Genomic DNA, 54,102 nt, shown 5'->3' with positions numbered 1-54,102 from the left:
CCTGGATACATCCCGGGAAGCGCGAAAAAGGTCCGCCCGGGCCACTCTCAGTGCCCCGGGCGGACCTTTTTCGCGCTTCCCGGGATGTATCCAGGCGGCCCGAAGAGCGTCATGGCGACCTGCCTGACGCCGCGCGCGCGGCGCAGGTCGCGGGCCAGTTTCACCCAGGCGTGGAAGGCGATGGTCACCGGGTTGTAGCTGTGGACCGGATCCACCAGGCCGTAGCGGATCGGCACGTCCGGGCGTTCGTCGCGACAGGTGCCGAACAGGCGGTCGAACACGATCAGCACGCCGCCGTAGTTGCAGTCCAGATATTCCGGATTGCTGGCGTGGTGCACACGGTGGTGCGCCGGCGTGTTGAACACGAACTCGACAGGGCGCGGCAGACGCGGCACCAGTTCCGTGTGCAGCCAGTACTGGTACAGCAGGTTCAGCGCCAGCGCGCCGACCACGTACGGCACCGGGAAGCCCAGCCACACCAGCGGACCGAAGAACACCGCCGCACCCGTGAGCTTGCCGGTCCACCCCAGCCGGTACGCGGTGGACAGGTTGTACTGCGTGGCCGAGTGGTGGACCGAGTGGTTCAGCCAGAACCAGCGCACGCGGTGATCGGCGCGGTGCATCCAGTAGTAGCAGAACTCCTGGCCGACGAAGAGCGCCAGCCAGTGCCAGGGGCGGTCCATCGCGATCGTGGTCAGGCGGAACTCCCAGATCGTGAACAGCAGTACGGCAACCACGCCACCCTGGATCAGCACGCCCAGCAGCGCACGGCCGGCGGCATCGCCGAAGGACGCCCAATAGCCCTTCCAGTCGTAACGGACGCCGCGTCGCATCAGCCACGCGGCTTCCACGGCGGCGACGGCGACCAGCACCAGCAGGGGCAGGCCGGCGAACAGGCGGAAGCCGTCCATCCTACCGCCTCAGCGCGTGCGACGCGCGGCCATCTTCTGGCCGGCTGCACGCATTTCATCGGGCGAGAGCTTGCCGTCGCCGTCGGCATCCAGGGTGTCGAAGCGCTTGGCGATGCGCGGCAGCTTTGCGTCGGCCTCGGCCTTGTCGATCAGACCGTCGCCGTTGGCATCGGCGGCTTTCAGGCGTTCCTGCAGCGTGGCTTTCTGTTCGTCGGTCAGGGTGCGCTGCTGCGCGTGGGCGGGCGCCACCAGCGCGCATACGGACAGGGCGGTGGCGAGGGGAAGCAGGATGGATCGGGACATCGGGAATCTCCGGGTGAGGGAAGGAACAGGTGCAGGCGCGGCGGGTCGGGAATGCGTCCTTGCGGCAGGGGAGGTGCCAGGCCGCCGCGCCTGCGGGAAAGGGTGCAGCCGGTCGGTCAGTGGCCGCGCGGACAGGCGATGGCGTCACCGGCGGCATTGGTGCAGGTGCGCGTATGCACCAGCGTGCCGTCCGAGACGGTCGTACTGCCGGTGTAGCTATTGCCGTTCGCGCCGGTGGCGGTGGTGCTGCGCGCACCGGTCACGTTGCCGTCCGCGTCGCGGCTGATGCCGCCGCTGGTGCTGGCGGTTCCGCCGTTCGGTCCGTTGGCATACGCGCTGCCCTGGCGGCCGGCACTGCCGTCGGCGTTGCGGTAGGTGCTGCGGTCGTAACCGGCATTGCCGCCGTTGGCACCGCTGATGCTGCCGCTGCGCGCGGCGCTGGCATTGCCCTGGCCATCGGCCTGCCAGCCCCGTTGGCGCTGGCTGTCGAAGCGGGCATTGCTGCGCTCGACGGCGACGCTGCCGCCCTGGGCGGTACGCTGCACGGCGCGGCTGCGTTCGCGGGCTTCGGCCTGGTCGGCGATCAGGGTGGTGGCGCACAAGGCGAAAGCGGTGGCGATCAGCAGCGGGGTCTTGCTCATGGCGGAATCCTCATCGGGGTGGGGGTGGCCGCACGGGGAAGCGGCGGCAGGGCCAAGGTAGGGCGGGCAACGGCGGCAGGTGTGTCGCGGTTGACAGCAGATGTGTCTGCCGCCTGCGCCGGAAACATCTGCTTACAAACCGGCTGGAAACGGGGTTTGCCGGGCGTCGCGGCGGCGGGCGATAGTGGCCGCATGGACGAGACCCTGCCCCGCGTGCTGCTGGTGGACGACGACGTGCGGTTGCGCGAGCTGCTGCAGCGATACCTGCAATCGCAGGGCTTCGAGGTGCGCGGCGTGGGCGATGCCGCGCAGATGCGGCAGTCGCTGGATCGCGGCCACTTCGACCTGATCGTGCTGGACCTGATGCTGCCCGGCGAGAACGGCCTGGAGATCTGCCGCCGCCTGCGCGGCCAGGGCGACGCCACGCCCATCGTGATGCTGACGGCGAAGGGCGACGAGATCGACCGCATCGTCGGACTGGAGATCGGCGCCGACGACTACGTGCCCAAGCCGGTGAATCCGCGCGAGCTGCTGGCGCGCATCCGTTCGGTGCTGCGGCGCACGCGCCCCGCGCCCGGTGCGCCGCAACCCGACGGCGGTGAGGTGGTGTTCGGGCCTTTCACGCTGGACCTGGGCCGGCGCGAGCTCACCCGCGACGGCGCGCTGTTGCGGCTGACCAGCGGCGAATTCGCGGTGCTGTCGGTGTTGCTGCGGCATCCACGCCAGCCGCTGAGCCGCGACCGCCTGATGAGTCTGGCGCGCGGCCGCGAGCACGAGGCCTTCGAACGCAGCATGGACGTCACCATCGCGCGCCTGCGCCGCCTGCTGGAAGACGATCCGCGCCAGCCGCGCCTGATCCAGACGGTCTGGGGCGTGGGCTATGTGTTCGTGCCGCCGGAGGCCACGCCATGAGGGCGCCGCTGCCGCGCAGCGTGTTCGGCCAGCTGCGCTGGTCATCGCCCTGGTGTTGGCTGGCGCGGGCGTGCTGGCGCTCCTGCTCGGGCGCGAACTCGCTACGCGGCCGGCGGCCGAACAGCTGCTGCGCGCGATGCAGGGCTTCGCCGAAGTGGTCGAAGCGCTCGATCAGCACCAGCCGCATGCGCGCACGGTCGCGCAGCTGCGGGATGCCGGGCTGGAAGTGCGCAGCACGCCGCCCGCCGATGCCCGGCCGCGTTTCGCGCCCTTGCTGCGTGAACTGCGCGAACGGGCCGCCGGCACGCTGGGCGCCGGTCGCGAGCTGCGGATGGACGCCGGCCGCGGGCTGCGGGTGATCTGGCTGAAACCTGCCACGCGCGAACCGCTGTGGGTGTCGTTCGCCTACGACCGCCCGGGCACCGGCATGCGCCGCTTCTCGGTGTTCATGCTGATCGGGTGCGTGGCGCTGGTGTGGCTGGCCGCCGCGTACTTCGCGCGCCGGCTGGTGCAGCCGTTGCGCCAGCTCGCGGCCGCGGCGCCGGCCATCGTGCGCGGCGACGCCCCGCCGATCGTCCCGGCGCGTGCGCCGCGCGAAGTCGCCGGCCTGGCACAGGCGCTGGGCGAAGCCAGCGGCGACGTGCGCGCGGCGGCCGAAGAGCGTGCGCTGCTGCTGGCCGGCATCTCGCACGACCTGCGCACGCCGCTGACCCGCCTGCAGTTCGCGCTGGAGATGGTGCCCGACACCGATCCCGACCTGACCCGCAGCATGCAGCGCGACATCATGGAAATGGATGCGATCCTGGGCCAGTTCATCGCCTTCGCCCGCGATGGCCGCGACGAAGGCAGCGAAACGGTCGACCTGGCCGCGATCTGCCGCCAGGCGGTCGCCGCGGCCTCGAAAGGCTGGCGTGTGGAACCGCCGGAGCACGCGCTGCTGCCGGGCAAGCCGATGGCGCTGCTGCGCGCGGTCGAGAATCTGCTGGTCAACGCCGAGCGGCATGGCGCGTTGCCGCTGTCGTTGCGGCTGTGGGCCGAAGGTCCGGCGTGGGTGGTCGAGGTGGCCGACGGTGGCCCTGGCCTGTCCGCCGAAGCCGCCGAGCGCGCACGCCAGCCGTTCGTCCACGACCAGGCAGGCGGCGGCAGCGGCCTGGGCCTGCCCATCGTCGACCGCGTGGCCCGCCAGCACGGCGGCGAACTGCGCCTGCTGCCGAATACGCCCCAAGGCCTGCGCGCGCAACTGTGGCTGCGGGCCGGTTGATCTCCCCCAACAAGGTGATGCGATGAAGACGATGCTGTTCCGCACGGGCCTGCTGGCCTGCGTCCTGACCGCTGCGCTGCCGCTGGCCGCGCAGACCTTCCGCGAACGCCTGCAGCAGGCGCGCGACGCCTCGCGCCAGCCGGCTGCAAGCCCACCGGCGTTGCCCGCCGGCGCCCGTGCGCTGCGCGATGTCGCCTACGGCGACGACCCGCGCCAGCGCTACGACGTCTACCTGCCGGCGCAGCCGCAGCGCGCGCCGGTGATCCTGTTCGTGCACGGCGGCGGCTGGGCCAACGGCAACAAGGACAATCCCGGCGTGGTCGAGAACAAGGCCGCGTACTGGCTGCCGAAGGGCTACGTGCTGGTCTCGATCAACTACCGCATGCGACCGGACACCGCGCCCATCGACCAGGCCCGCGACGTGGCGCGCGCCCTGGCCGACGTGCAGAAGCGCGCACCGTCGTGGAACGCCGATCCGGCGAACGTGCTGCTGATGGGTCACTCCGCGGGGGCGCATCTCGCCGCGCTGGTGGGTGCCTCATCCTCGCTGTGGCGCGAGGCGGGCGCCGCCCGTCCGCGAGGTGTGGTCTCGCTGGACAGCGGCGCGCTCGATGTGCCGCAGACGATGAAGAAGCCCCCGCTGCCGCGCATCTACGACGCGGCTTTCGGCAGGAATCCGGTCGACTGGATCGCCGCTTCGCCATACCACCAGCTCACCCGCGACGCGGTGCCGATGCTGTTCGTCTGCTCCTCGCGCCGGCAGGATGCCTGCCCACAGGGTCGCGCGATGGTGGAGAAGGCGAAGACGCTGGGGGTCGCGATGGAGGTGCTGCCGGAAGACCTCTCGCATGGCGAGGTGAATCACCTGCTGGGTGCGCCGTCCGCCTACACCACGTCGGTGGATGCGTTCGTGCAGCGCCATGTGAACTAGCCCCTGCCACCGTGGGAGCGACGTGAGTCGCGATGAAGCGTTACCGGTAACCGATCACGACTTGCGTCGCTCCCACGACAGCGCACCTTGTTCCCCGGATCAAGCGAGGGCAGGTTCTTCGGGCACTTTCTCCCCGCCAGCGGGGAGAAGAAAAGTAGCAGTGCCTAGCGCACCAGCAACGGCAACGCCTGCGCTGCGGGCGCCCGCCAGACGTGGTCCGCCTCCGCGGACAGCGCGGTCGGCTCCGGATTGATTTCCACCACGGTCGCGCCGTGGCGACGGGCCAGCGCGGGCAGGCCGGCGGCAGGATAGACAAGCCCCGACGTACCCACGACCAGCATCAGCGAACAGCGCGTCGCCGCATCAGCCGCCGCGTCCCAGGCGTCGTCGGGCAAGGCTTCGCCGAACCACACCACGCCCGGACGCACCCGGTCGCCGCAGGCCGCGCAGCGCATCGGCTCGATACGCTGCACGCCGTCGACGTAGTCGTCGAGCGGGCCGTCATGCGCGCGCCCGCAGGCGAAGCAGCGCAGAGCGAACAGGCTGCCATGCACATGCGCATCCACGGCGCTGCCGGCGGGTTCGTGCAGGTCGTCGACGTTCTGGGTGACCAGCGACAGCGGCACGCGTTGCGCCAGCGCCGCCAGCGCACGATGACCGGCATTCGGCTGCGCATCGCGGACGAGTTGCATGCGCCAGCGGTACCAGCCCCAGACCAGCGCGGGATCCTCGCGCCACGCCTCGGCCGTCGCCAGCCGCATCGGATCGAAGCGCGACCACAAGCTGTCGTGCGTGCCGCGAAAGGTGGGGATGCCGCTCTCGGCCGACATGCCGGCGCCGGTCAGCACGCAGACACGGCCGCCGTTGTCGATCGTCCGGTGCAGCGCATCGTCGATCGCAGCGGGCACCACGTCCATCCGCTCAGGCCTTGTGCGGCGTGGCCAGGTACTCGGCGCTCTGCATCTCGATCAGGCGCGAGGCGGTCCGCTCGAACGCGCCCTGCAGGCGCGTGCCGGTGTACAGCGCCGTCGGCGCGTCCGCGGCGGTGCACACCAGGTTGACGTGGCGGTCGTACAGTTCGTCGATCAGGTTGACGAAGCGGCGCGCAGCGTCTTCGTTCAAGGCATCGAAGCGGGGGATGCCGCCCACCAGCACCGTGTTGAACTCGTGCGCGATCTCGATGTAGTCCGTGGTGCCGCGCGGGCCCTCGCACAGCGCCGCGAAATCGAACCAGGCGATGCTTTTGCCACGGCCACGCACCGGGATCTTGCGGCTGTCGATCTCGATGTTGCCGCCGTGCGCGGCTTCGCCACTGCTGAGTTCGCGCCAGCGCATCGCCAGCCAGTCGTCGGCCGCGCCGTCCAGTGGCATCCGGTACACCGGCGAGCGGGTCAGCGCGCGCAGGCGGTAGTCTTCCTGCCCGTCCGAGCGCAGCACCACGCAGTATGTCTGCAGCAGGGCGATCGCCGGCAGGAAGCCCGCGCGCTGCAGGCCGTCCTTGTACAGGTTCTGCGGCGCGGGATTGGAGGGCGTCACCAGGGGGATGCCTTCGGCGAACATGCGCTCCAGCAGGCGCGCCAGCAGCATCGCATCGCCGATGTCGGTGACGAAGAACTCGTCCAGCACCAGCACGCGCAGCTTGCCGCGGACTTCACGCACGATCTTCGCCAGCGGATCGCTCTCGCCGGCGTGCAGGCGCAGGCGCTCGTGCACGCCGCGCATGAAGCGGTGGAAGTGGGTGCGGTACTTGCCGCCGCCTTCGCCATGCGCCTTGTTCTGCGAAACCGAGTACGTCGGCAACGGCAGGGTGTCGTAGAACAGGTCCACCAGGAAGGTCTTGCCGCGCCCGACTTCGCCCCAGTAGTACAGGCCCTTGACGGTTTCCGGTGGCTTGCCGAACAGCCTGCCGAACAGGCCGGGCGACGGCGGCTCCGCCAGCAAGGCCGCATGGATGCGGTCGAGTTCGGCCAGCGCGGGATGTTGCGCCGGATCGTTCTGCCATTGGCCTTCGGAGGCGCCGCGTGCGTAGACCTGCGACGGCGTCGGGGCCGTCTCCCGAGCGTCGTCCGTCATCACGCCGGTACGTAGGCTTTCATCGCATGCTTGATGGCGCCGCGCAGGTCCATCAGCTTGCGGTGGAAGAAATGGCTGGTCTCGGGCATGCGGATCAGTTCGGGCGGCTGTTTCAGCGTGTCGATCCAGTCGTACACGGCCTGTGGCTCGACGATTTCGTCCTCTTCGCCCTGGATCATCAGCCACGGGCACGTGGGGGGCGTGATCGAAGCGAAATCCCACCGGCCTGCCGGCGGCGCGATCGACACCAGCGCATCCGGCTGCAGGCTGTCGCTGGCGCGCAGCGATACGTAGGCGCCGAAGCTGAAGCCCGCCAGCCACAGCTGGGTGCCGGGACGCTGGGCGCGCACCCAGGCCACGACCGCGCGCAGGTCGTCCACTTCGCCGTCGCCATGGTCGAACAGGCCGGCCGAAGCGCCCGTGCCGCGGAAGTTGAAGCGCACCGTCACCGCACCGAGTTCGCGCAGGCTGCGCGCGGCCATCACCACCACCTTGTTGTGCATGGTGCCGCCCTCGGTGGGCAGGGGATGGCAGATCACCGCGGTGACCGGCTTTACCGGCTCGCCGTCTTCCGGCCAGTCGACATGGGCTTCCAGAGGCCCTTCGGGGCCGTCCAGGGTGATCGGGCCGGACGCGGTGGGAAAGGCGGCGGGGTTCGTCATGGCGCCCATGATAAGCCTTGCGCCGCAACGAGGTCGTGCTGGAATCGGCGCGACCACCGACCAAAGCCCAAGCGCGACGCGCGGCGGGGTATGCGATCCTGCGCAGCCCCACGCCGCTCCCGCCGCACCATGGCATTCGATGCCTTCGCCCTGATCCTGACCATGCTGGCCCTGGGCATTGTGTTCGCGCGCCTGCGGGTGTTTCCCGACAATGCCGCCGACGTCCTGAACCGCGTGGTGCTGTATGTCTGCCTGCCGGCCGCGGTGCTGACCTACGTGCCGCGCCTGCACGTGGACGCTTCGCTGCTGGGCGTGGTCGTCACCCCTTGGATTCTGACCGCCGCGACCATCGCCCTGGTCGCCCTGGCCACGCGCCTGTTCGGCTTCCGTCGCGACGAGCATGCGGTACTGCTGCTGTGCGTGGCCCTGTGCAACAGCAGCTTCATCGGATACCCGATGGTGCGCGCGCTGCTGGGCGAACACGCGCTGCCGTACGCGGTGGTGTACGACCAGTTCGGCACCTTCGTCCTGCTGTCCACGTTCGGCCTGTACGTGCTGGCGCGCTATGGCGGCGATGCGCCCCCCACCGCACGCGAGATCGGCCTGCGCATCCTGAAGTTCCCGCCGGTGTGGGCCCTGCTGGTCGGACTGACGCTGATGCCGGAGCAGCCCCCGGCCTGGATCGGCGGGGCCCGGCAGAAGCTGGCCGATGCATTGCTGCCGCTGGTGATGCTGGCGGTGGGCCTGACCATCCAGCTGAAACTGCCGCGCGACGAGGTGAAGCCACTGGCGGTCGGCCTGCTGTTGCGCCTGCTGGTGATGCCGGCGCTGGCGTTGCCGCTGTCGCTGGCCTTCGGCATGTCCGGCGAGATGCTGCAGGCCAATGTGCTGGAGTCGGCCATGCCGACCATGATCACGGCCGCCGCGCTGGCCATTTCGCACCAGCTTGCCCCGCGCCTGGCCGCCGCGCTGGTCGGCTACGGCATCCTGCTGTCGCTGGCGACGCTGCCGATGTGGGCGTGGGTGGTGGGGCGCCTGGCCGCATAGGCGGGCGCTGGCGCGTGGTGCCGCGTTCGTGCGAACGTTGAAGTCGTTCCCGACAGGAGTGGGCGATGCGCACGACAATCCAGGTGTGTACGTGGCTGGTGTTGATGGCGTCGGTGCTGGCTTCATCGCTCTCTCTGGCGCAGGACGGTCCGCCCCCGGAGGTGCCGGGCCGGGTCGAATCCGATCCGCAGCTGGCCGCTGCCAGCCGGGCCTGGCATGACGCATGGCGCGCCCACGTCGAAGCGCATCTGCGCACCGTCGCCGCGCGCGGCACGGCGCGTGACCTGCTGGTGGCCGGCTGGCTGTGGCCGCGGAGTAACGATGACGCGGACACCCAGGCGCGCGCATGGCTCCAGGCCGCCCACGCCGCGTCCAGGGGCGACGATCCGCTGGTGGACTGGGCACTGCTGGACGCCTGCGCGACGAACGACGCCCGCTGCGACCGCAGCCTGCTGCTGCAACGCCTGATGGCCGCCGATCCGGGCAATGCCGAACGCCTGCTTGCGGCCTATGCCGACGCCGTCCAACGCAGGGACATGGCCGCCGCCGAGCGGTACTGGCAGGCGGCCGCCGCGGCGACCCACTACCGCACGCACTTCAGCGACGTCGGCCTGCTGATGGCCACGACGCTGCGACAGGTGCCGGCACCGCCACTGGATCCCGCGCTGGCAGCCGCCATCGGCGAGGATCTCGGGATCGGCCGGGCTGCCACGCCGCAGGACATGGCGGATGTGGCGGTCATGGCCATCACTGCGGCCATCGCGGTCCCGACCCTGCAGCCGATCATGCAGCGCTGCCGGGCCCGGGTCGGTGCACTGCCCGCTGACGCACGCACCGCCTGCAAGCGGATCTACACGCTGCTGGCCGCCGACGACTCGATCATGATCGGGCCGGCCATCGCGCTGCCGCAGCTGGGGCAGTGGGCCGACGGCGATGTGGAGCGCGAGGCGGCGCGCGAGCGCCTGCGCCAGTTCGCGTGGGTGTACGAAAACGTCATGCGGTTGTACCAGCGACCTGCGCCCGCGCGACATCTGCCGGCCGATTACGTCGATGTCTTCCTGCGCAACGGCGAACTCGCCGCCATGCGCCATCAACTGCAGGCCAACGGCATTGCGGGCGAGCCGCCCGCCGGTTGGTTGCCCGACAGCCCGGAACATCGTGCCCTGTTGACCGGCGAACCGCCCACCGCACCCTGAGCTGCCTTCGCATCGCGTTGACCGCGCTGGTGGAAGCATCGGCGCAGGAGGTCATGCCATGTTCGACGGATGGGAAGCACAGGCGCCGGTGGTCGGGCGCATCGCGTTCGCGATGCTGCTGGGCGGCGCCATCGGGCTGGAGCGCGAGATGAAGGACCGCCCTGCCGGCTTCCGCACACACATGCTGGTGGCCGGTGCGGCGGCCATGCTGACCGGTATGGGCGACATGATGCTGGCGCTGGCGCAGCACGCGGGCGACGAGCGCGTGCAGATCGATCCGTTCAGGCTGGTCGAAGCCGTGATCGCCGGCGTCGCCTTCATCGGTGCCGGCACGATGATCGCCCACCGCGGCCGCGTGGTCGCCGGCATCACCACGGCGGCGTCGCTGCTGATGGTGGCGGTGATCGGCGTGGCCGTCGGCTTCGGCCATGGCTGGCTGGCGTTGCTGGCGACGCTGCTGACGTTCGCCGTGCTGTCGGTGCTGGCATGGCTGGAGCGGCGTGTCGCCAAGCGCCCCGACAACGGCTAGCGCCTCAGGCGATCAGGCGTTTCACCGCGTCGCGCTGATGTCGTGCATCGCGCGGATGCGCCTTCCAGGTTTCAGCTATCACCTGCACCGCCTGCACCAGCGTGGCTTCGGGCTTGGCATAGGGAATGCGCAGCCACTGGTCGTTGCCGCCTTCCACGCTGAAGACCGGGCCCGGCGCGAGGTACACGCCCTTGCGTTCCACGTCCGCCGCCAGTGCGGTGGCGCTGCCGTGCGGCATCCGAACCCACAGCGACAGGCCGCCTTCGGGCAGGCGGAAGCGCCAGTCGGGCAGGTGCTCGCGCAGGGCCTGCGCCAGGGTGTCGCGTCGTTCCCGCATCTGGGCGCGTCGCGCGGCGAGTGCGCCGTGGGCGTCCAGCATCTCCGCCACCACCAACTGGTCGAACAGGGAGCTGCCCAGGTCCATCTGCACGCGCGGGGCGATGAGGCGTTCGATGTGTTCGCGCGGCGCACGGATCCAGCCCACGCGCAGGCCGCCCCAGCAGAGTTTGGACGCACTGCCGATGGTGAACGCATCGGTTGCGAACGCGGCGAACGGTACCGGCATCGACGCATCGGACAGGCAGGTGGATTGCAGGGTTTCGTCGACGATGGCGATCGTGCGCGTGGTGCGCAGCGCAGCGGCATAGTGCGCGCGTTGCGTTCCCCCCATCAGGAAGCCGGTGGGGTTCTGGAAATCCGGAATGAGGTACGCCAGCCGCGGCGAGGTCTGCCGCAATGTCGCCTCGATGGCGGCAAGGTCCCAGCCGTCCTCGCCCAGCGGGTCGCCCATCGGCGCGCTGACCAGGCGCGCGCCGCCGAGGCGCAGCGCCTCGATCGCATTCGAATACACCGGCGACTCGATCATGAGGCGGTCGCCCGGGCGGCTCAGCGCACGGGCGATGATCGCGATGGCCGACAGCGCGCCCGAGGTGATCACGATCTGCTCGGGCGTGGTGGGCAGGCCGCGCTGCGTGTATGTCGCCGCGACGCGGGCGCGCAGCGCGGGCAGACCGGAAGGCAGATAGCCGTCGCTGGCCAGGTAGGCGGGCAATGCCTCCAGCGCGCGCGCGTAGGCGGCCGCGACGCCGGGCGTGGCCGCGCCGGCCGCGCAGTTGAGGTCGATGGCGACACCCGATGAAGGTGCCGTGCCGACGGCATGCAGTGCGTGGTCGTGCGCGCGGCGTCGGTCGAGCGGCGCCGTGGCGAACGTGCCCGCGCCCTGCCGGGCGGTGGCGAAGCCGGCGGCCACCAGGTCCGCATAGGCACGGGTGACGGTGTTCCTCGACACGCCGAGCGCTTCGCTGACGGCACGTTCGCTGGGCAGGCGGGTGTCCAGCGGGATGCGGCCGTCGCCGATCAACTCCTGTAGCGCCTGGCGCAGCCCGCGGTAGGCGGGCGACCGGGGGAAGTCGCCTACCAGCGGGGCGAGGCGATCAGGGGCCAATACGCGGTTCATGAGGCCACTATCGCACGATTGGCTCTATCGAAAAGAGCCAATCGGGGTGAAGGTGGCCCCATGAAACCTGCCTCTTCCATCGGCCTGGCCAACCTCGGCCCCCTCGCCCAACTCAAGGCCGGGCGCCTGCCCGAACGCGTGCTGCGCCTGCTCGTCGGCCTGTGGCTGTACGGCCTGGCCATCGCCCTGATGATCGAAGGTGCCGTGGGCGCCTCGCCCTGGGACGTGTTCCACCTGGGTGTGTCGCGCCACCTGCCGCTGTCGTTCGGCACGGTGATGATCCTCGCCGCGGTAGGCGTGCTGCTGGCGTGGGTTCCGCTGCGGCAGATGCCCGGCCTGGGCACGCTGGCCAATACGCTGCTGCTGGGGCCGTTCGCCGACCTCAACCTCGCCTGGCTGGCGACGCCCGAGGGCTTGCCGCTGCGCTGCGCCTACCTGCTGGCCGGCGTGGTGCTGTGCGCCGTCGCCACCGCGCTGTACATCGGCGCCCAGCTGGGGCCGGGTCCGCGCGACGGACTGATGACGGGGCTGGCGCGCCGCACCGGCTGGTCGATCCGCCGCATCCGCACGCTGATCGAAGTCACGGTGCTGGCCATCGGCGTGCTGCTCGGCGGCGTCGTGGGCGTGGGCACCCTGGTATTCGCCTTCGGCGTGGGGCCGCTCACGCAGTTCTTCCTGCGCCATCTGGTGGTGCGCCTGGACGCGCCTGCGACCGTTGCGCTGAGAGGAGAAACACGATGACGTCCGCGGTCCTGCGCTACAGCGCCTTCACGACCGACCCGAGCGGCGGCAATCCCGCCGGCGCGGTGCTGGATGCGCGCGGTCTGTCCGACAACGCCATGCAGCGCATCGCCGCGGACGTGGGCTATTCGGAAACCGCGTTCCTGCTGCCACGCGCGGATGGCGAGCTCGAGGTGCGCTACTTCAGCCCGCTGGCCGAAGTCAGCTTCTGCGGCCACGCGACGATCGCGGCGATGGTCGCGCACGCCCGCCGGCAGGGTCCGGGCGACTTCGTGCTGCACACGCAGGCGGGGCGCGTGCGCGTGACGGTCGATGCCGGTTTGTTCGCCACCCTGACCAGCGTGCCGCCGCTCGTGGACGCATTGGATGCCGCTGATCTGGATGGCGTGCTGGGCACGTTGCGCTGGCATCGCGACGAACTCGACCCCGTGCTTCCGCCCGCGGTCGCGTATGCCGGTGCGTGGCATCCGGTCATCGCCGTCGCCACGCGCGCGCGGTTGGCCGATCTGCACTACGACTTCGATGCACTGGCCGCGCTGATGGCATCGCGCGGCTGGACCACGATCAATCTGGTGCGGCGCGAAGACGCGCACACGCTGCACGCGCGCAATCCGTTCCCACCCGGCGGCGTGGTGGAAGATCCGGCCACTGGCGCCGCGGCCGCGGCGTTGGGTGCGTATCTGGCGGCGCAGGACCGGCTGCCTGACGACCGCAGGTTCACCATCCACCAGGGACACGACCTCGGGCGACCGAGTGTGTTGCGGGTGGACGTGCCGGTGGATGTAAGCGAGGGGGTAAGGGTGAGTGGGACTGCGGTGGAGATTGGGGAGGGGGATTGCGTCGATCTCTGCCGATGGGCGGTTGCGACCCCAGATCACGCCAACGGGTCCGTGTCCTTCTTAAGTCGGCTTAATAGAGGGACGATAGCGATCTAAGAAAGAAGGAGCTGGCACCCCGGGTTAGCGGGTGATGTTCACGAGCGAACCACGCAGCTGGCGCTTGCGCACCCTGCGTCCTGGCATGTTCCCACGACCCCTATGCAGACATGTACCGTCTGCCTTGACGCGCGCTGGGTGGAACGTGAACATCCATGTCGTCCCCCGGGGATGGGGCGTTAGGCTGCAGGAGACACATCTAGTGGAACCCGAAGTGAAGCCATCCGCTAAGGCGCTAGCTGAAGCCCTTGGCTTGTCAGAGGATCTGCTCCGGGCGATCGAGCTATCGCAGGCCCCACTTACCAACATCGCTTTGATGGCTTCTCGTCTCGCGAGGCTCCTGAACGACTTCGACCATCAGAAGATTTTCGAGTACGAGAGCGGCGGATACCCATATTCTGCTACTGGCGTATCCCCAGAGGTGTGGCGCCTTGCAACGCTCGCAGGAAGGACCTACCAAAAGAAAGACAAGGAAGAGGTCAAGACCTACGCGAGAACTGAATCAATTGAACAGCTTGAGGCCTCGTTGGAGGCTTCAAAACTAGGAATCGACGCAGCCAGGGATCCGAATGTTTCGATCTCTTCCGCCAACCCCAATCAGTACGTAGGCTCCGGGCACGGCAACTGGGTCGAACGAAGCAGATTGCACCAGTCGATTAGGGAGTCCTCTGCAAAGCTAAGCTCACGCAGATCATTCATCTACGCATATGTGCTTCAAAAGAATCTAGAGTTGAAGTTCTCCGGCATAGCAGGAGACGCATTTTCTAGAATTCGCTTAGCAGCAGATGAGCTTATTGGCCTTACAGTCCCGTCTGCCGCTCAAAAGTTTGTCGCCATTTATGAGAACTTGCAATCCGACAACCCAGAGGATTGGTCTAATGCTGTCCATAGCTGCCGGAGGATCCTGCAGGATTTGGCAGACCACCTATTCCCGGCCACTGATACGCCGCGCGTCAAGTCGGTTAATGGCAGGGACGTTCGTATCGCTCTTGGAGCAGACAACTACATCAACCGCCTAGTCTGCTTCACAGAGGACAATTCCACCTCAGGGCGATCAGAAGAAATTATTGGCTCTCAACTAGCGTACTTGGGTGATCGCCTAGACTCGCTGTTCAGGGCAGCTCAAAAGGGTTCGCACGCGACCATATCAATACGCGATGAGGCAGATCGCTATGTCGTATACACCTACATGCTCGTTGCGGATCTTCTCAAGCTTGCTAGGCCTGCAGCTTAACAATTCAGTCAAGCCGAACTCGCTTCGCGGCACGGATCATCGGAAGGCATAAGGCGTCGGGAGCAGTGATACATCCATGAGTCTCAATGCCATTTCTGGCTTGGCATTTGGGCTTCTGCCCCTCTTGCCCCTTCTGTTGCCCGTGCCCTTCTTGCTACACGGTGCCCGCCAAGATCGTAAGCTCATCGCAGCATCACCTGGCTTGCTTGGCGCAGTTGTTTACATCGCTACCGTTCTGGCATCGCATTGGTCTCGGCCACCCGCTTCTGACTCTATCCTGTGGTTACATGCAGTGGCTTCGGCCGTGCCTCTGTTGCTGTTGGCTCCTTCTGTTGTGGCGTTGCGGAGCACAGGGCTATCCATCCTGCATCTGATTACTCTGACCGGTGTAGTAGGGTCTTGGCTATTCGGCGGCATCCTGATCGATGGAACGTCATAGGTTGCTCGTTCTCGGAGACTCGTCCCCTTACTTCTTAGCGAGTAGGATGGGTCGAGCCGAAGGCGATACCCATCACCCGCACCATTCGCAGGAAGGCATACTGCAGCGGCCGCACGCTCGATAGCTCGTTCGCGCTGGGCTTTCCGGATTGCACGTGATGGGTATCGCCTTCGGCTCAACCGTACGGATTCGTCGGCGAATGCGCCGCTTCAGTCGTCCCGCGCCGCTGTGGTCGGGTCCAGTTGCTCTGCTTGCCTCGCGGAGAACGCCATATCCTTTCAGAGCATCGCGTTAGACTGAGGATGGGGACGGGGAGGGGCACGAATGAAAGCAGGCATCCACGCAAAACGCATTCTGCTGATGGTGGCGCCTTTGGCGCTCATGTTGTGCGCCGCTGTAGTCGTCCCAGTCGCACTGGAGCGCTGGGAAGACAGGCGAGAGCGTCTTGATGCGATCCAGGCTGAAAGGGTGGCGCTGTATCGGGCGCGCCTTGAACCGTGCCCCGGGAAGGTCGATTCAACCGGTATCAAGGAGCTTGCACTCAGGCCCGGTGAAATCGGGGTAGACGTATTCCCGGAGTTCGCTGCGCCGGAGGGATTCCGGCTTTCCCATGCATCCTTGTCGGGCCATGCGGGGGTCTCTGCCGCCGGTTACCTGCCGCCACCTCCTCCGCCACCTGGGCGTGCCGAAGTGAATCAGGCTATTGAGCCGCTAGCACCCACGTACAAGACGTTCCCGCCCGTCGTCCTGCCGCAAGCACTCGGAGCGCGCGCACTGGAGACGCTGAAAGCGGAAATAGATCATGCGGATGCTGCCGGATCGATGGGGCTTGATGGGATCACGTACATCCTGCGGTACGACGATAAATGCGCATTCGCCTGGTCGCCCGCGCCCGGCACACGCGCACACAAGATCGTCGGTCTGGTGAATGCGCTGGATTCGTTGAGCAAAGAAGATGCACGCAACGCCACCGCCTTGCATGCGGACGTTTCAAGGTGGATCGCCGAACTGGAATCGGACACGCGCGAACTCGCCGATTGAGCCCGTAGGATGGGTTGAGCCGCAGGCGATACCCATCATCGTTAGCGCCCTCGTCGGGGGCTTTATGCAAAGAATCCGGTGTCGGAACGTCAATCGCACCGCGCTTCCAATTGACATGCGATGGGGCTGCGACTCAACCCACCGTACGGTCTCAGGACACGGACGTGTCGACTGCCGGGGCGCACGCTGCCGCTAAAAGCTCGCGACTTACGTCGCTCCCACGGCCGCGCTTCCCGAGTGCGGAACCTGGTGCCTCAGTGCACGGCCCGACGGCTCAACCCGCCGGCACCGTCCGCTCCCGCGCCCAGTCGCGCAGCGCCTGCACCTGTTCGCCCATCAGGACCGACAGCGGGCGGGTGCTGCGGATCTCGTGCATAACGAGGTCGGTGTCGAGCGGTTTCTGCTCGGCATGCGCGGCGTACAGCGCCGAGACGATGGCCTGCTCCAGCTCGGCGCCGGAGAAACCGTTGGCCGCGGCGGCGAGTGCGGGCAGGTTGAAGGCGTCCGGATCCAGATGCCGGCGTGCCAGGTGCACGCGCAGCACCTCCACGCGCGCCTCGGGCGAAGGCAGGTCGACGAAGAAGATCTCGTCGAAACGGCCCTTGCGCAGCAGCTCCGGCGGCAGGTCCTGCACCTGGTTGGCGGTGGCGACCAGGAAGACTTGCCCGCTGCCCGCGCCGGCCTTGCGCTCGGCCATCCACGTGAGCAGGTAGCCGAGTACGCGGCGCGACACGCCGCCATCCTCGTCGCCGCCGCTGGCCAGGCCCTTCTCGATCTCGTCGATCCACAGCACGCAGGGCGCCAGTTGCTCGGCCGAGGCCAGCGCCGCGCGCAGGTTCTTCTCGGTCTCGCCGTGGTACTTGTCGTACAGCGTGCCGAAATCCAGCCGCAGCAGCGGCACGCCGAAGCCGGCGGCCGTGGCCTTGGCCAGCATCGACTTGCCGCAGCCCTGCACGCCCAGCAGCAGCACGCCCTTGGGCAGGTCCAGCCCCGGTGGCGGATTGCCGGACACGAACACCGCACGCCGCTGTTCGATCCAGCGCTTCAGCCGCGACGCACCGGCCACGTCGGCGAACTTCGCCGTGTCGTACTCGTAGTGCAGATGCCCGCTGCGGTTGAGCAGCTCGAACTTCAGTTTGTTCAGCGCGGGCAGGTCGCTGGCGGTCAGGGCGCCGTCGGCGAAGATCAGCTGCCGCGCGATGCGGCGTGCGTCCACCAGGCTCAGGCCCTGCAGGTTGCGCACGATCTGCTTCACCGCCTCGCCATCGGCCTCGACGCGCCGGCCGCCGTGCTCGCGGGCGTAGTGCTCGGCTTCCTCGCGGACCATCTTCAACAGGGCATTGCCGTCGGGCAGGCGCGGGCTGAAACGCACCGCCAGCGCGTCCAGTTCGGCCGGCAGTTCGATCTTCGCGCCCACCAGCACTACCACGTGCGGCAGGCTGTGCCGGCGTTGCAGGATGTCGCGCAGCTGGCGCTGGCTGCTGGCGTAGCCCAGGTAAGGGTGGAAATCCAGCAGCAGGTAGATGCCGCGCTGCTCGGCCTGCTTGATGGCCTGCAGGGCGGCACTGGCGTCGGGCGGGCCGACGGCGTCGTCCTCGCGGTCCATGTCCAGCCGGCGCAGGCCCTCGGTGATGCTCCAGCGGAACAGCGCCCGCCACACCTGGCCCAGGGCCTGCCGGAACAGGTCGACCACGCGCGCCTCGTCCTGGGTCTCGATGACGATCAGCGGGGTGTTGGCGCGGATCAGCGCGGTGAGGTCCTGCAGCTCGTTCATGGGGCGTCCGGTCCGTGGGGACGGAACGATAACAGCAAGCAGTGAGTGGGGAGGAGTGAGGAGTGAGGGGAAGCCGGGTCTTGCCTTCGCTCACTCCTCACTCCTCACTCCTCCCCCTCACTCCTGTCTTTCTGCTTCACCTCCCCCGGTGTACCCTGCGGGCTCCCCGGGCAACGAGGTGCGCGCATGAAGACGATTCTGGTCGCCAGCTCCAAGGGCGGCGCGGGAAAGACCACCCTGGCGACCAATCTGGCCGCGTATTTCGCACTTGATGGCAAGCGCACGGTGCTGGTGGACGCCGATCCGCAGCATTCCTCCACCCGCTGGGCCGAGCGCCGGGCGGAACTGGAGTCGGCCGTACTGCCGATCGACGCCAGCGGCCGGCGCGCCTGGCGCGCGTGGCTGCCGGAGGACGCCGAGCGCGTGGTGGTGGACGCCCCGGCGGGCGCGATGGCCGACGACCTGGGCAGTTTCCTGGAGCACGCCGACGCCGTGGTGGTGCCGGTGCTGCCGTCCGCCCTGGACATCGAGGCCACGGTCGGCTTCCTGAACACCCTGGCCAAGGTGCCGCGGGTGCACAAGCGCAAGCTGCCCGTGGGCCTGGTGGTCAACCGCAGCAAGCCGTGGACGAATGCGTCGCAGCAGGCGGTGGAGATGCTGAAGACCTGGCCTTACCCGGTCATCACCCAGCTGCGCGATACCCAGGCCTACGTGGTGATGGCGGGCCTGGGCCGCAGCCTGTTCGACTACCGTTCGGCGCAGGTGCGCGAGCATCAGGCGGACTGGGAACCGTTGTTGAAGTGGATCAAGAAAGCCTAAGGAGCAAGCGTCCCATGCGTGAACTGATCCTGCTGCGCCATGCCCATGCCGAACCGGCCACCACCGGGCAGTCCGACCTGGACCGTCCCCTCTCCCCGCAGGGCCTGGCCGAGGCCGAGGCCGTCGCGCGCTGGCTGAAGGAGCAGGGCCTGGTGCCGGACCGCGTGCTGTGTTCGCCGGCCCGCCGCACCCGCGAGACGCTGGAAGCAGTCATGGACGCGATCGGCTATGTGGAGCAGCGGCTGGAAGAGCGCATCTACGAGGCCACGCCCGGCACGCTGGCCGACCTGGCCGACCAGCACCGCGAGGCCGAGCGCCTGCTGCTGGTGGGACACAACCCGGGGCTGGAGCAACTGGCCGCGCTGATGTACTCCGGCGTGACCAGCGAGTACCGCGGCATGCCGCCCGCCGGCGTGGTGGTGCTGACGCTGCCGGCCGACGCCTCCTTCGAACCCGGCGTGGCGCAGCTCTCCGCCTTCTGGTGGCCATGACGCAGGCGACGGCCGCCGGCCTGCGCCTGGCCGCGCTGGCGGTGGGCGTGCTGTTGGCCGTACCCGTGCTGGCGCAGGGGCGCAACGACTTCGACCCGGACAACACGCGGCTGGGATTCGAACTGCGCACGCGCTGGGGCCAAGTGCTGGACGGCGTGTTCCGCCACTACGAAGGCTCGGTGGAGCACCTGCCGGACGGGCGCCAGCAGGTGCGCCTGCGCATGTACACCCGCGATGTCGAGATCGTCGGCCACCCCCGTTACAGCGAGTGGGCGCGCAGCGAGCAGTTCTTCGATGCCGACCGCTATCCGGTGGTCACGTTCACGTCCAGGCCCTACGATCCGCTGCTGCTGTACGACGGCGGCAAGCTGGAGGGCGAATTGAGCATCAAGGGCATCAGCCGCCCGCGCAGCCTGGAGGTGGCGCCGGCGACCTGTCCGCGCCCGGCGGTCGGCTGCGATGTGGTGGCCACCGGCGCGGTGCGCCGCAGCGACTACGACATGGACGACTGGATGCTGGCCGTCAGCGACCGCGTGGTGTTCGTGCTGCGCGCGCGCATCAGGAGCGCAAGGACGCCGTGACCCGTCGCAGTGCCGTGATCGCCGCGCGCTGCGCGGTCCTGTGGCTGGCGCTGCTGTGCAGCGCCTGCGCCAGCCTGTCCGACCGCCAGCGCGATCGTGCGGCCGGCATCGCCGCTGGCGCCCGCTCGACGGTGATCGAGTGCGAACAGGCCGATGCCTGCGCGCTGTCGTCGCCGCTCTACGACCTGGCCGGACAGGCGCGCGCGGCGTCCACGCCGGAGGCGCCGCGCCACTACGCGGTGATCCTGGACCAGGGCTCGGACGCGCTGCTGGCACGGCTGAACCTGATCCGCAGCGCGCGCGAACGCATCGACCTGCAGACCTACATCTTCGACAAGGACGACAGCGCGCGGCTGGTGCTGGACGAGCTGCTGGCCGCGGCGCGGCGCGGCGTGAAGGTGCGGGTGCTGATCGACCAGCTGTCGGCGATCGCCGACCTGGAGATCCTGGCCGCGCTGTCCGGTGCGCACCAGAACTTTGCCATCCGCATCTACAACCCCAGCTTCGGCAAGGCCAAGCTGAACTACCTGGACTACGCGGGCAGCGTGCTGTGCTGCTTCCGCCGCTTCAACCAGCGCATGCATACCAAGCTGCTGCTGGTGGACGACCGCATCGGCATCAGCGGCGGGCGCAACTACCAGGACGACTACTTCGACTGGGACGCCGAATATAACTTCCGCGACCGCGACGTGCTGGTCGCGGGTCCGGAGGCGGCGGCGATGGCGGCCAATTTCCAGGCGTTCTGGGAGGCGCGGCGCAGCGTGCCCGCCGAGCGCCTGAACGATGTCGGCCGGACGCTGCTGCGCGAGGGCGTGCCGGCGATGCCGGTGCCGCGCTACCTGCGGCCGGAGCGCGTGCAGGCGGCGCGCGCCGAGGCGAGCGATGCGGACCTGGTACGGGAGCGTTTCGTCGAGCCGGCGTTCCCGGTCGGCGCGGTGCGCTACATCGCCGACCTGCCGCAGAAGCACCGCCGCGAACGCCGCGACGACGATGCGCCCGCCGCCCCCGAACTGGAAGCGCTGATCCGCAGCGCGCAGAAGGAGGTGCTGCTGCAGACGCCGTACCTGGTCATGTCCAAGCAGGCGCAGGCGATGTTCCGCGACATGCGCAAGCGCGAGCCGCCACCGCAGGTAGTGGTGTCCACCAACAGCCTGGCGGCGACGGACAACCCGGTCGTCTATTCGATGTCGTTCAAGTACAAGCGCCGCTACCTGCGCGAATTCGGCTTCCGCATCCACGAGTACAAGCCCTTCCCGGAGGACGCGCCGGTGGACTACGCCGCGCTGATGCCGGAAGGGCCGCCGGTGGCGCTGTCGGAAGACGGGCGTGCCGCGGCAGGCAGCGGCAGCGGCCGCATCCGTGGACCGTCCGGATCGATCGGGCCGTCGGCCGGCTCGCAGGGCGAGACCACCCGCCGCCTGCAGCGTACCGAATCGCGGCCGTCGTTCCTCAGCAGCGGCGCCGCGTCCGAGCCGCTGCCGCTCAAGCGCGCCGGCGTGCGCATGGGCCTGCACGCCAAGTCGATGGTGATCGACGGCGAGACGGCGGTGATCGGCACGCACAACTTCGACCCGCGCTCGGAGAACTACAACACCGAGGCGGCGGTCGTGATCGACGACCCGGCTTTCGCGCAGGCGCTGGCCGACAGCATCCGCCGCGACATGTCCCCGCAGAATGCATGGGTGATCGCCCCGCGGGCCAAGCCGCCGGTGTTCTCGGGGCTGGACTACAGTCTGGGCAAGGTGTCCGAGGCGTTGCCCGTGTTCGATATCTGGCCCTGGCGCTACGCCACCAGCTACGAGTTCCGGCCGGGCCCCGACTGCCCGCTGCCGGTGGCCCCGAAGGATCCCGCGTTCCATCGATGCTATGTGGCGGTCGGCGATTTCCCCGAGGTCAACGTCGGGCCGAAATGGCTGTACACGCGGGTGCTGACCGCGTTCGGTGCGGGACTGGTGCCGATCCTGTAATGCGGAAGTGAGTGCAGAGGGAGGAGTGAGCGAAGGCGCACGCTCTGACCCTCCCGCACACTCACTTCTCTCCCCTCACTCCTCGCTCCAAGGACTTGCCATGGCTTTCCGCGCTCCCGTCGATCTCGCTGCCGTCAACGCCCATGCGGCCGACACCCTGGTGTCGCACCTGGGCATCGTCATCACCGAAGCCGGCGACGACTGGCTGCGCGGCACCATGCCGGTGGATGCGCGCACGGTGCAGCCGTACGGCATCCTGCATGGCGGCGCCTCGGTGGCGCTGGCCGAGACGCTGGGCAGCGTGGCCGGCAACCTGTGCGTGGACACGATGAAGGAGATGGTGGTGGGCCTGGAGATCAACGCCAACCATGTCCGCGCGATGCGTGGCGGCAGGGTCACGGGCACGGCGCGTGCGCTGCATGTGGGCCGAAGCACGCAGCTGTGGGAGATCCGCATCGAGAACGACGAGGGCAAGCTGGTCTGCGTATCGCGGCTGACGCTGGCCGTCGTACCGCTGCCGAAATCCTGAGACCCGCACGGACGCATTCCGCTGCGGCGATCCATCCGGTATCGTGATGGGATGACGCCGCCCCCTGTTCATGTTGCTGGCGGCAGCGGCGTGGCGCGGGTCTTTCGCTACCTGTACCGCGTGCCGCTGCTGCTGGTCCACCTGTTGGTCTTCCTGCCGGTCACGCTGTTGTGCCTGTCGCCGCTGCTGGTGTGGATCCGCGTGGGCGACGAGAACGCCGGCGATGTGGCCGTGCGCTGGTGGTCGGGGGGCCTGATGCGCATCTTCGGCTTCCGGCTGCGGCGCGTGGGCAAGCCGTTGCCCGGCCCCACGCTGTTCGTGGCCAACCACGTCAGCTGGATCGACATCGAGGCGCTGCACAGCCAGCGCATGATGGGTTTCGTCGCCAAGCACGAGATCCGCGGCTGGCCGGTGGTCGGCTGGCTGGCGGCGCAGGGCCAGACCATCTTCCACCAGCGCGGCAGCCAGGAATCGCTGGGCGGGGTGCTGCAGGCGATGATGCGGCGCCTGCGCGAGGGGCGCTCGGTGGGCGTGTTTCCCGAAGGACGTACCCGGGACGGGCATGCGGTCGGGCCCTTCCATGCGCGCATTTTCCTGGCCGCCGTCGAGGCGGGCGTGCCGGTGCAGCCGGTGGCCCTGCGCTACGGTGCGCGCGGCAGCGCGCAGCCGGTGGTGGCGTTCGGGCCGAAGGAAAGCTTCTTCGCCAACTTCGTGCGTCTTCTGGGCGAACCCGCGCGCACGGCCGACATCTGCTTCCTGGAACCCATCCAGGTGACCGATGTCGAAGGCCGTCGCCGCATCGCCGACCTGTCGCGCGAGCGCATCGTGCAGGCCATGGCACAGGCCTGACGGGCGACGTGATGGCATGGTGACGGATTCGAGGGAATACTCGAGCCACCGGTGCCACCCTTGCCCGGACGCTGCCGCGACGACCCCATGATCACTGCCGCCGACTACCGACCGCCGCGCTGGCTGCGCAATCCGCACCTGCAGTCGGTGCTGGGTTCCAGCGCACTGCGCCGCCGTCGCGGCCTGCGCGCGCTGCTGGGCAGCGGTGCGGTGACGGTGGAACATATCGTCGATGGCGGCGACGGCGTACGCCTGCAGGGTTTCCTCAGCCGCATGCCGGACCGCGCACCGCGCGGGCTGGTGCTGCTGCTGCACGGATGGGAGGGCAGCGCCGATTCCAGCTACATGCGCCTGACGGCCGCGCAGCTGCTTCGGCGCGGATTCGACGTGTTCCGGCTGAACTTCCGCGACCACGGCGACACCCATCACCTGAACGAAGACCTGTTCCACTCCAACCGGCTCGACGAAGTGGTGCACGCGGCGCTGGACGTGTCGCGACGCTTCGCCGGCGACGTGCCGATGCGGGTGGCCGGCTATTCGCTGGGCGGCAACTTCGCGCTGCGGCTTGCGCTGCGCGCACCGGACTCCGGGCTGGCGCTGGCGCAGGTGGCCGCGGTGTGTCCGCTGCTGGACCCGGCCACGACGATGGACCGCATCGAAAGCGGCCTGCCGCTGTACGACTGGTACTTCGCCCGCAAGTGGCGCCGCTCGCTGCAGCGCAAGCGCAGCCTGTTCCCGCAGCGCCACGATTTCGACGACACCGTGCTGGCGCTGGACATCCGCGCGCTGACCGACTGGCTGGTGCAGCGCCATACCGCCTTCGGCACGCTGGAGGCCTACTTCGACGGCTACGCCATCGCCGGCGACCGCCTGGCGGCGCTGACGGTGCCGGCGCACATCCTGATGGCCGAGGACGACCCGGTCATCCCCTTCGACACCTTCCGCGACTGGGCGCTGCCGGCGCATGCCACGCTGGAAAGCGCTCCGTGGGGCGGGCATTGCGGCTTCATCGAGAACGCCGCCTGCGATGGCTACGCCGAACGCTGGGTGGCGGAGCGGCTGTCCGGCGGCGACGCGTAAGACCGGGGCGGCCGTTACAATCGGGGTTTGCCCGCAACCGGTAGTCCCATGTACGACCCGATCCTCAACGACCTCCGCCGTGGTGCGGTGGCCGAAGCCCTGGCCGCGGCGGAAGCCCTGGCGTCCGAGCGCCCCGACGACGCCCAGGCGCTGCGCTGGCTTTCAGCCGCCCAGCTGCAGAGCGGCCAGGCCGATGCGGCGCTGGCCAGCATCGACCGCGCCATCGCGCTGGCCCCGGAAGACGCCGAACTCCACTTGGCACGGGCGGGTGTGCTCATGGCCAGCCGCCGCCCGGGCGATGCCCAGGCGGCGCTGGACCAGGCCACCGTGCTGGACCCGAACCAGTTCGGCGCCTATCTCTCGCAGGCGCAGTTGGCATTGGCGCGCGGCGACCTCGAAGAAGCCGAAAGGGTCAACCGCCTCGCCGAGCGCGTGGCGCCCAACCATCCGCAGCTGGCGGTGGTGGAAGGCATGGTCGCGTTGCAGCGAGGCGAAGCCGATACCGCATTGAAGCGGGTGTCGCAGGCCATCGAGACGGCGCCGGACGACGCGCAGCTGCGCTACGTGCTGGGCTTCATCTACATGGCCAAGGGACATCTCGCCTTCGCCGAACAGGCCTTCCGCGCCATCGTGGAAAAGAATCCCGCCGCCTCCAGCCTGTGGGGCCTGATCGCCGACCTGCTGGGTCGGCAGGGCCGTTTCGACGAAGCGGCCGATGCGCTGGACACGTTGTTTACCGATCCCGCGCGCGCAACGCCTGCCCTGAAGCGCCTGGCGGGCCATCTGCGCCTGCGCGCGGGCCAGCTCGAGCAGGCGCAGCCCCTGCTCGAAGACGCCGTAGGCCAAGGCGCCCATGACCGCGCCAGCTTGTCCGCACTGCTTCAACTGTGGCACGCCCATGGCCAGCAGGAGCAGGGGCGTGCTCTGCTCGAAGCATGCCTGGCACTGAATCCGCAGACGGCCGATCTGTGGCTGGCGCGACTGGCGTTGGAAGACATGGGCAGTGAGGCTGCGCTTGCCGTCGCCGCGCGCTGGGTGCATGTGGCGCCGGAGTCCGTGCCTGCGCTGGAAGCCCAGATGGCGGCGCTCAACCACGCCGGGCGTGCCAAGGATGCGGACGCCATTGCCGACCGTATCCTCGTTCTCGTGCCCGGCCACAGCGACGCGCAGGCACGCAAGGTCAATGCGCTGGTTGAGAGGGATCCGGCGGCGGCGGTCGCCCATGTGGAGAATCTGTTGCAGCAGGTCAAGCAAGACGAGATCCGGCAGACGCTGCTGGGTTGGTTGGCCTTGGCGCAGGATCGCGCCGGCTTGCGCGTAGAAGCGGTCGGCAGCTGGCTGAAGCGGGCGGAGGGCTACCTGTCCGTGAACCTGCCGCCTCACGCCCCCAGTGCGCCGGTCCAGGCATGGCCCGAACGCGGTGCCATCACGCCGGAAACGCCAACAAGGCCGCTGATGCTGTGGGGGCCGCCGGGATCCGGAGTCGAACGCGTCGCATCGGTGTTCGTCGCCAGCGGTGCGCCGCTGAGGAATGATCGTCTGTCGCGCCGTGGGCCCCGGGATGGTTTTCAGCGCTACGGCACCGTGCATGAACTGGCGACCGGAACCCAGCCTGGGACCCGGCTTGTGGCGGATTGGCGCGCTGCCCTGCCTGCACGCGGCATACCGGACGGCAATGTGATCGACTGGCTGGTCTGGTGGGACAATGCACTGCTTCATGACCTGCGTCCCCATTTGCCGGAGGGGCGTTTGCTGGCGGTGCTGCGGGATCCTCGGGATATGTTGCTGGAATGGCTGGCGTTCGGATCGCCGGCCATGTATGCGATCACGTCGGCAGATGATGCAGCCGCGTGGTTGGCCGCCGTGCTCGACCATGTTGCGACGGGTCTGGAGCAGGGTCTTTACCCGGCTACGGTCGTACGGCTCGATGGCATCGAGCGTTCGCCCTCGAAGATCGCCGAGATGTTGAGCCAGGCCTTGGGCGGCGCACGTTTCGCAGTCCCGCAGGAGCAAGGCAGCGTGGGCTTCCCGGCCGGTCACTGGCGCCAGTACGCGCAGGCCCTTGCCGGCCCGTTCGCCACCCTCACGCCGGTCGCCGTGCGCCTGGGATATCCCGAGGCTTGATCATCCCCTTTCGACAGGAGCCGCACATGCGCCTTTGGAGCGACAGTTTCGAGAATGCCCGTCCGATCCCGGCGGAGTTCGCGATGGGGCAGCCGGACGGGTTCGCGCCCAACCGCAACCCACATCTGGCGTGGTCCGACGTACCGGACGGCACGCGGTCGTTCGCGCTGCTCTGCATCGACCCGGATGCACCGCCCGTTCCCGAAACGGTCGGTCGCGACGATGTGCAGATCCCGGTCGAACAGCCGCGTGCGCACTTCATCCACTGGGCGATGGCGGACATCACCCCCGACGTGCGCACGATCGCCGTCGGCAGCTGCAGCGACGGCGTCACCGTGCGTGGCAAGCGGCAGCCGGCGGGCCCCGCCGGCGCACGCCAGGGACTGAACGACTACACCGGCTGGTTCGCGGGCGACGCGCAGATGGGCGGCGACTATTCCGGCTACGACGGCCCGTATCCGCCGTTCAACGACCTGCGCGTGCACCGCTACTTCTTCCGCCTGTTCGCGCTGGACGTGGCAGCCCTCGACCTGCCGGAGCGCTTCACCGCGGCCGATGTCGAACGCGCGATGCAGGGTCACGTACTGGCCGAAGCGGCGGTCCACGGCACATATACGCTCAATACTGCGCTGCGCGGCTGAAACGGCAGAGCCTCGGGCGTCCGTGTAAGCGCGAGCCGGCGCGTCAGTGCGCTTCCCGCCATTGAACGACGCCTTGGTCATCGATGACGAGGCAAGGTCCGGTCGTCGGGCATTCGCGCGCGATGCCGATGCTCTGCAACGGTATATCGAGACGCCATGCCAGGCCCCATGCGCCGATGGCATAGAAGCGCTGCTCGTCCGCGACGCTGACATGCAGGGGCAGGGCCGGCGGCGGCTGGCGTTCGAGCGCCTGCAACGTCGCTTCCGCCCAGCGCGCGCGTCCGATCAGCCCGGGATGGTCGAGGCGGCGCGTGCCTTCCACGGCGATCCATGACGACATGGCGATGAGTGCGGCGACCACGGGCGCGCGCGGCGTATCCACGATGCCGCGTGCCAGTGCGATGATCGGAAGGATGACAGCGACGGTGGCGTAGTACTCGTAGCTGTTCCATGCGAAGAGGAAATAGGGGGCGTAAGCCAGCACCGCGAAGGCCGGCAGTGCCAGCCATTGCCGCGGTGCCAGTGCGGCGCGGCAGCGCCAGAGCGCGAGAGCCCAGGCGGCCAGCATCGGCAGCGCCGTCGCGGCGATCCATGCCAGGCCCGGCAGCCGGTCGCCCGCGATCGCCATGCGCATGGCTTCACGCGGGACATTCAGCAGCCATGCCGCAAACGAGGCGGTGTTGCGCACCACGTGGCCGCCAAGGCTCAGTTCGTACGCGGCATCGGTGTTCGCCGTGAAGCGCGCGCGCAGCACCAGCCATGCAAGCACGACGACGACGGTGGTCAGCCAGGTGGCGATCTCGCCCTTGAAAGGGCGGCGAAGGCCGACGAACGCGGCCACCACCAGCATCAATCCCGGCGTGAGGGCGGCGGACTCCTTGCAGAGCAGGGCCAGGACCAACAGCACCGGCACCGACGTGAGCAGGGCGACGCGCGTGATGCCGCGGACATCGCGCGCGCTGACCCACGCGGCCAGCGCCAAGGCGGTGAACAGGGTCAGCAGGGCGGTGTTGGCGGCGGCGACCCAATGCACCGGCAGCAGGTGCATCGTCAATGCAGCGTAGGCGACGCCGGCGAGTGCGGCGATCCTGCCGGCATCGGTCCAGGCGCAGGCGCGTGCCACGCGATGCGCCAACAGTGCTACGCCCGACGACGCCGACACGTGCAACGCCAGATTCACCCCGTGTGCCGCAAAGGCATTGCCGTGCAACACGGCGTCGACGAAGCGCCAGTAGGCCTCCTGCGAGAGTGGGCGCCAGAAGCGCACCGGCGAGGCGGGCCAGAAATCCGACCACCACGGCGCACCGGACGCATTGGTCGCGTGCGCGCCGTGCAGGAAGACGTAGTCGTCGCCCCAGAAAGGCGTCCACAGCGCCGGCACCCAGAGGGCGAACGCCGCGACGCCCAATAGAGAGACGGCGAGCCAGGAGAGGGTCGCATTCCGTGCGAAAGGCTTCATCGGGGTGCGTGGGCTACGGTGGCGCGCCACTATAGCGGCGACGCGGCCACCGCCGGCGGCATCATTTCTTCTCGTTCGCCGACTCCACCACCATGTCCAGTACGTAGGCGCTGGACGATGCATCGGCAGGCGGGTTCTTCACGGTGTAGCGGTCCACGCGCAGCACGTTGCGGATGCCGGGCTCGTGCGTGTAGCCCTCGATGCTGTCGTAGAAGTGCTCGAATGCGCCGGGCGTACCGACCTTCAGGCCCTTGTCGTCGTACTGGATCTCGCGCACCTGCAGGCATTGCTTGTCGGGGATCAGCGGGTGGCTGCAGGGCCTGGTCTCGGCCGCCACTTCCAGGAACACGCGCTCGCCGGCGCCGCCATAGCGGGTTTCGGCGGTCGGGTCGCCGGTGAACACCAGCGTGTCGCCGGTCGCCGTGGTGAGCGTCAGCCGGGCCGCATCGTCCTGCGTCGCGGCGAGCTTCAGCGTTCCTTCCAGCCGCTTGCCCACTTCCTGGTCCAGCGCCATCAGGGCGCTGTCGGTGCAGGCCATCAGGGTGGAGGCCAGGCGGCCGATGGTGAGGCTGGTGGCCGACAGGGTGTAGCTGCCCCCCATGCGGTTGCAGGTGTTGGACACGCCCAGGCGGCCGTCCCTGAAATCGAGCTGCACGGGCTTGTCGGCGCGCGCGAACAGGGCGTCGATGCGCTTGCCCTGCGCGTCGTTCGCATCCGTGAGTCGCCAGTGGTACTGCGGGAGCAGCGCAGGCGCGTCGACGGACGAGGGTGCGGGTGTTTCAGGTGCCGGGGCCGATGCCGGTGCCGCCGGGGTGGCGGCCTGTTCCGCGGGCTTGGGGCAGCCGGCCAGGGCCAGGGGAAGGGCAAGCAGCAGCAGTCGTTTCATGACGTCCTCCGTCAGGGGTGGCTTATGCAAACGCGCGAGGGGTCGGAACGGGGTGAAGACCGGGCCGGGCTCAGCTGCCGGCCGGCATCAGCAACAGCAGCAGCGCGCCCAGCACGATGCGGTAGAGCGCGAATCCGGTGAAGCGATGGGCCTTGATGAAACCCAGCAGCCATTTCACCACCACGAAGCCGGTGGCGGTGGCGGCGACGAAGGCCAGGGCCACTTCGCCCCAGTTCTCGCTGCCCAGCGCATCGTCCTTCACCAGTTCGAGGAACGCATAGCCGCTGGCCGCGAACATGGTGGGGATGCCGACCAGGAACACGAACTCCGCCGCCGACGAGCGCCGGCTGGTGCCGGCCAGCATCGCCATGAAGATGGCCGCCGCCGAGCGCGAGGTGCCCGGGAAGACGCCGGCCACCACCTGCGCCAGCCCCACCAGCACCGCCACTTTCCACGTGATGTCGGCCACGTCGCCGCGCTTCTCGGCGAAGTGCTCCGCCGCCAGCATCCACACGCCGCCCAGGATCAGTGCCCACGCCACCGGGGTGACGGTCTCGGGCAGTTCCCAACCGGCCAGCCGCACCGGCAGGCCGACGAGGGCGGTCACCAGGAAGGCCACCGCCAGCTTGAGCGCGTAGTCGCGGGTGGCGTCGTCGCGCCAGCCGGTGGCCAGTTCCCAGATGCGCCGGCGGAACACCAGCGTGGTGGCCAGGATCGCGCCAGCCTGGATGACGATATTGAAGAAGTCCGAGCGCTGGCCCAGCCAGTGCTGCGCGATCAGCAGGTGGCCCGTGCTGGAGATGGGCAGGAATTCGGTCAGGCCTTCGAGGATGCCGAGCAGCAGCGCGGCGAGCAGGTCGGTCATGGGCGGGCTTCGGACGGGGGACGGGCAGGATAACGGAAAGCCCGTCCGTCCCGTGCCCGCCCAGCGCCCTCCGCCGGCGTGGGCCCGGCCTCAGCCGCCGCGGAACAGCGTGCTGGCCTCGCCGGCCGCACGCAGGCCCGACAGCACTGCGCCTTCCATGAAGCCCTGCCATTCGTAGAAGCTGCTGGTGTGGTCGCCGGCGAACAGCAGGTTGTCCACGGCACCGGCTTCCGCGTGCGCGATGCGGGTGAAGTAGCCCGGCTGCGGCCGCGGGAAGGCGCCGCGGCTGTTGGGATCGGTGCTCCAGTTCTGGCTGGTGGCGAGGATCCTGCCGCGGCGATCGCGCGAGACCGCCTGCATCGCGCCGGGCAGCACTTCCTCCAGCGACGCCACGAAGCCCACCGCATCCATCTGCAGGCTGGCGGGCAGCAGGCTGCGTGCGGCCTGGCCGCCCACCTGGTGCGCGATGACGGCACCGGCCCGACCGGCACGCGAGGGATTGGTTTCCCACGCATTCTGGAGGTTCGGCAGGTCCGCTTTGCCGCTGCCGCTGGCGCCGGCTTCGCGCCAGTACGGGCGCGAGAACCCGACGAGTAGCCGGCTGCTGTCGCCCATCTCCGATTTGTCGATCGCCTGGCGCTTCCACGCCGACATCTCCACGCCACGCATTTCCACGTCGCGCAGCACGCTGAAAGGCATCGCCAGCACCACGGCATCGAAATCGCGCTGCACGTACTTGCCGCGCAGGTCGAACGTCAGCCGCACCGTGCCGCCCAGGCGGCGGGTCACGGCCACCAGCCGGTGGCCCAGCTGCACCGGCTGCGGCAGCTTCTGCGCCAGTCCGGTGGCGATCAGGTCGTTGCCGCCGACCACGCGCAGCGATTCGCCGGTGCCCTGCAGGGCAAACTTGCTACGCCGGTCGCCGTAGACGAAACGCAGGAAAGCCAGCGCGCTGACTTCGTCCAGGTCGCTGCCGAACTCGCCCAGGAAGGCATTGCCCAGCACGCTGCGCAGCAGGCCGCTGGCGCCGTACAGCGTGAGGTATTCGTCCAGCGTCATGAAGTCGAGCGCTTCGGCGCGTGCGCAGAAGCGTTCCGCGTGCGGTGCACCCAATGGCTCCAGGTCTTCGCGGATGAAATCGGCGAACGCACGGAACTCGTCCGCGATCTCCGCATCGCTATGACGCTGGCCGGCGAAGAGGTGGAAGGTGCTGCGGCCGCCGCCGCCGTCGACCGCCTCCAGCGGTAAGCCCAGCGCGCGCGCGTAGCCCAGCATGGCGTGATGGGAGCTGCCGATGAACTCGGCGCCGCGTTCGGCCACCTGACCCGGGAACACGTTGCGGGCCGACCAGCAGCGACCGCCGACGCGTTGGGCCGATTCGAACACCTTCGCCGGCACGCCAAGACGGGTCAGTTCGGTCGCGCAGGCCAGGCCGGCCAGGCCTGCGCCCACGACGGCCACCCCGCGCGTGTTGGTCAGGCGCGCATACACGGCGCGCGCGTCCTGTGCGGTGGCGGCGAGCAGGGGCGGCGCCATCGCGCCGAGCCCTGCTGCCGCGACGCCGCCCACGGCCGCCTGCATCAGGCGGCGGCGGTCCTGGCTGTCGGGCGTGCCGCGGGCCACGGCTTCGCCCACCTCCTCGCCGGTGCGTGCGCATGTCTGGCCGATGCGGGCCAATCGCAGTACCTGGGCCATCCAGTCAGAACGTGTCATGTCCGTCTATTCCTTGGTCAGGGTTTCGCGGGCCGGTGCGCTCAGCATCACCGGCCTGCCTGGAACATCACCTGCAGGGCGTTGTCGCGCTGGTCGCTGCTGCCCACCACGCCGCGGTAGTCGACCTGCAGCGAGTACGCGCCGAAGTCGAACAGCACGCCCAGCCCCAGCATGAACCGGCTGCGGTCGTAGCCGCTGACCGAGGTCGCATAGGTCGGGCCCAGCAGGTCGGCGTACTGCATGAACGTGCGGCTGTCCGCCGTGAAGTCGTGCTGGTACTCCAGGCGCGCCTGCGGCGAGAACGCACCCCAGGTCGCGTTGCGGCGGAACGCCATGCGCAGGCCGATGTTGCCGGTGGTGGTGTCCACGTCCTGTTCGCCGTAGGTCAGCGCATAGATGGCATCGCCGCGCTCCGTGTACGGATCCAGCGTGGCCCGCATCGCGTCCACGCGTGCATAGGGCGTCAGCTGCGCGGCACCGCGCGTGAGGTCGGTACCGATGGACAGCGACGCGAACCACTGGTCGCCATCGCGCGAACCGCGGACACGGCCGTCGTTGGCGGTGACGAAGCGTTCCAGGTCGTACGACAGGCGCTGGTAGCCCAGCAGGCCATCGACGAACAGGCGCTCGCCGGGGTGATAGCTGCCGTACATCGCCAGCGTCCACGCCTTGCCATCGAGCTGGGTGCCGTTGTTGCCGATCGCCGTGCTGTCCTGACCGTAACCGAAGCCCAAGCCCGCCACGAAGTCCGGACGGAAGCGGCGGTCGGCGCCGGCGCTCACGCCTTCGGTTTCGAAACCCAGGCTGTTGCTGCCGGCGCGTCCGTCGAAATTGCCCGAGCGCAGCGTGCCCCCGGTCCAGAAGCCGAATGCGGCGGCATCCGCCTGCGAGGCCGTCCCTTCCTCATCCGGACTGGCGCCGCCGGACAGGCGCTGCTCGCCCGCCGCGTTCCGCCTGGCATCGGCGGCGCGCGCGCTGGCACCGCAGGCATCTAGGTCCGTGTAGGCACGGTTGTCCTGGCACCGTTCGCGGGTGGTGAACGACACGCCGTTGCGCATGCCTTCCGCCGTCGCGCCGCCATGCAGCTGCTCCAGACGCTGCTGGAAGTTGGCGATCTGGCCTGCGGCGAAGCGACGCGTCGCTTCGGCCTGCGCTTCCAGCAGTCCGCGCACTTCCGGGTCACGCGTCGGGTCGGGGCGTGCGATCACGGTGAGGGCATAGGCTCGCGTGCCGCTGAAACCCAGCGCGTCGGTGGCGCGGATGGTCACCTCGAAGCTGCCGGTCGCGGTCGGCGTGCCCGACAGCGCACCCTCGGCCGTCAGCGTCATGCCGGTCGGCAGCGTGCCCGCATCCAGCGTGAACGTGTACGGCGCGGTGCCGCCGCGGGCGGACAAGGCTTGCGTGTACTCCACCGACTGCAGCGCGGTCGGCAGCGTGTCGGGATCCACCACGATCGTCGGGGCCGAGATGGCCAGCGTGTACGCGCGCGTCACGGACGCGGCGGTACCGATCGTGCTGTCGGTGGCGGTGATGCTGAAGTCGAAGCTGCCCGCTTCGGTCGGCGTGCCCGCAAGCTGGCCGGTGGAAACGTCGAGCGTCAGACCTGCCGGCAGGGTGCCCGCGCCCAGTGTGTACTGGTAAGGAGCGACGCCTCCCGTGGCAACGAAGGCCTGCGCATAGGTCACGCCCGCCGTTGCGCCCTGCACCGTTTCCGGCGACAGCGAGAGCGTCGGCACCAGGACGGTCAGCGAATACGTGGCCGTCACGGTGCCGGGCGTACCGCCGGTGCTGTCCGTCGCCGTCACGTCGAACGTGAAGGTGCCGGACTGGGTCGGTGTACCGGCGAATGCCAGCGTGGCGGGATTGAAGGTGACGCCCGTCGGAAGCGTACCGCTGAGGGTCGCCGTGTAGGGCGCGATACCGCCGCTCACCACCAGCGACTGGCTGAATGCCACGCCGGCCGTAGCGTTGGGCAACGCGCCGCCGCCGGGCGCCAGCGCGAGCGTGGGTTGCGCCACGTCGAGCGCATACGCGCGGGTCACGGCCTGACCGTAGGTGTCCGTGGCCGTGACGGACACGTTGAACGTCCCCGATTCGGTTGGCGTACCCGAGAGCGTGCCCGAACCGGTCAGGGTCAGTCCGGCCGGCAGGGTACCGGCGGAGAGCGCAAACGAATACGGAGCAACGCCTCCACTGGCCGACAACGCCTGGGTGTACACCGTGCCCGCGGTCGAGGCGGGCAGCGTCGCGGGCGGCAACGTCAATGTCGGGGCTGCCACCTCCAGCGTGTACGCGCGGCTGGGGGTGAAAGGAGCGCCGACACCACTTGCACCTGCATCGGTCGCGGTGATGGTGAAGCTGTAGCTGCCGGGCGCCGTGGGCGTGCCGGAAAGGGTAGCGCCGCTCAGGCTCACGCCTGCCGGCAGCGTACCGCTCACGGCATAGGTGTAGGGCCCCACGCCGCCTGTGGTCGAGAACGCCTGGGTGAATGCCGTCGCGTAGGTGGCATTCAGTGCAGGTGATGCCGGAGTCAGCGTCAGCGTCGGTCCGGCCACCGTCAGCGTGAACGCCTGGCCCACGGTGTAGGGACCGTTGCCGGTGCTGCCGTCGGTCGCCGACACGTTGAGGTTGAACGTGCCCGCCTGCGTCGGCGTGCCGGAGATCGTCACGGTGTTCGCGGTGGTGCCGGTGATGGCCACGCCGGCCGGCAGGTTGGTGACCTGGTAGCCGCTCCACGGCGGTGTGCCGCCGTTGAAGGTGAAAGTCTGCGTGTACGGCGCGGCCACCGTGGCGGCGAATCCGCCGCTGGCGGTGATGGTGATCACCGCATCCTGCACCGTCACGCTCACGGTTGCGGGCGCCGACGTGCCGCCGCTGTTGGTGGCGGTGTAGGTGAAGCTGTCAGGCCCTGCGTACCCGGCGTTCGGCTGGTAGGTGATGGTGGTGCCGCTGACGATGGCAGTACCGTTCGCGGGCGGCGTGCCGATGGCCAGCGACGTGGGCGCACCGCCGCTGAGCGTCAGCGGCACGTTCGTGGCCGGGGCGTTGTAGGCCAGGGTCAGCGACGAGCTGCCACCCGTCGGCGGCTCGTCGATCACGGTGATCGCGTAAGCCTGGGTGGCCGTGTACGGCCCCGTGCCGGTACTGCTGTCGGTGGCGGTGATGCTGAAGTTGAAGGTGCCCAGCGCGCTCGGCGTGCCGGAGACGGCACCGGTCGAGGCATTGAGCGTCAGGCCGCCCGGCAGTGCGCCGGCGGTGACGGCGTACGAATAGGGCGCCGTGCCGCCCGAGGCCGGGGTGATCGCAGCCGAGTACGCCGTGCCCAGCGTGCCGCCGGCCAGGGGGGTCGCCGGCAGCGCGAGGGTCGGTGCGGCGATGGTCAGCGTGTACGCCTGGCTGCCCGAGAACGGACCGGGGAACGCACTGCCGTCGGTCGCGGTGACGGTGAAGTTGAAGCTGCCGCCAGCGGTCGGGGTACCGGTCAGCGCGCCGCCGACCGACAGCGTCAGGCCGGCAGGCAACGCGCCCGCAGTGACCGCGAAGCTGTAGGGACCGGTGCCGCCGCTGGCCGTGATCGTCTGGCTGTAGGCGGTGGCCACGGCGCCATTGGGCAGCGTGCCCGGGCTGACCGTCACCGGGACATCGTCATTGGTGATCGTGCCCACGCCCTGGTTGTCGCTGATCGTCGCGTTGGCCGCACCGCTGAGATTGACGAAGAAGGTCTCGTTCGCCTCCGGCACCGTCTCGCCGATCACCGGCACGGTGAGGGTGCGGGTGGTCTGGCCAGGCGTGAAGGTCAGGCTGCCGGATGTGCTGGTGTAGTCCGCCGGCTGGGTCGCAGTGCCGTCGGCCGTGGCATAGAGGACCGTGGCGGTCTGGCCGCTGGCGGCGCTGAGGGTCACGGTGAACACCGCGTTGACCGTGCCGGCATTGCCTTCGACCACGCTGACGTCGTCGATCGACAGGCTCGGCAGCGGATCGTCATTGACGACGGTACCCACGCCCTGGCCGTCCACGACCACGGCGTTCACCACGTTGGTGACGTTGACGAAGAAGGTTTCGCTTGGCTCGTTGGCGGTGTCGCCGTTGACCTGCACCGTGAAGGTGTAGGTGCTGCTGCCGGCCGGGATGGTCTGGCCGGTCAGACTGCTGGTCACGTAGTCGACGCCGGCGGTGGCGGAGCCGTTGGCGGGGGCGATGTCGAACGTCGCGCCGCCCGGACCTGCCGGCGCGCTCAGGCTGACCGTGAAGGTGAAGTTGGGGATGCCGGCATTGCCTTCGTTCGCCGTGACGTCGTTGATCGCCAGGTTCGGCAGGTCGTCGTTGAGGATCGTGCCGGTGGCGCTGTTGGGCACGCCGACGGTGTAGCCGGCACCGGCATTCAGGGTCAGGATGACGGTTTCGTTGGCTTCGATGGTGGCATCGGCGGTCGGGTTGACGGTGATCGTGCCGGTGGTGTTGCCCGCCGGAATGACCAGCGGCGAGGCGATCGTCGCGTAGTCCGTGCCATTGGTCGCAGTGCCGCCAATCGTGTAGTTGATCGAGAGCGCGGAGAACGATGCCTGGTTCAGCGAGACCGTGTAGACGAGGTTCGGCGCACCGTCTTCTGCGACGTTCGCTGGACTCACGCTGATCGTCGCGCTCGGCACGTCGTCGTTGAGGATGTTGCCGGTCGCGCTGGCCGGGGCGCCGACGGTATAGCCGGTGCCGGCGGCGACCGTCAGGATCACGGTCTCGTCGGCTTCGACAGTGCCATCGACGGTCGGATCGATGGTGATCGTCGCGGTGGTCGCGCCGGCCGGGATAACCACGGTGGCGACGCCTCCGGTGTAATCGACGCCGGAGGTCGCTGTGCCGGAGGTGGTGATGTTGACCGTCGTCGGCGACGTCAGGTTGAGGCTGCGGGTAACCGTGTAGGTCAGGTTGGTCGCACCATCTTCGCTGACCGACGCCGGCGACACCGCGATGGAGACGCTCGGCGGCGGGCTGACGGTGAGGGTGTAGCTCTCGAGTTCGAAGTAGACGCCGGGGCCGGTGCTGGCGTCGGTCACGCGCAGCGTGACCGGGTAGTTGCCCGGCGCCGCGGCGGTGGTGCCGCTGACGACGCCGGCGCTGGAAATGCTGATGCCGGCGGGGAAGGAGCCGGTCTCGAGCTGGTAGGTGTGCGGCGCGACGCCACCGGTGGTGGAAAGGGTCTGCGAGAAGGGCGCGCCCTGGATCGCGGTGCCGCTGGGCGTGGTCAGGGTGAGTGTCGGGTTCTGCACCGTGCCGGTGTAGCTCTTGACGACGGTGTCGGCCGTCGGCGCGGTCGAATCGGTGGAGCGGACGCTGAAGCTGTAGCCACCGCGCTGGGTGGGTGTGCCGCTGAGCACGCCGCCACCGGTCAGGCTGAGGCCGACCGGCAGCGGCCCCGATTCCAGCACGTAGGTATAGGGACTCGTGCCACCGCTGGACGTCAGGGTCTGGCTGAAGGGCGTGCCGGCGGTCAGGGTCGGCAGGGTCGCCGGAGAAACGGTGATTGCGGACGTCGGGGCGCTGATCGTGATGTCGACACGCACCGTGCCGCCCTCGTCGTCCTCCAGCCAGATGACGTCGGCGCCGCCGCCGACGGGCGTGCTGCCGTTGTGCGCGTAGGTGAGCGATTGCGGTCCCCCGGTGGCTGGGCCCAGGGTCACGGTGCCGTGCTGCGCGAACGGTGCGAACGGGCCACTTACGCCGCCAAAACCACTTTGGCATCCCGTAACGTCGACATTCGCCGAGCCGCCCCACGCCACCGTGGCCGTCAACGGCGTCGGGCAGTACGTGGAGCTCTGCGCCCACGCCAGCGCCGGCCAGAACAGCGCCAGCGCGAACAGCAGAAGCGCGAATGCGGCGGCAGGGCGACGGCCCGACGGGCGGTTCGAAGACGTATACATGTTCCAGTTCCCCTGAAGAATGCCCGTCCGACACGGGCCTACGGCAGGCCTGACGGTCTGCGCGAATGCAACGGAAATCCTTGCGGGACGACGCCGCCACTCCCCGGGCGTAGTCCCCACACCATTGGAACAGGCTTCCCGGCCGAGCGGAAGCCCCTGTCGGGATGCGATGGCGGGACCGAGCGCCACCGGAAGGCCTTGTGGCCGACGCCGATGCAGGTCAGAGTACGCGCAGCACGGTACGCGGTGCCGTCGCGCGCACGTCCTTGGGGAAGATATCGATGAGCGATTTTTTCATCGGCCAGATCATGATGGCCGGCTTCAACTTCGCGCCCAGATATTGGGCGTCGTGCAACGGCCAGCTGCTGCCGATCAACCAGAACCAGGCACTCTTCTCGTTGCTGGGAACGCAGTACGGTGGCAACGGCACCACCAACTTCGCCTTGCCGGACCTGCGCAGTCGGACACCGGTCGGCTATGCCTCTTCCGTCGATCCGAGTTGGCAGCCACCGTCGGTACAGATCGGCCAGGCCGGCGGCGTGGAACAGGTGACCCTGCTGTCGACCAACCTGCCGGCGCACAACCATGCGGTGAATGCATCGACCACCAATGGCAACAGCCGCATTCCGTCGAATCGCGTCTTCGCCACCAGTACCAACAGCGCAGGCAGCGCCATTCCGACCTATGCCACGTCGGGCGGCCCGCCGGTGCCGCTGAATCCGGCGACCGTCGTTCCGGCCGGTGGCAACCAGCCGCATCCGAACATCCAGCCCTACAGCGTCGTCAATTTCTGCATCGCGTTGCAGGGCATTTTCCCGTCGCGCAACTGAAGCAGGCTGGCGTAACGGCCGCCGGCCACCGAACGACCACGGAGCACTTTCATGGCAGAACCCTATCTTGGCGAAATCCGCATGTTCGCCTTCGGAACCCGAGGCGCCCCCCTCGGCTGGCAGGCGTGCGACGGCAGCCTGTTGCCGATCTCGGAAAACGACGCGCTTTTCGCGCTGATCGGCACCACCTACGGCGGCGACGGCCAGACCACCTTCGCGGTGCCGGACCTGCGTGGCCGTCTGCCGATTCACCAGGGCGCGGGGCCCGGCCTGAGCAACTACGTCATCGGCCAGCGGGCCGGCACGGAGACCGTCACCGTGTTGCCGACCCAGATGCCGGCGCACACCCACACGCTGGTGGCGACCACCGCCGCCTCGACCGCGGTGACGCCGGGCGGCAGCCTGCTGCCGGGCGCGGTGAGCGGCGACACCTTCTACGTCAATACCGTCACCGGCAACAACGCTGCGCCGATGTCATCGCAGATGCTGACCGCGGCCGGCGGCAGCCAGCCGCACGAGAACTGCATGCCCACGCTGACGGTGCAGTTCTGCATCGCCACCAACGGCATCTTCCCCTCGCAGGCCTGATCGCCGCACCCATTGCGCCCCGTGGGCGCCATCGCCGCATGGCGACGTCACCCTTCCTCGCAGGAACCTGATCATGACGGAACCCTCCATCGGCCAGATCCAGCTGTTCGGCTTCAACTTCGCGCCGCGGGGTTGGGCGTTCTGCAATGGCACCACACTGCCCATTTCGCAGAACACCGCACTCTTTTCACTCATCGGCACGATCTACGGTGGCAACGGACAAACCACGTTCCAGCTGCCGAACTTCGCCGGTCGTGCAGGGTGCCAGCAAGGCAATGGACCGGGGTTGTCGCCGCGCAGCCTGGGCGACACCTTCGGCGTCAACACCGTGACGCTCACCAGCAACCAGATCCCGCAGCACAGCCATGGGGTCAACGCCTACTCGCAGACCGCGCCAGGCAGCGGCAGCCACGTCCCGGTCGCCAACGGCGGCCTTTCCTTCCTGGCCACCAGCACGTCTTCGCGGACCTTCATCGCGGCGCCGCTGAACACCCAGCTGGCGCCCAACATGGTCCAACCCAATCAGGGCGGCGGCCAGCCGCACCAGAACCAACAGCCGTATCTGGGCGTCAACTTCAGCATCGCCTTGCAAGGGATCTACCCGTCGTTCCCTTGAGGTGACCATGCCAACGTCATCGCGGCTGGCGCCCTTCCCGCCGGAACTGCCCGACCGCATGCGGACGCCCGCGTCCCTCGTCGCATGCGGAGTCGCGCTGCGGGCCCTGTGCGACGACGACCAGCGCTGGCTGCGCGACCTGTACGCCAGCACGCGCGAGGAGGAAATGGCGCAGGTGCCGTGGCCCGAGACGCACAGGCGCGCCTTCCTCGACCAGCAGTTCGAGGCCCAGCACCGGCACTACCTGCAGGTCCATGCCGACGCCGACTTCCTGGCCGTGTGCGACGAGCGCGGTCCGCTGGGACGGCTCTACCTGCTGCGGTCGCCCCCCGACCACCTGCTCGTCGACATCAGTCTGTTCCCCGCCGCCCGTGGCCGCGGGATCGGTGCGTCGCTGATCGGGGCCGCCCAGCAGGCCGCCGCCGCCCAGGGATGCGGCATGACCCTGCACGTGCTGCAGCACAACACCGGGGCGCGCCGTCTCTATGAGCGGCTGGGATTCGTCGCCTCCGAGGCCGCGTTTCCTTACTCGAGGATGGACTGGCGCGCGCAGTCGGTCAGTTGAAGACGGCCTGGTAGAGGAAGCCCGTTTTGTCCTGCGCCACCGGCACCAGGAAGATCTCGGTGCTGCCCAGCCGCGGGTGGTGCATCCGGTAGGTCTGCTGGGGGAAGAGCAGCGCGGAGGCGTTGTGGAACACCAGCGAGAAAGGCGCGCGCAGGGCATCCGGGCTGCGCACGGGCAGCGGCTGCGCCTCCACCAGCACGAAGGCCGCCTGCATGCCCTGCAGGTCCGCCGAGAAGGTCTCGTTGAGGCAGCCGGAGAAGTGCTCGAGCGACAGCAGGTCCATGCGGGGCCGGTTCCGGAAAGAAGGGAGCGCATGTTCTCCGCCCGGCCGGTGCGAGGCAAGCGCGCGCCGTCGCCGGCCCCCGGCGCACAATCCCACATTGGTGCATTGCGCGGGATTTGATCCCCAATTTGGGGATCATCAGCCATGCCATCGCTTTTTGCTGCCTTCTGAATCAATGGGTTATGGCGATAGTGGAGTTGGCACGGGGATTGCTGTGTCTCTGCCACAACCCTTATCCAACCCGAGGTTCCGAGATGTCCCTGGACAACGTTGAGAAGCTGATCAAGGACCACAAGGTCGAGTTCGTCGACCTGCGTTTCGTCGACATGCGCGGCATCGAGCAGCACGTCACCTTCCCGGTCAGCATCGTGGATGCGTCGCTGTTCGAGGACGGCAAGATGTTCGACGGTTCGTCGATCTCGGGCTGGAAGGGCATCAACGAATCGGACATGGTGCTCCTGCCCGACCCGACCTCGGCCTACATCGACCCGTTCTACGCCGACCCGACCCTGGTCCTGGTCTGCGACATCCTGGATCCGGCCACCATGCAGGGCTACTCGCGCGATCCGCGCGGCATCGCCAAGCGCGCCGAGGCGTACCTGAAGTCCAGTGGCGTGGCCGACATGGCGTTCTTCGGCCCGGAGCCGGAGTTCTTCATCTTCGATTCGGTGCAGTTCGCCAACGAGATGGGCAACACCTTCTTCAAGGTCAATTCCGAAGAAGGCGCCTGGAACAGCGGCAAGAGCTACGACGGCGCCAACAGCGGCTACCGTCCGGGCATCAAGGGCGGCTACTTCCCGGTGCCGCCGACCGATTCGCTGCACGACCTGCGCGCCGAGATGTGCAAGACGCTGGAACAGGTCGGCATCGAAGTCGAAGTGCACCATCATGAAGTCGCCACCGCCGGCCAGTGCGAGATCGGCGCCAAGTTCAACACGCTGGTCAAGAAGGCCGACGAACTGCAGCGCATGAAGTACGTGGTGCGCAACGTGGCCCACCGCAACGGCAAGACCGTCACCTTCATGCCCAAGCCGATCGTCGGCGACAACGGCAGCGGCATGCACGTGCACCAGTCGCTGGCCAAGGGCGGCCAGAACCTGTTCTCCGGCGACGGCTACGGTGGCCTGTCGCAGCTGGCGCTGTGGTACATCGGCGGCATCTTCAAGCATGCCCGGGCGATCAACGCCTTCTCCAACTCGGGCACCAACAGCTACAAGCGCCTGGTGCCGGGATTCGAGGCGCCGGTGATGCTGGCCTACTCGGCGCGCAACCGTTCGGCCTCGTGCCGCATCCCGTGGGTGGCCAACCCGAAGGCGCGCCGCATCGAGATGCGCTTCCCCGATCCGCTGCAGTCCGGCTACCTGACCTTCACCGCGCTGATGATGGCCGGCCTGGACGGCATCAAGAACCAGATCGATCCGGGCGCGCCGAGCGACAAGGACCTGTACGACCTGCCGCCGGAAGAAGAGAAGAACATCCCGCAGGTCTGCTCCAGCCTGGACCAGGCGCTGGACGCGCTGGACAAGGACCGCGACTTCCTCAAGGCCGGCGGCGTGATGAGCGACGACTTCATCGATGCCTACATCGCGCTGAAGATGCAGGAAGTGACCAAGTTCCGCGCGGCCACGCATCCGCTGGAATACCAGCTGTATTACGCCAGCTGATGCGGGCGCACGCGCACATCGCCATGCACGCGGAGGGCCAGGCATCGGTCCTCCGCACCGCAGCGGCAGCGCGCTGAGTTCTCGCGGCGATGGCGACGGATCTCCCCTCCCACCCGTCGCCATCGCCGCACCTTCTCCGACGCATCGCGCTGCGATGCGTCGGCCCGGTTGGGGAACCGGGGCAACACCCGTCTTCGATTCCTGGAGATCGCACCAACGCTGCAACTGGGGAAACACAGGAGAGGTCCATGAACCGCTGCTCCCTCCCACGTCATCCGTTCCCGTCGCAACCGATCGCGGCGGGCACGGGTGCGGTTCATGCATCGCTCCGCACCGATCACGTGCACGCCGCCAGGGGGTCGCGCGCACGGGTGCCTTGAAACCGCCGGCCGGCTCCGGTCGGCCGGTTCCATCCACCATCGGGGTATGCGCATGAAACTGATCACCGCCATCATCCGGCCGTTCAAGCTCGACGAGGTCCGAGAGTCCTTGTCGCAGGCGGGCGTGTCCGGCATCACCGTGACCGAAGTCAAAGGCTTCGGCCGGCAGAAGGGCCACACCGAGCTGTACCGCGGCGCCGAGTACGTCGTCGATTTCCTGCCCAAGATCAAGATCGAAACCGTCGTCACCGACGAGCGACTGGAGGCCGTCATCGAGGCCATCCAGCAGGCCGCCGGCACCGGCAAGATCGGCGACGGCAAGATCTTCGTCACCACCATCGACCAGGTCATCCGCATCCGCACCGGCGAAGTCGGCGCGGACGCGCTCTAACACTCGGAGCCCCCACATGAAGACTCGACTGTTCTCCGGGTGGAAGACCCGTGCGCAGATGTTGTGCCTGGCCGCGTTGTGCGGCCTGATGACGGCAGGTGTGGCCTCGACGGCGTTCGCCGCGCAGGACACCGCGCCTCCCGCGACCGAAGCACCCGCCACCGACGCCGCGCCTGCGCCGGTAGAAGCCGCCGCACCTGCGGAAGCCGTGGCGGCCCCGGCTGAGGCACCCGCCGAAGAAGCTCCGGCCGAGGAGGCGCCGGCCCCGACCATCAGCAAGCCCGACACCGTGTGGGTGCTGTTATCGGCGGTACTGGTGATCTTCATGACGCTGCCAGGCCTGGCGCTGTTCTATGGCGGCCTGGTGCGTTCGAAGAACGTGCTGTCGATCCTGATCCAGAACCTGGCCGTGTTCTCGCTGGTGGCGGTGCTGTGGGCGGTGTACGGCTACAGCTTCGCGTTCACCGAGGGCAACGCCTTCATCGGCGGCACCGATCGCCTGTTCGCGGCGGGCCTGAATGCATCGTCCATCGGCGCGACGTTCACCAAGGGCGTCTACATTCCGGAACTGGCGTTCTTCGTGTTCCAGGGCGCCTTCGCCTGCATCACCTGCGCGCTGATCGTCGGTGCGTTCGCCGAGCGCGTGAAGTTCGCCGGCGTGATGCTGTTCACCGTGCTGTGGTTCACCTTCGCCTACCTGCCGATGGCGCACATGGTGTGGTTCTTCCCCGGCCCGGACGCGTTCACCAGCAACGAAGTGGTGCCGGAAGTGCTGGCCAAGTCGGGCTACCTGTGGGCGAAGGGTGCGCTGGACTTCGCCGGCGGCACCGTCGTGCACATCAATGCGGCGATCGCCGGTCTGGTGGGTGCGTACGTGATCGGCAAGCGCACCGGCTACGGGCGTGAAGCCATCAAGCCGCACAACCTGACCCTGACCATGGTCGGCGCCTCGATCCTGTGGGTGGGCTGGTTCGGCTTCAACGCCGGTTCCGCGCTGGAAGCCGGTGGCGTGGCCGCGATCGCCTTCGTCAACACCTTCCTGGCCACGGCCGCGGCAGTGGTGGCCTGGCTGCTGGTGGAGTGGATCACCAAGGGCAAGCCGTCGCTGCTGGGTGCGGCTTCGGGCGCGGTGGCCGGTCTGGTCGCCATCACTCCCGCCGCCGGCCTGGTGGGCCTGAACGGCGCGCTGGCCATCGGCGCCATCGCCGGCGTCCTGTGCCTGTGGGGCGTCAGCGGCCTGAAGAAGATGCTGGGCGCGGACGACAGCCTGGACGTATTCGGCGTGCATGGCGTGGGCGGCATCACCGGCGCGCTGCTGACCGGCGTGTTCGCGGCGCCGTCGCTGGGTGGCGCAGGCATCTGGGACTACGTCACCGAGACCGGCGTGGCCGAGTACTCCATCGGCTCGCAGGTGTGGATCCAGGCGCAGGGCGTGCTGATCACGGTGGTGCTGTCCAGCGTGGTGGCCCTGGTGTCGTACCTGATCGTGAAGTACACGGTCGGTCTGCGCGTGCCTGAAGAGGCCGAGCGCGAGGGTCTGGACATCACTTCCCACGGCGAATCGGCCTACGAGGCCTGATGGAACCCCGGGGACGGCTTTGCACTAAACTGGTGCAATGTCGTTCCCGGCCCCGTCCCGCATGCATTTCGAACCCGCCACCGACGCGCTCAGCACGCCGGTGGCGTGGGCGGATACCGATGGCCTGATCCTCGGCCTCAATCCGGCCTTCGCCCGCTGGCTGGGCGTCAGCACCCGCCGCCTGATCGGGCAACCGCTGGCGGCCCTGGAGATCGAAGGCGACGCCATGGCGCGCTTCCTGGACAACACCGACCGCGACGTCCTGCGCCTGCACCGCATGGCCTTGGGCATGCCCGGCGAGTCGCCCTGCTTTGCCGAAGGCTGGCTGTCGCGGCTGGACGGCGGCGGCTGGTTGCTGGAAGCGCACCCGGTGGACGAGTTCCCCGCGCTGGATCCCACCCAGGTCCTGCCCAATGCCCTGAGCGCCGCGCTGAAGGGCCTGGCGCACGAGCTGCGCAATCCGCTGGCCGGCCTGAAGGGCGCGGCGCAGTTGCTGGCGCGCCGGGCCGCCCATCGCAACGACAACGACGACGAGCGCGAACTGATCGAACTGATCGAATCCGAGATCAACCGCCTCAACAGTTTGCTGGAACAGCTGCTGTCGCCTTCACCACAGCGTCCGCACGCACCGCTGAACATCCACACCGTGCTGGAGCGCGTCCTGCGCCTGGCCGAGAACGAAGGCGGCTGGTCGGTGCGCCTGCAGCGCGACTACGACCCCAGCCTGCCGGAACTGTCCGGCGACGCCGACCGCCTGACCCAGGCGGTCTGGAACCTGGTGCGCAACGCCCTGCAGGCGGGCGCCGCCAACATCATCCTGCGCACCCGTGTCGAACACGGCGCGCGCATCCACGACCATCTGCACGCCATGGCGCTGCGGGTGGAGATCGTCGACGACGGCCGCGGCGTGCCCGAAGCGCTCGCCGAGCACTTGTTCCTGCCGCTGGTCAGCGGCCGTGCCGAAGGCAGCGGCCTGGGCCTGGCGCTGTCGCAGCAGGTGGCACGAGAACACCGGGGGTCGCTGACCTACCGCTCGCGCCCCGGCCATACGGTCTTCACCCTGCTGCTGCCGCAGTCGTCGCACGACCCCGACGAGGAACGTCATGTCCACTGATCGCCTGGCCGCTTCCGGCAGCACCGCCGACACACGCCGCATCTGGGTGGTCGACGACGACCGTTCGGTACGCTTCGTGCTGGCCACCGCCCTGCGCGATGCGGGCTACACGGTGGACGGTTTCGACAGCGCCGCCGCCGCCCTGCAGGCCCTGGGTGCGCGTGGTGCACCCGACCTGCTGTTCACCGATGTGCGCATGCCCGGCGACGACGGCCTGGTGCTGCTGGACAAGCTGAAGGCCACGCACCCGCAGTTGCCGGTGATCGTGATGTCGGCGTACACCGACGTTGCCAGCACGGCCGGGGCGTTCCGCGGCGGTGCGCATGAATTCCTGTCCAAGCCGTTCGACCTGGACGATGCCGTGGCGCTGGCCGCACGCACCTTGCCGGACGCGGAAGAAGCCGCCGAAGCCGCACAGGACGGCGATGCCGCGCCCACGCCCCAGCTGATCGGCGACACGCCGGCGATGCGCGCGCTGTTCCGCGCGATCGGCCGCCTGGCGCAGGCGCCGCTGTCGGTACTGATCACCGGCGAGACTGGCACCGGCAAGGAACTGGTCGCGCATGCGCTGCACCACGAGTCGCCGCGTTCGCGCAAGCCGTTCGTCGCGCTGAACACCGCCGCGATTCCGTCGGAGCTGCTGGAGAGCGAACTGTTCGGCCACGAAGCCGGCGCCTTCACCGGCGCGCAGAAGCGCCACATCGGTCGCTTCGAGCAGGCCGATGGCGGCACGCTGTTCCTGGACGAAATCGGCGACATGCCGCTGCCGCTGCAGACGCGGCTGCTGCGGGTGCTGGCCGAGGGCGAGTTCTTCCGCGTAGGCGGGCGCGAACTGATCCGCGTGGACGTGCGCGTCATCGCCGCCACCCACCAGGACCTTGACGGACTGGTCGCGGAAGGCCGCTTCCGTGCCGACTTGCTGCACCGGTTGAACGTAGTGCGACTGCAACTGCCGCCGCTGCGCGAACGCCGCGCCGACGTGCCGCAGCTGGCCGAAAACTTCCTGGCCATGGCCACGCGCAAGCTGGACATCGCGCCCAAGCGCTTCAGCAATGCTGCGCTGGACCTGCTGCAGGCCCACGACTGGCCGGGCAACGTACGCGAGCTGGAGAACGTCTGCTGGCGTCTGGCGGCGCTGGCGCCTGCCGATGTCATCAATACCACCGACCTGCAGGGCGCGCTGTCGCACGCGCCGCTGGCCGGGGGGCGGGGCGAGTGGGACCACGCGCTGGGCGAATGGGCGCGCCGGCGCCTGCTGGAAGGCGCCGAATCGCTGCATGCCGAAGCGCGTGAGCGGCTCGACCGGACGCTGCTCCAGGTCGCGCTGGAACTGACCCACGGACGCCGCGCGGAAGCCGCGGCCCGTCTTGGCGTGGGCAGGAACACCGTCACCCGCAAACTGGGGCCCGGCCGCAAGCGCGGATGAGTGCGCGGCGGCGCTTTCATTGAACGTGAAGGCTGCGGTGGTTACGGTAACAGGCCACGCCCTGCAACAGGAGTTTCCCCATGCGCATCGCCCTGCTGGCCGCCGCGTCCGCCCTCACTCTGGCGGCATGCAACACCACGCCGTCCTCGTCTTCGCCGCCGTCATCCCAGAGCGCCGTCGTTCCCACCACCAGCACCGCCAAACAGGCGGTCGCCGTGCTGGCGTCCGCCTCCGGCAGTCTGGTCAGCGGCAGCGTCACGCTCACCCCGATGGGTAAAGGCTTGCATCTGACCGGCGAGATCGGTGGGCTGCAGGCCAACAGCGCGCATGCGTTCCATATCCACGAGAAGGGCGACTGCAGCGCCGCCGACGCCAGCAGCGCCGGTCCGCACTTCAACCCGTTCAATACCGCGCACGGCAAGGCGGGAAGTGGCGCGCACCACGCCGGCGACATGAACAACCTCACCGCCAACGCCGAGGGCGTGGCCAAGGTCGACGCGCACATCGAAGGCGTCACCCTGGGCGGCGGCGCCATCAACGATGTGGCAGGCCGCGCGCTGATCGTACATGCGGCTCCGGACGACTACGCCAGCCAGCCGGCCGGCAACGCCGGTGCGCGGGTGGCCTGCGGCATCATCAAGGTCACGCAATAACACCCAAGACCGTAGCGTGCGCCACGCGCACGACCGCACGATGTGTGTTTCTCGTGGTCGTGCGCATGGCGCACGCTACGACTGCAGCGTTTCCCGCGCGTCGGTCTTGCCCGGGCAATGCGCGAACGTCACCGGGATGCCGTGCGCTTCCAGCACGGCGGCGATCTGCTGCTGGCGCGCCTGGAAGTGCTGGTAGGCGCGTTCCAGCCGCTCGTCGGTCGCTTCCTGCGGCGCATAACGCGCGCGCCAGGCCATCGGTTCGAACAGTGCGATGTGCACTTCGCCATTCGCGTAGCGCAGCAGCGGTTCCGGCGGCGCATCCAGCCACTGCTCTTCCGCGGGTGCCACCAGGGCGGTCTCGATCACCGGCCACAGCGCGCCCAGCCCGCCGTGCTCGTACTGCATCGCGGTCATCGCGGCCAGGTCGTGCAGCGTCATGTAGCGCGCATGTTCGATCTGCGCGCCGAATGCGGTCTGCGCGAGTAGCGCGGTATCGGGCTGGGCCATGCCCGTTTCCAGCAGCACGCTTTCCAACCGTTCGCCCACGGCATCGACCGTATGGTCGTCGCCGGCCAGCAGGAAGGGCACCACGCGCAGCAGGCCGCCGCCCAGGCCTTCATCGGCCTGCAGCGGCAGGGGGATGTCGCCCGTCTCATCGGCGCCGAAGGCGATCACGCGTGGACCTTCGCCGCGTCCGGGCGCGCGCTGGTGCAGCTCGCGCAGGCGCTGGTGCAGCGACCAGCCGGGTCGCAACGCTTCGGCCGGATCGAAGTGCGCCGCCGCCAAGACGAGATCCAGGTCACGCACCTGAGGAACAAGCGATGCCAGGTCGCGTCCCAGTTTCTCGGCCAAGGCACTCGCCTGGGCAGCCGTCAGGGCCGCGTTGCGCGGGGTGCTGCCCGCCATCAGTTCCAGGGCCATCACGCCCATGACGACGGGGCCGGTTGGGGATCGAGTCATGTCAGCGGTTGGAGGCGGTGGAGGGGCGCATTACACTCCCCCATTATGCCTGCCGTACGCGGGCGCATCTTCACCCCTCCCTTCATCGCCAACGCCAAGAGGTCCCCATGCCCGGTCCCCGCCCCGTCGCCATCCTCGGCGGCGTCCGCATTCCGTTCTGTCGCCAGAACACGGCCTACGCGGATGTGGGGAACCTGGGCATGTCGGTGCGCACGCTGGGCGCGCTGGTCGAGCGCTTCGGCCTGCACGGCCAGCAGCTGGGCGAAGTGGCGATGGGCGCGGTGATCAAGCATTCGTCCGACTGGAACCTGGGCCGCGAAGCCGCCCTCTCATCCGGCCTGTCGCCGCTGACCCCGGGCATCACGCTGCAGCGCGCCTGCGGCACCAGCCTGGACACCATCATCCACATCGGCAACAAGATCGCGCTGGGGCAGATCGAATCGGGCATCGGCGGCGGGTCGGACACCACCTCGGAAGTGCCGATCGTCTACGGCAAGAAGCTGCGCGCGCGCCTGCTGGCCGCCAACCGCGCCAAGACCACGCAGGACAAGCTGAAGGCGCTGGTGAGCGGCTTCAAGTTCGGCGAGCTGAAGCCCGAGTTCCCCGGCGTGGCCGAGCCGCGCACCGGCAAGAGCATGGGCGACCACTGCGAGGACATGGCGAAGGAGTGGAACATCTCGCGCGACTCGCAGGATGAGCTGGCGGTGGCCTCGCACAAGAAGCTGGCCGCCGCCTACGAGCGCGGGTTCTTCGACGATCTGGTCGCCCCGTTCCGTGGCCAGGAGCGCGACAACATCCTGCGCCCCGACACGTCGCTGGAAAAGCTGGCCACGCTGAAGCCGGCCTTCGACAAGACCTCCGGCCGCGGCACGCTGACGGCCGCCAACTCCACGCCGCTGACCGATGGCGCCGCCGCGGTGCTGCTGTCCAGCGAGGAGTGGGCGAAGGCGCACGGCCACGAGCCGCTGGCCTACCTCCGGGATGCGCAGGTGGCCGCCGTCGATTTCGTGCACGGCGAAGGCCTGCTGATGGCGCCCACGGTCGCGGTGCCGGAAATGCTCAAGCGCAACGGCCTGACCCTGCAGGACTTCGACATCTACGAGATCCACGAGGCGTTCGCCGCGCAGGTGCTGTGCACACTGCGCGCGTGGGAGAGCGAGGACTACTGCCGCAACCGCCTGGGCCTGGACGCGCCACTCGGCAAGATCGATCCGGCGAAGATGAATCCCAACGGCTCCTCGCTGGCCACGGGCCATCCGTTCGCCGCCACCGGCGCCCGCATCGTCGCCACGGTCGCGAAGGAACTGAAGCAGCGCGGCGGCGGCCGCGCGCTGGTCTCCATCTGCACCGCCGGCGGCATGGGTGTGGTGGCGATCATCGAGCGCTGACGGGAGTCGGAAGGGCGAGCACGGAGGCTGCATGGCGATTCCGACATATGATCAACTGATGCTCCCGCTACTGCGACTGGCGGGAGCGCACCGCGCCAGCGACCTGCCCACGGCCGAGAAGCTCCTGGGCGACGAGTTTGGTCTGACGCACGAAGAGCGTGCGACGATGCTTCCGAGCGGTCAGCAGACCGCGTTGAGAAATCGAACAGGCTGGGCCAGTTTCTACTTGATGAAGGCGGGTCTGCTGGTCAAGCCGAAGCGCGGATACTTCGAGATCACCGATCGTGGGCGGGACGTCTTGAAGTCCCCGCCCCCCAACATCGACAAGGCTTTCCTCGCAGGCTTTCCGGAGTTCCGGGAATTCCTCACGGGGGCCTCGGCGGAGTCCGTCGGGGGTACGACGCAAACGCTTGTTCCGTCGACGGCAGAGCACACCACGCCGGATGAGGCCCTGCAAGGCGCTTATCAGCAGTTGCGCAGCGAACTAGCCTCGCAAGTCTTGGAGCGATTGCTGCAGGTGAGCCCCGAGTTTTTCGAGCAACTCGTCGTGGAACTGCTGGTCGTCATGGGCTATGGCGGGTCCCGGCGGGGTGCTGGCGAGCGCATTGGACGATCCGGCGATGGCGGAATAGACGGGATCATCAAGGAAGATCGGCTTGGCCTGGATGTCATATACATCCAGGCCAAGCGATGGCAGGGAACGGTGGGTCGTCCCGAAATCCAGAAGTTCGTGGGTGCGCTTCATGGTCAGCGTGCCCGCAAAGGCGTCTTCATGACGACGAGCGGGTTCTCGGCCGATGCGCGGGACTATGTTTCGCACATCGACGTCAAGGTCGTCCTGCTAGATGGCATCCAGATCGCGAATCTGATGATCGACCATGGCGTGGGCGTCACGCCGGTGGCGACCTACGTGGTCAAGCGGCTGGATTCGGACTACTTCGACGAAGCCTGAGGTTCCATGATCGGTGTGCCGCCGTTCCGCATGCTGTGGCCTGCGGCTGCAGAGCGGTCGCCGCCGCGGAAGCCGAACGCCGGTTGAGCGCGCCGCGCGTTCAGTCCTTCAGGCGTGGCAGTCCGTGCGCGTCGCGTTCTTCCATGACGGCTTCGTCGTGGATGGCCTGCTTCATGTCGCGCACGGCGAGCTGCGTGGCCGCTTCGCCGCGCTTCGTCTTCAGCGCGTTGGCATAGCACTGCTGGGCCGATGCGGCGTCGCCGGCGTCGGCGAAGCCCGTGCCCAGTTCCTCCCAGGCGTCGGCGCCTGCACCCTGCGCGACCGCGCGATGCAGGAACTCTTGCGCCTGCGTCCATTGCCCCTGCTGGCGGGCCAGGCGTCCCAGGGTTACCAGCAGCGCGGGGCTGGCCGCGCGGGTCTGCAGCCAATGCTGGGCGCTGGCGCGGCGCGAATCCAGCTTGGCCACCGGCAGCCGGCCGTAGAGCGCCACCAGATCTTCATCCCAGCGGGCCTCCAAGGCCTGTTCGATGCTGCGCGTGGCCGCGTCTTCCCAGCGCAAGGCGGCCGCGCGTTCGGCATAGGCGGCGACCACGGGTGATTGTTGCCGCAACGGCTTGGTGAGGGCCTCCCAGCGCTCGGCCAGCACGTTGGGGTCGGCTGCTTCACGCAGCGACTGGGTCGCCAGGCGCGTCTCCAGCGTATCCAGGGCAGCGGGCGCCACGGCCTGCTGCTGCTTCAATGCGCCCAGCAGGCCGTAAGCCTCTCCGGCCTGCGCCGTGTCCGCCAGGGCCTCGGCACGCAGGGCCAGGCCGCGCGGCGGCAGTGGCTGCACGTCGGCGGCGTCGAGCACCGCCAGCGCGTCCTGCGGACGTCCCGCGTCCAGTGCGATCTGCGCGGCAAGGATCGCGTGCGCGGGTCCCGACCGTTCGCGCAGCGCCGCAAGCTGGCGTTGCATCGCCGCCTCGTCGCCGCGGGCCTGCGCTGCACTCGCCGCGGCGACACGCGCGACCGCGCCGACTTCTTGATCGTCGGCGGCGCGTTCAAGCAGCTTCTCGGCCTTCTGCCAGTGGCCGGCATGCAGCGCGTCCAGGCCGTCGATGAGCCGTGCGCGCGCCTGCTTGCGGCGGTGCCGGCCCCAGGCACGGAACGGCAGCGTGAGCACCCGCCAGAGCAGCCACGCCACACCGCCGGCCAGCAGAAGCGCCAGCACGGCCCGCGGCACGTTGGTATGCAGGTCGTAGCCGGCAAAGCGGATGAACACCTCGCCCAGGTCGCGGTCGGTACCGGCCATCCACTGCGCCGCCTGCACGCCGGCCAGCATCAGCACCAGCATCACCACCACGGTGCGGAACGTTTTCATGGCATCACCTCCGGCGTCTCCCTGGTCGGGCGCAGCCGCATGCCGGCGCTGCGCAGCGCGCGCAACTGCTGCAGCGTGCTGCCCACTTCCGCCGGGCGCGCGGGCGCTTGCGCCTGCTGCAATGTGCGCAGCCGTGCGTGAACCTGACGTCGTGCCGGCGAGTCCGGCCACAGCCGTGGCAGCCATCCGTCCACACGGGCCAGCGCGGCGCGGTACGCAGCGTCGTCGCCTCGCTCGAGGGCGGCCCGCGCCAGCCCGATCTCGATCTGCAACGCCACGTCCGCCGCGGCCCGCTGGTCGGGCGCCACCAGCGTGGTGTCGCGCGAAGGCCGCACGTCGACCAAAGGTGCCAGCCACCGCTGCCACGCGGGGCGCACCTGTCCCGGCGCTGCCGCCGGTGCTTGGCGGGGCAGGCCGGCGATCGCATCCGCCAGGGAATCCAGGCGGGCGAACGCGTCTGCGCGCGCACCGGCGCCGAGCGCGTCGACGGCGACGCGTTCCTGCGCCAGCGCCTGCTTCAGGTTCAGCAGCCGATGGTCGTCCAGGCCGTCCAGGACGCCGGCGGCCAGTGCATACGCGCGTCGGGCCCCGGCCGGGGCATGGGCGATCTCCAGCCGCTGCGCCGCCAGGGACAGCAGCAGTTCCACCTCGTCCAGCCGCAAGGCCTGCGCGCCGTGGCGGTCGGGGTCGGTCAGCTTGGCGACGCTTTCCTCGAGCAGGGCGCCGCGGTGGCCCAGGCCCAGGACTTCGTCGCGCAGCACGCGGTTGGTGGCCGCGGCGTCCAGCAGGCGCTGCGCCTGCGCGCGCTGGTCGCGCCGCAGGGCTTCGGCACGGGCCTCCAGCGCCTCCAGGCGCTGCGCGATCATGGCCTGCTCGTCCCGTTTCCCTTCGCCCTGGGCCTGCCACCACGCCCAGCCACGCCAGGCCGCCAGGCCGACCACCAGCACCCGGATGGCCAGCGCGATGAGGCGGCCGGCACCGAAGGTGCGGCGGGGGGAGGTGGGTTCGTCGTTCACAAGCATCCTGGTCGCGGGACGAAACGTGATGGAGGCCGCAGATGCTACCGGATGCCGGCCGGGCGGATCGTGCACGCCGCTTTCATCAGCTGTGCCGGGCGCGGGCCTTCGGCCTGGACGACGCGGACGAAGCCCGCCGTTCGCGCCGCGTCGGCCAAGCGCGCGCTGGCGGCGACGACAACGGCCTTTCTGAGCCGCGTGCGAAGCGCTTCGGGAAGCTGGGCCAGGACCTGCTCCAGCGCACCACCGCTGCTCAACAACAAGCAGGCGGGCGCCTGTCGCCGCTCCCGGGCGGCACGCGGCCGGCGCAGCGGGGTCAACGATTCCTGACG

General features: G+C 68.9%; 48 protein-coding genes and 1 pseudogene. 31 read left to right on the top strand and 18 right to left on the bottom strand.

The annotated features are described in order from the left end of the window. Window positions 1–47 precede the first annotated feature (47 nt). The 3 genes from CSC76_RS10195 to CSC76_RS10185 all read right to left on the bottom strand — a co-directional run bounded on the left by CSC76_RS10195 (window position 48) and on the right by CSC76_RS10185 (window position 1,855). Complete coding sequence (locus CSC76_RS10195) at window positions 48–911, bottom strand: sterol desaturase family protein (RefSeq protein ID WP_162109902.1); 864 nt, start codon at window positions 909–911, stop codon at window positions 48–50. A 9-nt stretch (window positions 912–920) separates the two neighbouring features. Next, the gene (locus CSC76_RS19265) at window positions 921–1,214 is read right to left on the bottom strand and encodes an EF-hand domain-containing protein (RefSeq protein WP_162109901.1); all 294 of its coding nucleotides are present in this window, start codon (window positions 1,212–1,214) and stop codon (window positions 921–923) included. A 116-nt stretch (window positions 1,215–1,330) separates the two neighbouring features. Continuing rightward, window positions 1,331–1,855, bottom strand: a complete 525-nt coding sequence (locus CSC76_RS10185) for a hypothetical protein (protein WP_162109900.1) — start codon at window positions 1,853–1,855, stop codon at window positions 1,331–1,333. Between the two features lie 192 nt (window positions 1,856–2,047). On the opposite strand from CSC76_RS10185, the gene ompR reads away from it, so the two are divergent. From ompR to CSC76_RS10170, 3 genes are all read left to right on the top strand, one after another. Continuing rightward, the gene (ompR, locus tag CSC76_RS10180) at window positions 2,048–2,767 is read left to right on the top strand and encodes an osmolarity response regulator transcription factor OmpR (RefSeq protein ID WP_162109899.1); all 720 of its coding nucleotides are present in this window, start codon (window positions 2,048–2,050) and stop codon (window positions 2,765–2,767) included. Window positions 2,768–2,837: 70 nt separating this feature from the next. Beyond that, window positions 2,838–4,028 (top strand): ATP-binding protein, encoded by a 1,191-nt coding sequence (locus CSC76_RS10175; protein WP_162109898.1) that lies wholly within the window; start codon window positions 2,838–2,840, stop codon window positions 4,026–4,028. A gap of 22 nt (window positions 4,029–4,050) precedes the next feature. Continuing rightward, on the top strand, window positions 4,051–4,959 hold the full coding sequence (locus CSC76_RS10170; RefSeq protein WP_162109897.1) for an alpha/beta hydrolase: 909 nt from the start codon (window positions 4,051–4,053) through the stop codon (window positions 4,957–4,959). A 164-nt stretch (window positions 4,960–5,123) separates the two neighbouring features. Here the strand turns inward: CSC76_RS10170 and CSC76_RS10165 are convergent, their stop codons facing one another. Genes CSC76_RS10165 through CSC76_RS10155 form a run of 3 tightly spaced genes read right to left on the bottom strand, consistent with a single transcriptional unit; the run spans window position 5,124 to window position 7,694 of the window. After that, window positions 5,124–5,876 carry an SIR2 family NAD-dependent protein deacylase gene (locus CSC76_RS10165; protein WP_162109896.1) on the bottom strand — a complete coding sequence of 251 codons (753 nt, stop codon included), beginning with the start codon at window positions 5,874–5,876 and terminating at the stop codon, window positions 5,124–5,126. A 4-nt stretch (window positions 5,877–5,880) separates the two neighbouring features. Beyond that, window positions 5,881–7,032, bottom strand: coding sequence for a cell division protein ZapE (gene zapE, locus CSC76_RS10160; protein ID WP_162109895.1), 1,152 nt, complete (start codon window positions 7,030–7,032; stop codon window positions 5,881–5,883). After that, entirely contained in the window at window positions 7,032–7,694 is a 663-nt protein-coding gene (locus CSC76_RS10155) for an alpha/beta hydrolase (protein WP_162109894.1), read from the bottom strand. The genes zapE and CSC76_RS10155 overlap by 1 nt, the downstream gene beginning before the upstream one ends. Before the next feature lie 129 nt (window positions 7,695–7,823). On the opposite strand from CSC76_RS10155, the gene CSC76_RS10150 reads away from it, so the two are divergent. The 3 genes from CSC76_RS10150 (at window position 7,824) to CSC76_RS10140 (ending at window position 10,466) form a co-directional block, all read left to right on the top strand. Next, window positions 7,824–8,741 (top strand): AEC family transporter, encoded by a 918-nt coding sequence (locus tag CSC76_RS10150; protein WP_162109893.1) that lies wholly within the window; start codon window positions 7,824–7,826, stop codon window positions 8,739–8,741. A gap of 65 nt (window positions 8,742–8,806) precedes the next feature. After that, window positions 8,807–9,937: a hypothetical protein gene (locus tag CSC76_RS10145; protein WP_162109892.1), complete on the top strand. Its 1,131-nt coding sequence runs from the start codon at window positions 8,807–8,809 to the stop codon at window positions 9,935–9,937. Between the two features lie 58 nt (window positions 9,938–9,995). Beyond that, the gene (locus CSC76_RS10140; RefSeq protein ID WP_162109891.1) at window positions 9,996–10,466 is read left to right on the top strand and encodes an MgtC/SapB family protein; all 471 of its coding nucleotides are present in this window, start codon (window positions 9,996–9,998) and stop codon (window positions 10,464–10,466) included. Window positions 10,467–10,470: 4 nt separating this feature from the next. Here the strand turns inward: CSC76_RS10140 and yczR are convergent, their stop codons facing one another. Further along, window positions 10,471–11,922, bottom strand: a complete 1,452-nt coding sequence (yczR, locus tag CSC76_RS10135) for a MocR-like transcription factor YczR (protein WP_162109890.1) — start codon at window positions 11,920–11,922, stop codon at window positions 10,471–10,473. Between the two features lie 60 nt (window positions 11,923–11,982). Between yczR and yczE the strand changes: the two genes are divergently transcribed. From yczE to CSC76_RS10115, 4 genes are all read left to right on the top strand, one after another. Further along, window positions 11,983–12,663, top strand: a complete 681-nt coding sequence (gene yczE / locus CSC76_RS10130) for a membrane protein YczE (RefSeq protein ID WP_162109889.1) — start codon at window positions 11,983–11,985, stop codon at window positions 12,661–12,663. Next, window positions 12,660–13,598, top strand: coding sequence for a PhzF family phenazine biosynthesis protein (locus tag CSC76_RS10125; protein ID WP_162109888.1), 939 nt, complete (start codon window positions 12,660–12,662; stop codon window positions 13,596–13,598). Before yczE ends, CSC76_RS10125 begins: the two co-directional genes overlap by 4 nt. Window positions 13,599–13,812: 214 nt before the next feature. Then, the gene (locus tag CSC76_RS10120; protein ID WP_202923514.1) at window positions 13,813–14,832 is read left to right on the top strand and encodes an AbiTii domain-containing protein; all 1,020 of its coding nucleotides are present in this window, start codon (window positions 13,813–13,815) and stop codon (window positions 14,830–14,832) included. Window positions 14,833–15,595: 763 nt separating this feature from the next. Next, window positions 15,596–16,312 (top strand): hypothetical protein, encoded by a 717-nt coding sequence (locus CSC76_RS10115; RefSeq protein ID WP_162109886.1) that lies wholly within the window; start codon window positions 15,596–15,598, stop codon window positions 16,310–16,312. 274 nt (window positions 16,313–16,586) lie between these two features. Here the strand turns inward: CSC76_RS10115 and CSC76_RS10110 are convergent, their stop codons facing one another. Further along, window positions 16,587–18,086 carry an AAA family ATPase gene (locus CSC76_RS10110; RefSeq protein WP_162109885.1) on the bottom strand — a complete coding sequence of 500 codons (1,500 nt, stop codon included), beginning with the start codon at window positions 18,084–18,086 and terminating at the stop codon, window positions 16,587–16,589. A 186-nt stretch (window positions 18,087–18,272) separates the two neighbouring features. On the opposite strand from CSC76_RS10110, the gene CSC76_RS10105 reads away from it, so the two are divergent. The 9 genes from CSC76_RS10105 to CSC76_RS10065 all read left to right on the top strand — a co-directional run bounded on the left by CSC76_RS10105 (window position 18,273) and on the right by CSC76_RS10065 (window position 27,167). Further along, window positions 18,273–18,905 carry a ParA family protein gene (locus CSC76_RS10105; RefSeq protein ID WP_162109884.1) on the top strand — a complete coding sequence of 211 codons (633 nt, stop codon included), beginning with the start codon at window positions 18,273–18,275 and terminating at the stop codon, window positions 18,903–18,905. A 14-nt stretch (window positions 18,906–18,919) separates the two neighbouring features. After that, window positions 18,920–19,396 carry a SixA phosphatase family protein gene (locus tag CSC76_RS10100; RefSeq protein ID WP_162109883.1) on the top strand — a complete coding sequence of 159 codons (477 nt, stop codon included), beginning with the start codon at window positions 18,920–18,922 and terminating at the stop codon, window positions 19,394–19,396. After that, a complete protein-coding gene (locus CSC76_RS10095) occupies window positions 19,393–19,977 on the top strand; it encodes a YceI family protein (RefSeq protein ID WP_162109882.1) in 585 nt (194 codons plus the stop codon). Before CSC76_RS10100 ends, CSC76_RS10095 begins: the two co-directional genes overlap by 4 nt. Beyond that, window positions 19,974–21,944 carry a phospholipase D family protein gene (locus tag CSC76_RS10090; RefSeq protein ID WP_238394932.1) on the top strand — a complete coding sequence of 657 codons (1,971 nt, stop codon included), beginning with the start codon at window positions 19,974–19,976 and terminating at the stop codon, window positions 21,942–21,944. The genes CSC76_RS10095 and CSC76_RS10090 overlap by 4 nt, the downstream gene beginning before the upstream one ends. Window positions 21,945–22,044: 100 nt before the next feature. Further along, window positions 22,045–22,473, top strand: a complete 429-nt coding sequence (locus CSC76_RS10085; protein ID WP_162109881.1) for a hotdog fold thioesterase — start codon at window positions 22,045–22,047, stop codon at window positions 22,471–22,473. Window positions 22,474–22,524: 51 nt separating this feature from the next. Next, the gene (locus CSC76_RS10080) at window positions 22,525–23,322 is read left to right on the top strand and encodes a lysophospholipid acyltransferase family protein (RefSeq protein ID WP_162109880.1); all 798 of its coding nucleotides are present in this window, start codon (window positions 22,525–22,527) and stop codon (window positions 23,320–23,322) included. Between the two features lie 90 nt (window positions 23,323–23,412). After that, a complete protein-coding gene (locus CSC76_RS10075; RefSeq protein WP_162109904.1) occupies window positions 23,413–24,402 on the top strand; it encodes a YheT family hydrolase in 990 nt (329 codons plus the stop codon). A 48-nt stretch (window positions 24,403–24,450) separates the two neighbouring features. After that, window positions 24,451–26,526, top strand: coding sequence for a tetratricopeptide repeat protein (locus CSC76_RS10070; RefSeq protein WP_162109879.1), 2,076 nt, complete (start codon window positions 24,451–24,453; stop codon window positions 26,524–26,526). 26 nt (window positions 26,527–26,552) lie between these two features. Then, window positions 26,553–27,167 (top strand): YbhB/YbcL family Raf kinase inhibitor-like protein, encoded by a 615-nt coding sequence (locus tag CSC76_RS10065; protein ID WP_162109878.1) that lies wholly within the window; start codon window positions 26,553–26,555, stop codon window positions 27,165–27,167. Between the two features lie 43 nt (window positions 27,168–27,210). Here CSC76_RS10065 and CSC76_RS10060 read toward each other — a convergent pair whose 3' ends face one another. From CSC76_RS10060 to CSC76_RS10040, 5 genes are all read right to left on the bottom strand, one after another. Then, entirely contained in the window at window positions 27,211–28,626 is a 1,416-nt protein-coding gene (locus tag CSC76_RS10060) for a hypothetical protein (RefSeq protein ID WP_162109877.1), read from the bottom strand. Window positions 28,627–28,687: 61 nt separating this feature from the next. Beyond that, window positions 28,688–29,512: an META and DUF4377 domain-containing protein gene (locus CSC76_RS10055; protein WP_162109876.1), complete on the bottom strand. Its 825-nt coding sequence runs from the start codon at window positions 29,510–29,512 to the stop codon at window positions 28,688–28,690. Window positions 29,513–29,582: 70 nt separating this feature from the next. Then, complete coding sequence (locus CSC76_RS10050; RefSeq protein WP_162109875.1) at window positions 29,583–30,377, bottom strand: undecaprenyl-diphosphate phosphatase; 795 nt, start codon at window positions 30,375–30,377, stop codon at window positions 29,583–29,585. A gap of 90 nt (window positions 30,378–30,467) precedes the next feature. After that, window positions 30,468–32,090: a flavin monoamine oxidase family protein gene (locus CSC76_RS10045; RefSeq protein ID WP_162109874.1), complete on the bottom strand. Its 1,623-nt coding sequence runs from the start codon at window positions 32,088–32,090 to the stop codon at window positions 30,468–30,470. 47 nt (window positions 32,091–32,137) lie between these two features. Further along, the gene (locus CSC76_RS10040) at window positions 32,138–38,005 is read right to left on the bottom strand and encodes a putative Ig domain-containing protein (RefSeq protein WP_162109873.1); all 5,868 of its coding nucleotides are present in this window, start codon (window positions 38,003–38,005) and stop codon (window positions 32,138–32,140) included. A gap of 281 nt (window positions 38,006–38,286) precedes the next feature. On the opposite strand from CSC76_RS10040, the gene CSC76_RS10035 reads away from it, so the two are divergent. From CSC76_RS10035 to CSC76_RS10020, 4 genes are all read left to right on the top strand, one after another. Next, window positions 38,287–38,835, top strand: a complete 549-nt coding sequence (locus tag CSC76_RS10035; RefSeq protein ID WP_162109872.1) for a phage tail protein — start codon at window positions 38,287–38,289, stop codon at window positions 38,833–38,835. Window positions 38,836–38,886: 51 nt separating this feature from the next. Continuing rightward, window positions 38,887–39,423, top strand: a complete 537-nt coding sequence (locus CSC76_RS10030) for a phage tail protein (protein ID WP_162109871.1) — start codon at window positions 38,887–38,889, stop codon at window positions 39,421–39,423. 73 nt (window positions 39,424–39,496) lie between these two features. Then, window positions 39,497–40,039 (top strand): phage tail protein, encoded by a 543-nt coding sequence (locus CSC76_RS10025; RefSeq protein ID WP_162109870.1) that lies wholly within the window; start codon window positions 39,497–39,499, stop codon window positions 40,037–40,039. 58 nt (window positions 40,040–40,097) lie between these two features. Further along, entirely contained in the window at window positions 40,098–40,604 is a 507-nt protein-coding gene (locus CSC76_RS10020) for a GNAT family N-acetyltransferase (protein WP_379606106.1), read from the top strand. Here the strand turns inward: CSC76_RS10020 and CSC76_RS10015 are convergent. Then, window positions 40,597–40,887 (bottom strand): DUF6916 family protein, encoded by a 291-nt coding sequence (locus tag CSC76_RS10015; protein WP_162109868.1) that lies wholly within the window; start codon window positions 40,885–40,887, stop codon window positions 40,597–40,599. The genes CSC76_RS10020 and CSC76_RS10015 overlap by 8 nt on opposite strands. A gap of 254 nt (window positions 40,888–41,141) precedes the next feature. Here CSC76_RS10015 and glnA point away from each other — a divergent pair, with 254 nt between their 5' ends. The 6 genes from glnA to CSC76_RS09985 all read left to right on the top strand — a co-directional run bounded on the left by glnA (window position 41,142) and on the right by CSC76_RS09985 (window position 48,094). Next, complete coding sequence (gene glnA / locus CSC76_RS10010; RefSeq protein WP_162109867.1) at window positions 41,142–42,551, top strand: type I glutamate--ammonia ligase; 1,410 nt, start codon at window positions 41,142–41,144, stop codon at window positions 42,549–42,551. Window positions 42,552–42,983: 432 nt separating this feature from the next. Continuing rightward, a complete protein-coding gene (locus tag CSC76_RS10005; RefSeq protein ID WP_055941078.1) occupies window positions 42,984–43,322 on the top strand; it encodes a P-II family nitrogen regulator in 339 nt (112 codons plus the stop codon). 16 nt (window positions 43,323–43,338) lie between these two features. Next, the gene (locus CSC76_RS10000) at window positions 43,339–44,901 is read left to right on the top strand and encodes an ammonium transporter (RefSeq protein ID WP_202923513.1); all 1,563 of its coding nucleotides are present in this window, start codon (window positions 43,339–43,341) and stop codon (window positions 44,899–44,901) included. A gap of 61 nt (window positions 44,902–44,962) precedes the next feature. Further along, window positions 44,963–46,015, top strand: a complete 1,053-nt coding sequence (locus tag CSC76_RS09995) for a two-component system sensor histidine kinase NtrB (RefSeq protein WP_162109866.1) — start codon at window positions 44,963–44,965, stop codon at window positions 46,013–46,015. After that, window positions 46,005–47,441: a nitrogen regulation protein NR(I) gene (gene ntrC / locus CSC76_RS09990; protein WP_162109865.1), complete on the top strand. Its 1,437-nt coding sequence runs from the start codon at window positions 46,005–46,007 to the stop codon at window positions 47,439–47,441. The genes CSC76_RS09995 and ntrC overlap by 11 nt, the downstream gene beginning before the upstream one ends. Window positions 47,442–47,521: 80 nt before the next feature. Next, window positions 47,522–48,094, top strand: a complete 573-nt coding sequence (locus tag CSC76_RS09985; RefSeq protein ID WP_162109864.1) for a superoxide dismutase family protein — start codon at window positions 47,522–47,524, stop codon at window positions 48,092–48,094. 75 nt (window positions 48,095–48,169) lie between these two features. On the opposite strand, the gene CSC76_RS09980 is transcribed toward CSC76_RS09985, so the two are convergent. Next, on the bottom strand, window positions 48,170–49,054 hold the full coding sequence (locus CSC76_RS09980) for a hypothetical protein (protein ID WP_162109863.1): 885 nt from the start codon (window positions 49,052–49,054) through the stop codon (window positions 48,170–48,172). A gap of 107 nt (window positions 49,055–49,161) precedes the next feature. Here CSC76_RS09980 and CSC76_RS09975 point away from each other — a divergent pair, with 107 nt between their 5' ends. Both CSC76_RS09975 and CSC76_RS09970 read left to right on the top strand, forming a co-directional pair. Beyond that, window positions 49,162–50,442, top strand: a complete 1,281-nt coding sequence (locus CSC76_RS09975) for an acetyl-CoA C-acetyltransferase (protein WP_162109862.1) — start codon at window positions 49,162–49,164, stop codon at window positions 50,440–50,442. A gap of 31 nt (window positions 50,443–50,473) precedes the next feature. Continuing rightward, the gene (locus CSC76_RS09970; protein WP_162109861.1) at window positions 50,474–51,394 is read left to right on the top strand and encodes a restriction endonuclease; all 921 of its coding nucleotides are present in this window, start codon (window positions 50,474–50,476) and stop codon (window positions 51,392–51,394) included. 100 nt (window positions 51,395–51,494) lie between these two features. Here the strand turns inward: CSC76_RS09970 and CSC76_RS09965 are convergent, their stop codons facing one another. The 3 genes and pseudogenes from CSC76_RS09965 to CSC76_RS09955 form a co-directional block, all read right to left on the bottom strand. After that, window positions 51,495–52,754, bottom strand: coding sequence for a heme biosynthesis HemY N-terminal domain-containing protein (locus CSC76_RS09965; protein ID WP_162109860.1), 1,260 nt, complete (start codon window positions 52,752–52,754; stop codon window positions 51,495–51,497). Next, complete coding sequence (locus CSC76_RS09960; RefSeq protein WP_162109859.1) at window positions 52,751–53,776, bottom strand: uroporphyrinogen-III C-methyltransferase; 1,026 nt, start codon at window positions 53,774–53,776, stop codon at window positions 52,751–52,753. The genes CSC76_RS09965 and CSC76_RS09960 overlap by 4 nt, the downstream gene beginning before the upstream one ends. A gap of 38 nt (window positions 53,777–53,814) precedes the next feature. After that, window positions 53,815–54,102: pseudogene (locus CSC76_RS09955) on the bottom strand (hypothetical protein); the annotation flags it as partial.

Source organism: Pseudoxanthomonas mexicana, from assembly GCF_010093385.1.
Lineage (GTDB): Bacteria > Pseudomonadota > Gammaproteobacteria > Xanthomonadales > Xanthomonadaceae > Pseudoxanthomonas_A > Pseudoxanthomonas_A mexicana.
This window is presented reverse-complemented; position numbering and strand designations above follow the sequence as displayed.

Bases quoted from the DNA above. Each gene is read 5' to 3' on its own strand.
- CSC76_RS10195 (WP_162109902.1), bottom strand. From the start codon at position 911: ATGGACGGCTTCCGCCTGTTCGCCGGCCTGCCCCTGCTGGTGCTGGTC.
- CSC76_RS19265 (WP_162109901.1), bottom strand. From the start codon at position 1,214: ATGTCCCGATCCATCCTGCTTCCCCTCGCCACCGCCCTGTCCGTATGC.
- CSC76_RS10185 (WP_162109900.1), bottom strand. From the start codon at position 1,855: ATGAGCAAGACCCCGCTGCTGATCGCCACCGCTTTCGCCTTGTGCGCC.
- ompR (WP_162109899.1), top strand. From the start codon at position 2,048: ATGGACGAGACCCTGCCCCGCGTGCTGCTGGTGGACGACGACGTGCGG.
- CSC76_RS10170 (WP_162109897.1), top strand. From the start codon at position 4,051: ATGAAGACGATGCTGTTCCGCACGGGCCTGCTGGCCTGCGTCCTGACC.
- CSC76_RS10165 (WP_162109896.1), bottom strand. From the start codon at position 5,876: ATGGACGTGGTGCCCGCTGCGATCGACGATGCGCTGCACCGGACGATC.
- zapE (WP_162109895.1), bottom strand. From the start codon at position 7,032: ATGACGGACGACGCTCGGGAGACGGCCCCGACGCCGTCGCAGGTCTAC.
- CSC76_RS10155 (WP_162109894.1), bottom strand. From the start codon at position 7,694: ATGACGAACCCCGCCGCCTTTCCCACCGCGTCCGGCCCGATCACCCTG.
- CSC76_RS10150 (WP_162109893.1), top strand. From the start codon at position 7,824: ATGGCATTCGATGCCTTCGCCCTGATCCTGACCATGCTGGCCCTGGGC.
- CSC76_RS10145 (WP_162109892.1), top strand. From the start codon at position 8,807: ATGCGCACGACAATCCAGGTGTGTACGTGGCTGGTGTTGATGGCGTCG.
- CSC76_RS10140 (WP_162109891.1), top strand. From the start codon at position 9,996: ATGTTCGACGGATGGGAAGCACAGGCGCCGGTGGTCGGGCGCATCGCG.
- yczR (WP_162109890.1), bottom strand. From the start codon at position 11,922: ATGAACCGCGTATTGGCCCCTGATCGCCTCGCCCCGCTGGTAGGCGAC.
- yczE (WP_162109889.1), top strand. From the start codon at position 11,983: ATGAAACCTGCCTCTTCCATCGGCCTGGCCAACCTCGGCCCCCTCGCC.
- CSC76_RS10125 (WP_162109888.1), top strand. From the start codon at position 12,660: ATGACGTCCGCGGTCCTGCGCTACAGCGCCTTCACGACCGACCCGAGC.
- CSC76_RS10115 (WP_162109886.1), top strand. From the start codon at position 15,596: ATGAAAGCAGGCATCCACGCAAAACGCATTCTGCTGATGGTGGCGCCT.
- CSC76_RS10110 (WP_162109885.1), bottom strand. From the start codon at position 18,086: ATGAACGAGCTGCAGGACCTCACCGCGCTGATCCGCGCCAACACCCCG.
- CSC76_RS10105 (WP_162109884.1), top strand. From the start codon at position 18,273: ATGAAGACGATTCTGGTCGCCAGCTCCAAGGGCGGCGCGGGAAAGACC.
- CSC76_RS10100 (WP_162109883.1), top strand. From the start codon at position 18,920: ATGCGTGAACTGATCCTGCTGCGCCATGCCCATGCCGAACCGGCCACC.
- CSC76_RS10095 (WP_162109882.1), top strand. From the start codon at position 19,393: ATGACGCAGGCGACGGCCGCCGGCCTGCGCCTGGCCGCGCTGGCGGTG.
- CSC76_RS10085 (WP_162109881.1), top strand. From the start codon at position 22,045: ATGGCTTTCCGCGCTCCCGTCGATCTCGCTGCCGTCAACGCCCATGCG.
- CSC76_RS10080 (WP_162109880.1), top strand. From the start codon at position 22,525: ATGACGCCGCCCCCTGTTCATGTTGCTGGCGGCAGCGGCGTGGCGCGG.
- CSC76_RS10070 (WP_162109879.1), top strand. From the start codon at position 24,451: ATGTACGACCCGATCCTCAACGACCTCCGCCGTGGTGCGGTGGCCGAA.
- CSC76_RS10065 (WP_162109878.1), top strand. From the start codon at position 26,553: ATGCGCCTTTGGAGCGACAGTTTCGAGAATGCCCGTCCGATCCCGGCG.
- CSC76_RS10060 (WP_162109877.1), bottom strand. From the start codon at position 28,626: ATGAAGCCTTTCGCACGGAATGCGACCCTCTCCTGGCTCGCCGTCTCT.
- CSC76_RS10055 (WP_162109876.1), bottom strand. From the start codon at position 29,512: ATGAAACGACTGCTGCTGCTTGCCCTTCCCCTGGCCCTGGCCGGCTGC.
- CSC76_RS10050 (WP_162109875.1), bottom strand. From the start codon at position 30,377: ATGACCGACCTGCTCGCCGCGCTGCTGCTCGGCATCCTCGAAGGCCTG.
- CSC76_RS10045 (WP_162109874.1), bottom strand. From the start codon at position 32,090: ATGACACGTTCTGACTGGATGGCCCAGGTACTGCGATTGGCCCGCATC.
- CSC76_RS10040 (WP_162109873.1), bottom strand. From the start codon at position 38,005: ATGTATACGTCTTCGAACCGCCCGTCGGGCCGTCGCCCTGCCGCCGCA.
- CSC76_RS10035 (WP_162109872.1), top strand. From the start codon at position 38,287: ATGAGCGATTTTTTCATCGGCCAGATCATGATGGCCGGCTTCAACTTC.
- CSC76_RS10030 (WP_162109871.1), top strand. From the start codon at position 38,887: ATGGCAGAACCCTATCTTGGCGAAATCCGCATGTTCGCCTTCGGAACC.
- CSC76_RS10025 (WP_162109870.1), top strand. From the start codon at position 39,497: ATGACGGAACCCTCCATCGGCCAGATCCAGCTGTTCGGCTTCAACTTC.
- CSC76_RS10020 (WP_379606106.1), top strand. From the start codon at position 40,098: ATGCGGACGCCCGCGTCCCTCGTCGCATGCGGAGTCGCGCTGCGGGCC.
- CSC76_RS10015 (WP_162109868.1), bottom strand. From the start codon at position 40,887: ATGGACCTGCTGTCGCTCGAGCACTTCTCCGGCTGCCTCAACGAGACC.
- glnA (WP_162109867.1), top strand. From the start codon at position 41,142: ATGTCCCTGGACAACGTTGAGAAGCTGATCAAGGACCACAAGGTCGAG.
- CSC76_RS10005 (WP_055941078.1), top strand. From the start codon at position 42,984: ATGAAACTGATCACCGCCATCATCCGGCCGTTCAAGCTCGACGAGGTC.
- CSC76_RS10000 (WP_202923513.1), top strand. From the start codon at position 43,339: ATGAAGACTCGACTGTTCTCCGGGTGGAAGACCCGTGCGCAGATGTTG.
- CSC76_RS09995 (WP_162109866.1), top strand. From the start codon at position 44,963: ATGCATTTCGAACCCGCCACCGACGCGCTCAGCACGCCGGTGGCGTGG.
- ntrC (WP_162109865.1), top strand. From the start codon at position 46,005: ATGTCCACTGATCGCCTGGCCGCTTCCGGCAGCACCGCCGACACACGC.
- CSC76_RS09985 (WP_162109864.1), top strand. From the start codon at position 47,522: ATGCGCATCGCCCTGCTGGCCGCCGCGTCCGCCCTCACTCTGGCGGCA.
- CSC76_RS09980 (WP_162109863.1), bottom strand. From the start codon at position 49,054: ATGACTCGATCCCCAACCGGCCCCGTCGTCATGGGCGTGATGGCCCTG.
- CSC76_RS09975 (WP_162109862.1), top strand. From the start codon at position 49,162: ATGCCCGGTCCCCGCCCCGTCGCCATCCTCGGCGGCGTCCGCATTCCG.
- CSC76_RS09970 (WP_162109861.1), top strand. From the start codon at position 50,474: ATGGCGATTCCGACATATGATCAACTGATGCTCCCGCTACTGCGACTG.
- CSC76_RS09965 (WP_162109860.1), bottom strand. From the start codon at position 52,754: ATGAAAACGTTCCGCACCGTGGTGGTGATGCTGGTGCTGATGCTGGCC.
- CSC76_RS09960 (WP_162109859.1), bottom strand. From the start codon at position 53,776: ATGCTTGTGAACGACGAACCCACCTCCCCCCGCCGCACCTTCGGTGCC.